General features: G+C 65.5%; 60 protein-coding genes, 3 tRNA genes and 1 pseudogene (2 of these 64 only partly in view). 33 read left to right on the forward strand and 31 right to left on the reverse strand.

What is annotated here, in order from left to right:
- From DK847_RS13925 to DK847_RS13935, 3 genes are all read right to left on the reverse strand, one after another.
- Positions 1–233 carry the start of a glutathione S-transferase family protein gene (locus DK847_RS13925; RefSeq protein ID WP_111199124.1) on the reverse strand. It extends 541 nt beyond the left edge of the window, so only the first 233 of its 774 coding nucleotides appear in the window; its start codon is at positions 231–233; its stop codon lies off the left edge, out of view.
- 303 nt (positions 234–536) lie between these two features.
- Positions 537–2,015: an Asp-tRNA(Asn)/Glu-tRNA(Gln) amidotransferase subunit GatB gene (gene gatB, locus DK847_RS13930; RefSeq protein WP_111199125.1), complete on the reverse strand. Its 1,479-nt coding sequence runs from the start codon at positions 2,013–2,015 to the stop codon at positions 537–539.
- A gap of 48 nt (positions 2,016–2,063) precedes the next feature.
- On the reverse strand, positions 2,064–2,282 hold the full coding sequence (locus DK847_RS13935; RefSeq protein ID WP_111199126.1) for a hypothetical protein: 219 nt from the start codon (positions 2,280–2,282) through the stop codon (positions 2,064–2,066).
- A gap of 77 nt (positions 2,283–2,359) precedes the next feature.
- Between DK847_RS13935 and metC the strand changes: the two genes are divergently transcribed.
- Together metC and DK847_RS13945 are read left to right on the forward strand one after the other, a co-directional pair.
- On the forward strand, positions 2,360–3,535 hold the full coding sequence (gene metC / locus DK847_RS13940; protein ID WP_111199275.1) for a cystathionine beta-lyase: 1,176 nt from the start codon (positions 2,360–2,362) through the stop codon (positions 3,533–3,535).
- 50 nt (positions 3,536–3,585) lie between these two features.
- Positions 3,586–4,113, forward strand: a complete 528-nt coding sequence (locus DK847_RS13945) for a CreA family protein (RefSeq protein WP_111199127.1) — start codon at positions 3,586–3,588, stop codon at positions 4,111–4,113.
- 143 nt (positions 4,114–4,256) lie between these two features.
- Here the strand turns inward: DK847_RS13945 and DK847_RS13950 are convergent, their stop codons facing one another.
- The 3 genes from DK847_RS13950 to DK847_RS13960 form a co-directional block, all read right to left on the reverse strand.
- Positions 4,257–4,649 carry a rhodanese-like domain-containing protein gene (locus tag DK847_RS13950; protein WP_111199128.1) on the reverse strand — a complete coding sequence of 131 codons (393 nt, stop codon included), beginning with the start codon at positions 4,647–4,649 and terminating at the stop codon, positions 4,257–4,259.
- Positions 4,650–4,772: 123 nt separating this feature from the next.
- Positions 4,773–5,243, reverse strand: a complete 471-nt coding sequence (locus tag DK847_RS13955; protein ID WP_111199129.1) for a hypothetical protein — start codon at positions 5,241–5,243, stop codon at positions 4,773–4,775.
- A gap of 157 nt (positions 5,244–5,400) precedes the next feature.
- Positions 5,401–5,673 carry a hypothetical protein gene (locus tag DK847_RS13960; RefSeq protein ID WP_146256134.1) on the reverse strand — a complete coding sequence of 91 codons (273 nt, stop codon included), beginning with the start codon at positions 5,671–5,673 and terminating at the stop codon, positions 5,401–5,403.
- A 200-nt stretch (positions 5,674–5,873) separates the two neighbouring features.
- Between DK847_RS13960 and DK847_RS13965 the strand changes: the two genes are divergently transcribed.
- A complete protein-coding gene (locus DK847_RS13965) occupies positions 5,874–6,101 on the forward strand; it encodes a hypothetical protein (protein ID WP_111199131.1) in 228 nt (75 codons plus the stop codon).
- Positions 6,102–6,120: 19 nt separating this feature from the next.
- Here the strand turns inward: DK847_RS13965 and DK847_RS13970 are convergent, their stop codons facing one another.
- From DK847_RS13970 to DK847_RS14000, 7 genes are all read right to left on the reverse strand, one after another.
- Positions 6,121–7,095 (reverse strand): alkaline phosphatase family protein, encoded by a 975-nt coding sequence (locus DK847_RS13970; protein WP_146256135.1) that lies wholly within the window; start codon positions 7,093–7,095, stop codon positions 6,121–6,123.
- A 29-nt stretch (positions 7,096–7,124) separates the two neighbouring features.
- Positions 7,125–7,202, reverse strand: a tRNA-Arg gene (locus tag DK847_RS13975).
- A gap of 795 nt (positions 7,203–7,997) precedes the next feature.
- Positions 7,998–8,306, reverse strand: coding sequence for an ETC complex I subunit (locus DK847_RS13980; protein WP_111199133.1), 309 nt, complete (start codon positions 8,304–8,306; stop codon positions 7,998–8,000).
- 37 nt (positions 8,307–8,343) lie between these two features.
- Positions 8,344–8,420, reverse strand: a tRNA-Pro gene (locus tag DK847_RS13985).
- A 68-nt stretch (positions 8,421–8,488) separates the two neighbouring features.
- The gene (locus DK847_RS13990; RefSeq protein ID WP_111199134.1) at positions 8,489–8,977 is read right to left on the reverse strand and encodes a DUF192 domain-containing protein; all 489 of its coding nucleotides are present in this window, start codon (positions 8,975–8,977) and stop codon (positions 8,489–8,491) included.
- 42 nt (positions 8,978–9,019) lie between these two features.
- The gene (locus DK847_RS13995; protein WP_111199135.1) at positions 9,020–9,601 is read right to left on the reverse strand and encodes a cold-shock protein; all 582 of its coding nucleotides are present in this window, start codon (positions 9,599–9,601) and stop codon (positions 9,020–9,022) included.
- 317 nt (positions 9,602–9,918) lie between these two features.
- Entirely contained in the window at positions 9,919–10,647 is a 729-nt protein-coding gene (locus DK847_RS14000; protein WP_111199136.1) for an SIR2 family NAD-dependent protein deacylase, read from the reverse strand.
- 44 nt (positions 10,648–10,691) lie between these two features.
- Between DK847_RS14000 and DK847_RS14005 the strand changes: the two genes are divergently transcribed.
- Positions 10,692–11,111 carry a VOC family protein gene (locus tag DK847_RS14005; protein WP_111199137.1) on the forward strand — a complete coding sequence of 140 codons (420 nt, stop codon included), beginning with the start codon at positions 10,692–10,694 and terminating at the stop codon, positions 11,109–11,111.
- Positions 11,112–11,115: 4 nt separating this feature from the next.
- Here DK847_RS14005 and DK847_RS14010 read toward each other — a convergent pair whose 3' ends face one another.
- Positions 11,116–11,493 (reverse strand): cupin domain-containing protein, encoded by a 378-nt coding sequence (locus DK847_RS14010; RefSeq protein WP_111199138.1) that lies wholly within the window; start codon positions 11,491–11,493, stop codon positions 11,116–11,118.
- Positions 11,490–12,236, reverse strand: a complete 747-nt coding sequence (locus DK847_RS14015) for an SDR family NAD(P)-dependent oxidoreductase (RefSeq protein WP_111199139.1) — start codon at positions 12,234–12,236, stop codon at positions 11,490–11,492. The genes DK847_RS14010 and DK847_RS14015 overlap by 4 nt, the downstream gene beginning before the upstream one ends.
- Before the next feature lie 95 nt (positions 12,237–12,331).
- Here DK847_RS14015 and DK847_RS14020 point away from each other — a divergent pair, with 95 nt between their 5' ends.
- Positions 12,332–12,715, forward strand: coding sequence for a hypothetical protein (locus tag DK847_RS14020; RefSeq protein ID WP_111199140.1), 384 nt, complete (start codon positions 12,332–12,334; stop codon positions 12,713–12,715).
- Positions 12,716–12,718: 3 nt separating this feature from the next.
- Here DK847_RS14020 and DK847_RS14025 read toward each other — a convergent pair whose 3' ends face one another.
- Positions 12,719–13,117 (reverse strand): hypothetical protein, encoded by a 399-nt coding sequence (locus DK847_RS14025; RefSeq protein ID WP_111199141.1) that lies wholly within the window; start codon positions 13,115–13,117, stop codon positions 12,719–12,721.
- Positions 13,118–13,188: 71 nt separating this feature from the next.
- Between DK847_RS14025 and DK847_RS14030 the strand changes: the two genes are divergently transcribed.
- Together DK847_RS14030 and DK847_RS14035 are read left to right on the forward strand one after the other, a co-directional pair.
- Positions 13,189–13,767 carry a DUF2878 domain-containing protein gene (locus tag DK847_RS14030; RefSeq protein ID WP_111199142.1) on the forward strand — a complete coding sequence of 193 codons (579 nt, stop codon included), beginning with the start codon at positions 13,189–13,191 and terminating at the stop codon, positions 13,765–13,767.
- Positions 13,768–13,794: 27 nt separating this feature from the next.
- Positions 13,795–14,361 carry a hypothetical protein gene (locus DK847_RS14035; protein ID WP_111199143.1) on the forward strand — a complete coding sequence of 189 codons (567 nt, stop codon included), beginning with the start codon at positions 13,795–13,797 and terminating at the stop codon, positions 14,359–14,361.
- A 3-nt stretch (positions 14,362–14,364) separates the two neighbouring features.
- Here the strand turns inward: DK847_RS14035 and DK847_RS14040 are convergent, their stop codons facing one another.
- The 3 genes from DK847_RS14040 to DK847_RS14050 form a co-directional block, all read right to left on the reverse strand.
- A complete protein-coding gene (locus DK847_RS14040; RefSeq protein ID WP_146256136.1) occupies positions 14,365–16,116 on the reverse strand; it encodes a PAS domain S-box protein in 1,752 nt (583 codons plus the stop codon).
- Between the two features lie 145 nt (positions 16,117–16,261).
- Entirely contained in the window at positions 16,262–16,711 is a 450-nt protein-coding gene (locus DK847_RS14045) for a hypothetical protein (protein WP_111199145.1), read from the reverse strand.
- Between the two features lie 12 nt (positions 16,712–16,723).
- Positions 16,724–16,978 (reverse strand): hypothetical protein, encoded by a 255-nt coding sequence (locus DK847_RS14050; protein ID WP_111199146.1) that lies wholly within the window; start codon positions 16,976–16,978, stop codon positions 16,724–16,726.
- A gap of 226 nt (positions 16,979–17,204) precedes the next feature.
- On the opposite strand from DK847_RS14050, the gene DK847_RS20645 reads away from it, so the two are divergent.
- Together DK847_RS20645 and DK847_RS14055 are read left to right on the forward strand one after the other, a co-directional pair.
- Positions 17,205–17,573, forward strand: a complete 369-nt coding sequence (locus DK847_RS20645; protein ID WP_161957282.1) for a hypothetical protein — start codon at positions 17,205–17,207, stop codon at positions 17,571–17,573.
- Between the two features lie 10 nt (positions 17,574–17,583).
- Positions 17,584–18,630, forward strand: coding sequence for an HD-GYP domain-containing protein (locus DK847_RS14055; protein WP_161957283.1), 1,047 nt, complete (start codon positions 17,584–17,586; stop codon positions 18,628–18,630).
- Here the strand turns inward: DK847_RS14055 and DK847_RS14060 are convergent.
- Entirely contained in the window at positions 18,627–20,168 is a 1,542-nt protein-coding gene (locus tag DK847_RS14060; protein WP_146256137.1) for a sensor histidine kinase, read from the reverse strand. The two genes, DK847_RS14055 and DK847_RS14060, sit on opposite strands and share 4 nt — an antisense overlap.
- A gap of 23 nt (positions 20,169–20,191) precedes the next feature.
- Positions 20,192–22,123, reverse strand: a complete 1,932-nt coding sequence (locus DK847_RS14065; protein ID WP_111199149.1) for an amidohydrolase — start codon at positions 22,121–22,123, stop codon at positions 20,192–20,194.
- 177 nt (positions 22,124–22,300) lie between these two features.
- Here DK847_RS14065 and DK847_RS14070 point away from each other — a divergent pair, with 177 nt between their 5' ends.
- Complete coding sequence (locus DK847_RS14070; protein ID WP_111199150.1) at positions 22,301–24,058, forward strand: hypothetical protein; 1,758 nt, start codon at positions 22,301–22,303, stop codon at positions 24,056–24,058.
- 10 nt (positions 24,059–24,068) lie between these two features.
- Here DK847_RS14070 and DK847_RS14075 read toward each other — a convergent pair whose 3' ends face one another.
- Positions 24,069–25,532 carry an arylsulfatase B gene (locus DK847_RS14075; protein ID WP_111199151.1) on the reverse strand — a complete coding sequence of 488 codons (1,464 nt, stop codon included), beginning with the start codon at positions 25,530–25,532 and terminating at the stop codon, positions 24,069–24,071.
- 68 nt (positions 25,533–25,600) lie between these two features.
- Here DK847_RS14075 and DK847_RS20650 point away from each other — a divergent pair, with 68 nt between their 5' ends.
- The 8 genes from DK847_RS20650 to DK847_RS14110 all read left to right on the forward strand — a co-directional run bounded on the left by DK847_RS20650 (position 25,601) and on the right by DK847_RS14110 (position 31,660).
- On the forward strand, positions 25,601–25,756 hold the full coding sequence (locus DK847_RS20650) for a hypothetical protein (protein WP_161957284.1): 156 nt from the start codon (positions 25,601–25,603) through the stop codon (positions 25,754–25,756).
- A 56-nt stretch (positions 25,757–25,812) separates the two neighbouring features.
- The gene (locus DK847_RS14080) at positions 25,813–26,061 is read left to right on the forward strand and encodes a GIY-YIG nuclease family protein (protein ID WP_245414618.1); all 249 of its coding nucleotides are present in this window, start codon (positions 25,813–25,815) and stop codon (positions 26,059–26,061) included.
- A 109-nt stretch (positions 26,062–26,170) separates the two neighbouring features.
- On the forward strand, positions 26,171–26,527 hold the full coding sequence (locus tag DK847_RS14085; protein ID WP_111199153.1) for a hypothetical protein: 357 nt from the start codon (positions 26,171–26,173) through the stop codon (positions 26,525–26,527).
- Positions 26,528–26,606: 79 nt separating this feature from the next.
- Positions 26,607–27,584: a formylglycine-generating enzyme family protein gene (locus tag DK847_RS14090; RefSeq protein WP_111199154.1), complete on the forward strand. Its 978-nt coding sequence runs from the start codon at positions 26,607–26,609 to the stop codon at positions 27,582–27,584.
- Positions 27,584–28,093 (forward strand): hypothetical protein, encoded by a 510-nt coding sequence (locus tag DK847_RS20935; RefSeq protein ID WP_245414619.1) that lies wholly within the window; start codon positions 27,584–27,586, stop codon positions 28,091–28,093. The genes DK847_RS14090 and DK847_RS20935 overlap by 1 nt, the downstream gene beginning before the upstream one ends.
- Positions 28,090–28,530 (forward strand): YidH family protein, encoded by a 441-nt coding sequence (locus tag DK847_RS14100; protein WP_111199155.1) that lies wholly within the window; start codon positions 28,090–28,092, stop codon positions 28,528–28,530. Before DK847_RS20935 ends, DK847_RS14100 begins: the two co-directional genes overlap by 4 nt.
- Positions 28,531–28,567: 37 nt before the next feature.
- Complete coding sequence (locus DK847_RS14105) at positions 28,568–30,076, forward strand: arylsulfatase (RefSeq protein WP_111199156.1); 1,509 nt, start codon at positions 28,568–28,570, stop codon at positions 30,074–30,076.
- 162 nt (positions 30,077–30,238) lie between these two features.
- The gene (locus tag DK847_RS14110; RefSeq protein ID WP_111199157.1) at positions 30,239–31,660 is read left to right on the forward strand and encodes a DUF1254 domain-containing protein; all 1,422 of its coding nucleotides are present in this window, start codon (positions 30,239–30,241) and stop codon (positions 31,658–31,660) included.
- A gap of 78 nt (positions 31,661–31,738) precedes the next feature.
- Here the strand turns inward: DK847_RS14110 and DK847_RS14115 are convergent, their stop codons facing one another.
- Complete coding sequence (locus DK847_RS14115; RefSeq protein WP_161957285.1) at positions 31,739–31,918, reverse strand: hypothetical protein; 180 nt, start codon at positions 31,916–31,918, stop codon at positions 31,739–31,741.
- A 342-nt stretch (positions 31,919–32,260) separates the two neighbouring features.
- Here DK847_RS14115 and DK847_RS14120 point away from each other — a divergent pair, with 342 nt between their 5' ends.
- Entirely contained in the window at positions 32,261–33,550 is a 1,290-nt protein-coding gene (locus tag DK847_RS14120) for an NAD(P)/FAD-dependent oxidoreductase (protein ID WP_111199159.1), read from the forward strand.
- A gap of 184 nt (positions 33,551–33,734) precedes the next feature.
- On the opposite strand, the gene DK847_RS14125 is transcribed toward DK847_RS14120, so the two are convergent.
- Positions 33,735–35,069 carry a serine hydrolase domain-containing protein gene (locus tag DK847_RS14125; protein ID WP_111199160.1) on the reverse strand — a complete coding sequence of 445 codons (1,335 nt, stop codon included), beginning with the start codon at positions 35,067–35,069 and terminating at the stop codon, positions 33,735–33,737.
- 389 nt (positions 35,070–35,458) lie between these two features.
- Here DK847_RS14125 and DK847_RS21130 point away from each other — a divergent pair.
- The 3 genes and pseudogenes from DK847_RS21130 to DK847_RS14140 all read left to right on the forward strand — a co-directional run.
- A pseudogene (locus DK847_RS21130) lies at positions 35,459–35,527 on the forward strand (helix-turn-helix domain-containing protein); the annotation flags it as partial.
- A 616-nt stretch (positions 35,528–36,143) separates the two neighbouring features.
- Positions 36,144–36,449 carry a helix-turn-helix transcriptional regulator gene (locus tag DK847_RS14135; RefSeq protein WP_111199278.1) on the forward strand — a complete coding sequence of 102 codons (306 nt, stop codon included), beginning with the start codon at positions 36,144–36,146 and terminating at the stop codon, positions 36,447–36,449.
- 139 nt (positions 36,450–36,588) lie between these two features.
- Complete coding sequence (locus tag DK847_RS14140) at positions 36,589–37,320, forward strand: reverse transcriptase family protein (protein ID WP_204508338.1); 732 nt, start codon at positions 36,589–36,591, stop codon at positions 37,318–37,320.
- Between the two features lie 83 nt (positions 37,321–37,403).
- Here the strand turns inward: DK847_RS14140 and DK847_RS14145 are convergent.
- From DK847_RS14145 to DK847_RS14155, 3 genes are all read right to left on the reverse strand, one after another.
- Positions 37,404–37,478 (reverse strand) — tRNA-Glu (locus tag DK847_RS14145).
- Between the two features lie 52 nt (positions 37,479–37,530).
- A complete protein-coding gene (gene recJ, locus DK847_RS14150; protein ID WP_342634758.1) occupies positions 37,531–39,327 on the reverse strand; it encodes a single-stranded-DNA-specific exonuclease RecJ in 1,797 nt (598 codons plus the stop codon).
- Positions 39,324–40,628, reverse strand: coding sequence for a homoserine dehydrogenase (locus DK847_RS14155; RefSeq protein ID WP_111199162.1), 1,305 nt, complete (start codon positions 40,626–40,628; stop codon positions 39,324–39,326). Before DK847_RS14155 ends, recJ begins: the two co-directional genes overlap by 4 nt.
- Positions 40,629–40,883: 255 nt before the next feature.
- On the opposite strand from DK847_RS14155, the gene DK847_RS14160 reads away from it, so the two are divergent.
- The 4 genes from DK847_RS14160 (at position 40,884) to DK847_RS14180 (ending at position 45,878) form a co-directional block, all read left to right on the forward strand.
- Positions 40,884–42,731 (forward strand): PHA/PHB synthase family protein, encoded by a 1,848-nt coding sequence (locus tag DK847_RS14160; protein ID WP_111199163.1) that lies wholly within the window; start codon positions 40,884–40,886, stop codon positions 42,729–42,731.
- Between the two features lie 54 nt (positions 42,732–42,785).
- Positions 42,786–43,376 carry a c-type cytochrome gene (locus tag DK847_RS14165; protein ID WP_111199164.1) on the forward strand — a complete coding sequence of 197 codons (591 nt, stop codon included), beginning with the start codon at positions 42,786–42,788 and terminating at the stop codon, positions 43,374–43,376.
- Positions 43,377–43,388: 12 nt separating this feature from the next.
- A complete protein-coding gene (locus DK847_RS20655; RefSeq protein WP_161957286.1) occupies positions 43,389–44,327 on the forward strand; it encodes a hypothetical protein in 939 nt (312 codons plus the stop codon).
- 90 nt (positions 44,328–44,417) lie between these two features.
- Positions 44,418–45,878 carry a class I adenylate-forming enzyme family protein gene (locus tag DK847_RS14180; RefSeq protein WP_111199166.1) on the forward strand — a complete coding sequence of 487 codons (1,461 nt, stop codon included), beginning with the start codon at positions 44,418–44,420 and terminating at the stop codon, positions 45,876–45,878.
- Here the strand turns inward: DK847_RS14180 and DK847_RS14185 are convergent.
- A complete protein-coding gene (locus DK847_RS14185) occupies positions 45,875–46,183 on the reverse strand; it encodes a hypothetical protein (protein WP_111199167.1) in 309 nt (102 codons plus the stop codon). The two genes, DK847_RS14180 and DK847_RS14185, sit on opposite strands and share 4 nt — an antisense overlap.
- A gap of 28 nt (positions 46,184–46,211) precedes the next feature.
- Complete coding sequence (locus DK847_RS14190) at positions 46,212–46,802, reverse strand: hypothetical protein (protein ID WP_111199168.1); 591 nt, start codon at positions 46,800–46,802, stop codon at positions 46,212–46,214.
- A gap of 312 nt (positions 46,803–47,114) precedes the next feature.
- On the opposite strand from DK847_RS14190, the gene DK847_RS14195 reads away from it, so the two are divergent.
- The gene (locus tag DK847_RS14195) at positions 47,115–47,438 is read left to right on the forward strand and encodes a MarR family winged helix-turn-helix transcriptional regulator (protein ID WP_111199169.1); all 324 of its coding nucleotides are present in this window, start codon (positions 47,115–47,117) and stop codon (positions 47,436–47,438) included.
- A gap of 139 nt (positions 47,439–47,577) precedes the next feature.
- On the opposite strand, the gene rpsI is transcribed toward DK847_RS14195, so the two are convergent.
- Together rpsI and rplM are read right to left on the reverse strand one after the other, a co-directional pair.
- Complete coding sequence (rpsI, locus tag DK847_RS14200) at positions 47,578–48,075, reverse strand: 30S ribosomal protein S9 (RefSeq protein WP_111199170.1); 498 nt, start codon at positions 48,073–48,075, stop codon at positions 47,578–47,580.
- Between the two features lies 1 nt (position 48,076).
- Positions 48,077–48,541: a 50S ribosomal protein L13 gene (gene rplM, locus DK847_RS14205; RefSeq protein WP_111199171.1), complete on the reverse strand. Its 465-nt coding sequence runs from the start codon at positions 48,539–48,541 to the stop codon at positions 48,077–48,079.
- Between the two features lie 237 nt (positions 48,542–48,778).
- Here rplM and DK847_RS20795 point away from each other — a divergent pair, with 237 nt between their 5' ends.
- From DK847_RS20795 to DK847_RS14235, 6 genes are all read left to right on the forward strand, one after another.
- Positions 48,779–49,600 carry a hypothetical protein gene (locus tag DK847_RS20795; protein WP_193548200.1) on the forward strand — a complete coding sequence of 274 codons (822 nt, stop codon included), beginning with the start codon at positions 48,779–48,781 and terminating at the stop codon, positions 49,598–49,600.
- The gene (locus DK847_RS14215; RefSeq protein ID WP_111199172.1) at positions 49,597–50,391 is read left to right on the forward strand and encodes an enoyl-CoA hydratase; all 795 of its coding nucleotides are present in this window, start codon (positions 49,597–49,599) and stop codon (positions 50,389–50,391) included. The genes DK847_RS20795 and DK847_RS14215 overlap by 4 nt, the downstream gene beginning before the upstream one ends.
- On the forward strand, positions 50,388–50,816 hold the full coding sequence (locus DK847_RS14220) for a VOC family protein (protein ID WP_111199173.1): 429 nt from the start codon (positions 50,388–50,390) through the stop codon (positions 50,814–50,816). The genes DK847_RS14215 and DK847_RS14220 overlap by 4 nt, the downstream gene beginning before the upstream one ends.
- Complete coding sequence (locus tag DK847_RS14225) at positions 50,813–51,349, forward strand: CoA-binding protein (protein ID WP_111199174.1); 537 nt, start codon at positions 50,813–50,815, stop codon at positions 51,347–51,349. Before DK847_RS14220 ends, DK847_RS14225 begins: the two co-directional genes overlap by 4 nt.
- Positions 51,350–51,439: 90 nt before the next feature.
- Positions 51,440–52,003, forward strand: a complete 564-nt coding sequence (locus DK847_RS14230) for a cytochrome b (protein ID WP_111199175.1) — start codon at positions 51,440–51,442, stop codon at positions 52,001–52,003.
- Positions 52,004–52,275: 272 nt separating this feature from the next.
- Positions 52,276–53,446: the 5' portion of an O-acetylhomoserine aminocarboxypropyltransferase gene (locus tag DK847_RS14235; RefSeq protein WP_111199176.1), read on the forward strand. Its footprint extends 107 nt past the window's final position; 1,171 of the gene's 1,278 nt are visible here — the first part of the coding sequence; its start codon is at positions 52,276–52,278; the stop codon falls past the right edge of the window.

Genomic DNA, 53,446 nt, shown 5'->3' on the forward strand with positions numbered 1-53,446 from the left:
GAGAAGGGATATTTCGACAACGAGAGCATGAGGCCCACAGTGTAGGTCGGGCCGGAGCCCAGCATGCCGTAAAGCGTGAAGCGCTCCTTGTTGACGGCTGCCGCGGCCGGTGCTGCAGCGGCCGGCTTCCTGGCCGGCAGTTTCTTGGCCGGCAACGGCTTGGCGGCCGGCTTCCTGGCCGCGGCCTTCTTCACGTCAGGCTTCTTCGCAGCCTTCTTGGCTGTCTTTGCCATGGTTTAACCCCTCCCGGCCCCTACACAATAAAACTCCGGGTACGGACTATAGCGGAGAATATTCCGAAGGGAAGTCCGAAACTAAACCCCTGACTGAAAAAGAGAAAATGGGTGTAAAAAACAGGTGTATACAGCAACCGGGAACGGTGAATAGAGTTGAGAAAGCGAGTCCGGAAACGGGCTTAATTCACTGATTTCGTTCAGTATTGCCACCTTCATACCCCGGCCGCCAATGGCCGGCGGGATCCCGGCCTTCGCCGGGATCACCTCCGCAAGGGATGGGGCTGCCGCGGCTGACCCCGGTCAGATGCCCAGCTTGGCCTTCAGCAGGTCGCTGACCGCCTGGGGGTTGGCCTTGCCGCCGGTGGTCTTCATGACCTGGCCGACGAACCAGCCCAGCATGGTGGGCTTGGCCTTGACCTGCTCCACCTTGTCCGGGTTGGCGGCGATGATCTCGTCCACCGCCTTCTCGATGGCGCCGGTGTCGGTGACCTGCTTCATGCCGCGGGTCTCGACGATCTGGACGGGGGAGCCCCCCTCGGTCCAGACGATCTCGAAGACGTCCTTGGCGATCTTGCCGGAAATGGTGCCGGCGCCGATCAGGTCCACGATCTCGCCCAGCTGGGCGGCGGAGACCGGGGTGGTCTCGACCGACTTCCCTTCCTTGTTCAGGCGGCCGAACAGCTCGTTGATCACCCAGTTGGCGGCCATCTTGCCGTCGCGGCCCTTGGCGACCTGCTCGAAGAAATCGGCCGAGCCGCGCTCGGCGGTCAGCACCTGGGCGTCATAGGCGGTGAGCCCATAGTCCTTCATGAACCGGGCGATCTTCTCGTCGGGGAGTTCGGGGAGCGAGTCCTTGATGCGGCCGATGAAGGCATCCTCGAGTTCCAGCGGCAGGAGGTCCGGATCGGGGAAGTAGCGGTAGTCATGCGCCTCTTCCTTGGAGCGCATGGAGCGGGTCTCGCCCTTCTTCGGGTCGAAGAGGCGGGTCTCCTGGTCGATGGTGCCGCCATCCTCGAGGATGCCGATCTGGCGGCGCGCCTCGTATTCGATGGCCTGGCCCATGAAGCGGATCGAGTTGACGTTCTTGATCTCGCAGCGGGTGCCGAATTCACCACCCGGGCGGCGCACCGAGACGTTGACGTCGGCGCGGAGCGAGCCCTGCTCCATGTTGCCGTCGCAGGTGCCGAGGTAGCGCATGATCTGGCGCAGCTTGGTCACATAGGCCTTGGCTTCATCCGCCGAGCGCATGTCGGGCTTGGACACGATCTCCATCAGGGCGCAGCCCGAACGGTTCAGGTCGACGAAGCTCATGCTGGGGTGCTGGTCGTGGAGCGACTTGCCGGCATCCTGCTCGAGGTGCAGACGCTCGATGCCGACTTCCACGGCGCGGCCGTCGACATCGACGTGGACCGAGCCTTCGCCCACCACCGGCTGCTTGTACTGCGAGATCTGGTAGCCCTGCGGCAGGTCGGGGTAGAAATAGTTCTTGCGGTCGAACACCGAGCGCTTGTTGATCTGGGCCTTGAGGCCGAGGCCGGTGCGCACCGCCTGCTCGACGCAGAATTCATTGATCACCGGCAGCATGCCGGGCATGGCGGCATCGACGAGCGAGACGTGGTCGTTCGGCGCGCCGCCGAATTCCGCCGAGGCGCCGGAGAACAGCTTGGACTTGGACAGCACCTGGGCATGGACCTCGAGGCCGAGGATGATCTCCCAGTCCCCGGTCGCTCCCTTGATCCAGTCCTTCTTCTCGGCCACGCGCTTTGCGGATTCCAGCATGCTTCTCACCTCAATCTGGCGCCTTGGTAGCCACTCGGGCGCGGCGGTTCAAGACCCGTGCTTGGCGAGTTCCCGGCCGATGGCGCGGGCAAGCCACAGGGCGCCTGCGGCCAGCAGCGCCACCACCGCCGTGAAGCCCTTGCTGAGGGCCCCCAGCTCCCAGCCGTGCTTCCAGGCCTCGAGCACCAGAACGAGGGCGAGGAAGCCCGCGATGGCCAGCGCGCCCCAGCGCAGCAGCTTCATCAGGACGATGGCGAGTGGCGACATGACTTCCCTTCACCGGCAAGGGGTTTTCCCGCTCCGCCGCGCGTGCTAGCCCGAAAGCCTAACATTGGCGTGAGATGATGTCGAAAGCGAAACCCGATCTGTCCGCCCTCTCCCCCGAAACCCGGCTCGTGGCGGCGGGCCGCGACTATGCCGAGCATGGCTTCGTGAACCCCGCGGTCTATCACGGCTCGACCGTGCTGTTCCCCGACACGGCGGCGCTGAGCAGCCGCCAGCAGACCTATGTCTATGGCCGGCGCGGCACGCCCACCTCGCGGGCGGTGGAGGAGGCCGTGGCCCTCGTCGAAGGCGGGCACAATGCCAAGATGCTGCCCTCCGGCATGGCCGCGATCACGACGGCGCTGCTCGCCTTCCTGAAGGCCGGGGACCACCTGCTCATGGTCGACACGGTGTACCAGCCTGCCCGGCATCTCTGCGACGGGCTGCTGAAGGGGCTCGGCATCGAGACGAGCTATTATGACCCGCTCATCGGCAAGGGCATCGCCGGCCTGATCCGCCCCAACACCCGCGTGGTCTATGCCGAGAGCCCGGGCTCGCAGACCATGGAGGTGCAGGACATTCCCGCCATCGCCGAAGCGGCGCACAAGGCAGGAGCGCTGCTCTTCGTCGACAACACCTGGGGGGCCGGACACTATTTCAAGGCCTTCGAACATGGCGCCGACATCTCGATCCAGGCGGCCACGAAATATCTCGTCGGGCATTCGGATGCGATGATGGGCACCGTCACCTGCTCCAAGGAGACCTGGGAGCCCTTCCGCCACGCCTATGAGGAAATGGGCCAGTTCGCCGGGCCCGATGACATGTACCTCACGCTGCGCGGCATCCGCACGCTCGACGTCCGCCTCGAGCGGCACATGAAGAATGCGCTGAACGTGGCCGAGTGGCTGCGCGGCCGGGCGGAGGTGGAGACGGTGCTCTACCCCGCGCTCTCCAACGCGCCCGGGCATGAATTGTGGAAGCGCGATTTCCGTGGCGCCTGCGGGTTGTTCTCGGTGGTGCTGAAGCCGTGTTCGGACAAGGCGACGGCGGCCTTCCTCGACCAGCTGCAGCTGTTCGGCATGGGCTACAGCTGGGGCGGCTTCGAGAGCCTCGCCGTGCCCTTCAAGCCGCAGCGCACGGCAACGCGCTGGCAGCCCGAGGGCTATTCGCTGCGCTTCCACATCGGGCTGGAAGATCCGGACGACCTCAAGGCCGACCTTGCGGAAGGCTTCAAGGCGCTGAATTCCGCCTCTTGAAGATCCGGATTTCGTTCCTACATAAGGATTTCGACGGTTCGGAGGGTTCCATGACGCGACTTTTTCAGTTTCTTGCGGCCTTTCTGGTGGTGCTGGGGCTCTCCGCCCCGGTCTTCGCCCAGCAGCTGGCGGATGACCCGCAGCTGATCTTCCAGAAGACCACCGTGTGGCGGATGCTCTCGCCCAATGCGACGCTCGACACCTTCGTGATCGACGATCCGCTGGTGGAGGGCGTGGCGTGCTACTTCACCATCCCGCGGGTGGGCGGCTGGAAGGGCTGGGCGGGCTTTGCCGATGAAAGCTCGGTCACCTCCATCGCCTGCCGCCAGGTGGGGCCGATCAAGATCACCGCCAAGTTCAGCCAGGGCGAGGAGATCTACCGCGAGCGCCGGTCGCTGTTCTGGAAGAAGATGCAGATCGTGCGCGGCTGCGATGCGAAGCGCAACGTGCTGGTCTACCTCTCCTACACCGACCGGCTGATCGAAGGTTCGCCGCAGAACTCCACCTCCACCGTGCCGGTGATGCCATGGGGCAGCGAAGGTGCCGCACCGAAGTGCGGGGATTTCGTGAACCCGTGAGTGTGCGTCTTCTCCCATTCCTTCAGGGGGAGAAGAGGGACATTGCCTGAGGGTTCAAGTGGTGGACTGGCCTCCCCTCACCTACCGCAACTTCGTTGGGGCCCCCTCCTCTCCCGCGGCGCGGGAGAGGACGAGGATGGAGCTCACATCCCCGGTTCGATCGGCTTGTCGATCTCACCGCCCGCGTCGACCCAGTCCTTGAAGGCGCCGAGGTTGAAGACCCTGTCGTAACCGAATTCCTTCAGCGTCTTGCCGGAAAGCGCCGAGCGGCCGCCCGAGGCGCAATAGACGATGACCGGCCTCGTGCGGTCGAACGTCTTGTCGTGATAGGGCGATTCCGGGTCCGCCCGGAACTCCAGCATGCCGCGCGAGACGTGGATGGCGCCCTGTACCTTGCCGGATTTCTCGACCTCCGGCGCATCGCGCACGTCGACGACAAGGGCGCCGCCGGCGATCATCTCGCGCGCCTGCTGCGGCGTGATGCGGGGAATGGCGGCATTGGCCGCCTCGATCATCTGTTTCACGGTCATGGCCATGGTGAACTCCCTCAGACGAACTGACAGAAACCTACGCCTCGCCTGGCAAAGGGACAAAGACCGTTCTTTGCATGGCTCCCCCGCCGCGGCAGGAATGGGAAACAGCGCTTCCCGGATCAACGGCTAGCCTTGCCGGACGCAGCGATACCTCCTGCGGCCTTCCTTGTTGGTATACCAGACCGCACGGTAGGAGCCGCAGGTGTCGCTGCGCTTGCGGGCGGCTGCGGGCTTGGCGCTGCTCTTTTTGCCAGCCGTGGAACGTGGCCTGGGAGCCGGCTCATCTTCGGCATCGACCCCGCCCGAAGTCGGCACGATGCGTGGCGCGCGGCTGATGCTGCCGATGACCGGACCGTCGGTGGCCGCCAGGCTGTCGGACTTTCGGGGCGACGCGCCGGGGCGTGGCTTCACCAGCATGGCAATGACTGCGGGGTCGGTTGCGGCCGAGGGCGGAACGAAATCCACCTCGGCGGTGGCGGGATCCTGCAGGACCAGCACCGCGCAGGGCACCTTGCCCACCTCGGTGACGCCATCGCCGGACTCCATCGGGCTCAGGCACTGGGCCCCCACGAGGATGACGACTTCGACCAGGTTCATGGGACATTCCTCACGCAATGACGAACTGCCGCCCCATGGCGCCGCCGCCGGCCCTCCGGCGCCGCGTGCAAGCTAGCCCGGATCGCTCCTGCTGCTCAAGCCGCGACCGGTTCTGTATGAAAGTGCACCGAGCGGGGATTGTTCCGGTTGCGGAGGATCAGCCTGTCCGGCGCGCGTTCCCGGCCTCTTCCGGCAGTTCCAGCAGCACGGCCGCCTCGGCCTGACGGTCGAACGCCACGGCCACGCCATGGGCGCCGCAGCGCTCGACCAGGCAGCTGGCCACGTCTTCCAGCGCGATGTTCTCGGCTTCCCATTTCTGGCGGATACGCTCCGCCTCCGGATAGAGCTGGATGCACTTGGACCGGTTGTGCGCGAGGGACAGGTCGATGTCCCTGATCATCGGCGTGGGCAATGGCCTGGTGGCTGGCATGGTTCTGTCTCCTGTGTGCGGAGAGCCTGTGCCCTTCCACCCCACATGGCAATCCGCCAAGGCCTCAAGCAGGGGCAGTGCAGGCTTTGCCGCAATCATGACAAGAGACTCAATCTTCGGCATCTGCGGTGCTTGCGCCATGTGGGCAACTGGCTCAATATGAGTAACTGAGACGCGAGTGTCGCCAGCGGGGAGTCCAGATGGCGCGGGAGGAGCGGGACGTTCGGCTGCAGATCATGCTGCAGCCGCAGGAACTCAAAGCCATCGAGGAATGGCGCTTCGAGCGGCGCATGCCGAGCCGCGCATCCGCCGTGCGGGAGTTGCTGCGACGGGGCCTTGCCGCCGAGGGCTTCGACCTGGCGCCGGATGGCAAGCAATCCGGGGAATTCGGCGTCACCGACGCCACGCCGGCCACGGGAAAGCGCTGATCCCCCTGTCGCGAGCCGGCTAGGGCAGCACGCCCGGCTCGAACAGGTCGTCGAGGCCGTTGGCATCCTTCACGGCCGCAAGCGCGGGAACACCGAAGATGCGCGCGATGGTCTTGAGGACCGAGCGGTGCGACAGGGGCACGCTGCTCGCATGCCCCGCCCTGATGCCCGCGCCTGCGGCGTAGAACGGCATGGTCAGGCCCTTGTGGCCCTCGTCCCACACCACGAAGACCACGGCGTCATTCGCCATCGCCCAGTCGATCAGCGGCGGCAGGAAGGTGGCGAGGAAGCCGTCGCCCTCGGCCACGGCATCGCTCTCGCAGCCCTCCTGGCCATGCATGTCGTTGCACAGGTCGGGCGTGACGAAGACATAGTTGGCGAGCCGGCCCGCCGCCATGTCGGCGCCGAACTGGTCGAGGCTGCGGGTGTGGGCGATGCAGTTGGCATTGTCGGCCGCGGGTGGCGAACCGGCGACGTCGGCGAAGAAGACGAAGGGATTGTGCTTGGCCGCATAATGCCCCGCGCTGTGCACCGGGCAGGCGCCGGTTGTCGCGGGATCGATGCCCTGCTGGTAGGTCATCCAGGTGAGCGGCGGGGTTGCGGCCTCGAGCATCGCTGTGAGGTGCTCGCGGCTGGCGGTCCAGTTCGGCGTGCCGAAGACATATCTGCAGCTTTCGCCGGGGTCGTTGTTGCACGTGAAGCTGGTGTCGGGGAAGCGGTTGGTGCCGGCCTCCATCAGGATGTAGTGCGGTTCGCTGTTGAGGTCCGGCAGCTCGTCGCGGAAGTCGAGGGCGCGCGCCGCGCGGGGCGCGAGCACGCCGTTGAGATAGGGGGCACTGGCGGTGTTGCCATAGACATAGCCATGGTTCTTGCCGGAGCCCTTCTCGGCATCCTTGTTCTCCATGGCGATGACGATGACATGCCTGGGCGCGGCGAGGGCGGAACCGTGGGGCACGGCCAGCGCGGCAAGAAGCAGAAGGACGGGAATGCGCATGCGGTTTGTCACCGTCCTCGGTTTATGGCTGGCGACCCCGGTTGGATTCGAACCAACGACCTAGTGCTTAGAAGGCACTTGCTCTAGTCCAGCTGAGCTACGGGGTCTCGTATTGCTGAAAATGTAGTCAAAAACCGAGCAGCACAAGTCCTTCCAGTCCACCTGAAAGTCAACTAGAAATCTTTGCTTGCCGCTCCTCAAACACTTGTTATGGCCGCCAATCAGTGTTTTTCTCGTTGCAAGCTAGGAATTTCAGATGAATTGGCTCCAGTTCATATCATCCATAGTGGCGAGTTTAGCGTGGCCAGCCTCTATCGGCATAGTCGCATTGTGCTTTCGAAAGCCACTGTTGAAGTTGCTGCCGAGAATTACCCAACTGGAATTAGGTCCTGGTAAAGCTACGTTCTCCGCCGAACTAATTCAGGCGGAGCAAACGGCGCAGAGTCTTCCGCGGACTTCTGGAGTGGGTCAGGCTACGGCGACGAGCCCGGATGATCCGTACTTGGAACTTGCGGCGCGCTTTCCCGAGGCCGCAGTCATGGACTCATTCAAGACAGTTGAAACTGCAGTAGAGTCTGCGAGAAAAGATGCCCCTCACATCAAACGATCCACGCAAAGGGAGTTCATCAGAAATCTCTTCGAGGGAGTTCCAGGCGGCCAAGAGATTATCTCTTTGTACGCTGACCTATCTATGACCCGAAACGCCGCAGTGCACGCTTCGGGGAAACACATCAGTTCCGCTGAAGCAATAGCCTATCGAGATTTGTGTGAAAGGTTCGTCGCAAGCTTCAAGGACGCACTTGCCTATCGTGAAGAGTTCTTACGAAAACGGCGCGCAGATTTGAATGATGCCCGATCAGCAGGAGACTAGCCCGCAACCGAAGCACTAACATCATGCGGACTCAATGCGTCCAGTTGACCGACCGGCCGAACTTGAAATTGTCGGAGTAGGATTTCTTGATGAACTTCGCCACCGGGGCGACGGGCAGAACCTGGTAGGCCAGGCCCTCGCGCTCGCAATAGGCGATGGCCTCTTCCTTGGTGTCGAAGGTGAGCTTCACCTGGGTGCGGGTGTCGGCCGAGGAGGTCCAGCCCATCAGCGGGTCGACCGTGCGCGGCGCGGAGGCCACGAATTCCAGCACCCAGTTGTCATACTTCGCCTTGCCGGACTGCATGGCGTTGCGGGCAGGCTTGTAGATGCGGACGGACATCGGCTCTCTTCTCTTTCTCGAACTGGCGGGAGGCCGGTGGTCGGGGTGGCGAGATTCGAACTCACGACCCCCTGCGCCCAAGGCAGGTGCGCTACCAGACTGCGCTACACCCCGATTTCGGGCCTCCGATAGGCCAGCCTCTTACCCACAAAGGCCCTCGCGGGCAAGGCTCAGGGGCGGGATCAGGGTGAGGGAGCCCCCTCCTCCGCCGCATTGTTGAACAGACGGTGAAAAACCGTGTCGCCGGCGCGGATCTGCTTCTTGCGGGCGGTGCCGGCAGGAAGCTCCAGCACCGCCTTCACCGGCTCGCTGATGCCGATGGTGTCGAGCGACTTCGGCACCGTGTTCTCCGCGATATAGGCGATGGAGCCATCGGGGCGGATGAACAGCATGTCGAGCGGGATGTAGGTGTTCTTCATCCACATCGACACCGGGCGCGGCTCGCCGAAGTCGAACAGCATGCCATGGCCCTCCGGCAGGCGCTGGCGGAACATCAGCCCGCGCTCGCGGGTCATCTCCGTGTCGGCGATTTCCACCGTGAACATGGTGGCATCGTCATCGGTGGCGATGGTGAGGGGCTCGATCTTGGTGAGCATCTCCTCGGCCCGGAGGCCGGGGGCCAGCAGCGCCAGGACGGCGCAGAGGATCAGTGTCAGGACATGGCGTTTCATGGCCCTTCGTCCTTCCCGCGCAATTGTTGCAGAACTTTGGCCTTACTGGGTGTGGGCCGGGCCGCCCTCGAGGGACAGGCGCACTTCCGCCGCCATCTTGCCCTTGGGGCCGTCGCCGAAGCGAATGTAGATCCAGCTGTCCGGCTGCAGGTCGGCGATGGCCGTCTTGCGCAGGGTTTCCATGTGAATGAAGATGTCGGGCTGGCCATCGCCCTCGGAGGCGAAGCCGAAGCCGCGGGCACGGTTGAACCACTTCACCTTGGCGCGGATCCAGGCACTCGACGGCGTCACCGTGGTGTGGGTGCGCGGGCGGCGCTCCACCGGGTTGATGGCGGTCGACGGATCCACCGCCAGCACGCGCAGGCACTGGTAGCCCTTCTGCCGCGCCACCGCCTCGCACACGACGCGCGTCCCCTCGAGCGGCGCCTCGAAGCCATCACGCTTCAGGCAGCTGAGGTGGAGCAGCACGTCCTGCATGCCGTTGTCCGGGATGATGAAGCCATAGCCGCGGCCCACATCGAACCACTTCACCAGACCGCTCACCTGCACGATGCGGATGTTGCTGTCGAGCGCGTCGGCCTGTGTGGTTGCCGTCCCGCCCTTCACTTCGCCGCTCACCGCCATGTCACCAACTCTGTCCCCGGTGCGGCCCTACTACAGCCCTGCCGCCATTCCGCCCCAATCTGCGCAAATCCGTGGCGTTTGTACAGCCCACCCAAGGGGGCCCGTGTGGAAAACCGGAGGTGGCGTTTCAGGAAACTCCCGACTGTGTCCTGCCGGCATCAGGTGAGGCCGCAAAAAGCCCCGCAATCATTGCGCTTTCAGCCCGGCGTGCAGGGAACGCCCCGCGTGGCCTGCGCCCGCCGCGGCAGGCGCGCGGCGGCATGATGACCAGCCAGGCGGCCATGGCCATCGCGGCATGGCGGCGCGCATCATCCGAATCAGCCGGGTGCGAGGCGCGCCATCACCGCGCCGAGCACGGGGCCCGCCTCGGCATGGATGACGAGACGCGCCAAACCGTCGAGTCCGGTTTCCTCGCGGTTGAGGATCACCAGCGGCGTGCGGTTATGACTGGCCAGAACAGGAAGGCCCGCGGCAGGAAAGACCTGCAGCGAGGAGCCGATCGACAGGAACAGGTCGGCATCGAGCGTGGCCGCGCGGGCATCGGCCATCTGCTGTTCCGGCATCGCCTGGCCGAAGGAGATGGTGGCCGACTTCACGATGCCGCCGCAGGCGCTGCACACGGGCGCGCGGCCGGTTTCGTCGATCACCCCGCGCACCCAGTCGATCTCGTGGCGCTGGCCGCAGGCGAGGCACCTGGCATAGGTGCCGTTGCCATGGATCTCGATGATGCGCTCCGCCGGGATGCCGGCGGCGGCGTGCAGCCCGTCGATGTTCTGGGTGATGACGGTGGAGACATGGCCCATGTCCATGAGCCTCGCCACCGCCTTGTGGCTGGGCCCCGGCTCTGCCTTCGCGATGGTGTCGCGGATCATCAGGAAGCGCCGCCATGCCTCGAGCCGCGTATCCTCCGAGGCGAGGAAGGCGCTGTATTCGATGGGCTTGTACCTCGTCCAGAAGCCGCACGGCGAACGGAAATCGGGAATGCCGCACTCGGTCGAGATGCCCGCCCCGGTGAACACCACGGCGCGCCTGGCGCGCTGGACCATGCCCGCCAGTTCATCTATCAGTCCGTCATTCACGAGGTGACCCCATGAAATATCTCCACACCATGATCCGCGTCTCCAACCTGGAGCAGTCGGTCGACTTCTTCATCAACAAGCTCGGCTTCGTCGAGCAGCGCCGCTACGAGAACGAGAAGGGCCGCTTCACGCTGGTTTTCGTCGCGGCACCCGAAAGCCCCGATGCGCCGGTCGAGCTCACCTACAACTGGGATCCGGAAGTCTATACCGGCGGACGCAATTTCGGCCACCTCGCGCTGGGCGTCGACAACATCTACGACTATTGCGCCAATCTCCAGAAGCACGGCATCACCATCAACCGCCCGCCGCGCGATGGCCGCATGGCCTTCATCAAGACGCCCGACGGCATCTCGATCGAGCTTCTGCAGAAGGGTGACGCGCTGCCGGTGGCGGAGCCGTGGAGCTCGATGCCGAACACGGGCACCTGGTGAGGAATCACCACACCCCGTCCACCTCATAGGCCTCGTCCATCCCGGGCCACGGCGGCATGGTGACGCCGACGCAGTGCAGCGGCTCCTCGCCGTCGTTGCGGAACTGGAAATGCGCGCCCACCGGAATGGCGACCGAGATGCCGGCGCGCAGCTCCACCATGACCTCCGCCGCGCCGAGCCTGCGCCACATGCGGCCGGTGCCGTGGGTGACGAGCCACACCTCTTCCACGCTGCGGTGCGCCACCGCCTTGGACACCGCCCCTGGCGGCAGGCTGAACTGCGCCATCGACCCGCGCGAGGTGGCGGCGAGGATGCGCACCTCCGAGCCATCGGGAGCGGTGACGTCCGGGTGGTGCGAGCGTTCGCGGGTCGAGAGGCTCATGCCATCAGCTGCCCGCCATTGACCTCGATCACCTGCCCCGTGACATAGCCCGAGGCCGCATCGCTGGCGAGATAGAGGAAGGTGCCGGCACAATCCTGCGCCACGCCCAGCCGCTGCATGGGAATGGTCTTGCGCGTCGCCTCGCGCTTGGCCTCGTCCGAGAAGCGGTCGTGGAACGCCGTGTGGATGGTGCCGGGCGACACGCAGTTGACGCGCACGCTGCTGGCGACGAGTTCCTTGGCCAGGGTCTTGGAGAAGGCGGAGACAAAGGCCTTGGCGCCGCCATAGACCGCACCCCCCGGGCTCGAGCCGGTGCGCGCCGCGATCGAGGTGACGTTGATGATGTTGCCAGCACCTTGCGCCTTCATCAGCTTCGCGGCGAGACGGCAGCAGTGGATGAGCTGGCGGCAGTTGAGATCGAACACCCTGTCGATGAAGTCGTCATCGAGTTCCGTCACCTGCACGCGGCCCACCAGGCTTCCGGCATTGTTGACGAGGACGTCGATGCGGCCGAAGCGGGCGAGCGCCGCGTCGAACAGCTTCTCCGGTGCGCCCTTCTCCGTCAGGTCCAGCTTCAGCGTGGCGATGCCGGCAGCCTCGATCGCGGCGCGTTCCGTGCCGCCGCCCAGATACTGCGCGAAGACATTTGCGCCCGCCGCCGCGAAGGCCAGGGATGCCGCCCCGCCAATGCCGGTGACGCCACCCGTCACCACCACAACCTTGCCCTTCAGATCGTCGAACATGGAATCCCCTTTGTCTCGGCCCGCATCATTGTTGCGGGCGGCGGCGATGGCAACAGCATCTTGCGGGGGCCCGCCTTGCGCGCCAAATTCGCACCATGGCGCGCGGGCTCATGGTCTGGCTTCTCATCATGGTGGCGGAGACGGTCCACGGCGTGCTGCGCGGGCTGCTGCTGGTGCCGCTGACCGGCGCCGCCGCGGCGGAGCGCATCGGCTGGCCGGTGGCAGCGCTGCTGGTGCTGGCGATCACCACGCTCGCCATTGGCTGGACGGGTCTTGCCACGCCAAGGCAGCTGCTGCGGCTGGGCGTGGTCTGGGCGGTGCTGACGGTCCTGTTCGAGCTCGGCATCGGCGCCCTGCGCGGCCTCGATGCGCAGGGGCTGGCCGCGGCCCTCAACCCGCTGACCGGCAGCGTTCCATGGAGTGCGGCGCTGATGGTGCTGGCGCCCCTCATCGCCGCGCGGCTGCGCGGCGTGCGGTGAGGCTCAGCGCAGGCGGGCGACCCCGCTCCTGCCGTCGTCGCGCACCCACTTGATCTTGTTGGCCGCGAGCTTGGTGACGGTGAAGCAGAAGGTCTTGCCGTCATACCACTGCCGCCACTTCTGGCACAGCTTCTCGCCCGACACCCACCAGCGCCCGCTGTCCTTCGGCGTCATGTAGCGCCCGAGGCCCGCTGCCTCGCCGGACCCATCGACGACGCCGCCGGGGCGATAGGTGAGCGGGATCTCGCCACCCAGCGGCACCGCCAGGTAGATGCGCTTGCCGCTGATGAAGGACTTGAGCGCCGCGCCCTGCAGCTTTTCCGCGGCGGCAGGGGCGGCCAGAGCCGCAAGAGCCAGGGCCACGCCCCAGAACCGCAGAGCCGCGGCGCGCGTAGTGAACATGCCTCGCATTGCCAGAACCTCTTCCGTGTCACCGATGCCTTGGCTACGCAGAAAGACCCGCGCCAGACCGCATGCCCGCCTTCACCGCCCTGTTCCAGTTCCTCGCCTTCGACATTGCCTGGGCCTCCGCCGTGGCCGGAGGCGCGGGCGGCTGGCCATGGATCGGTGCCATTCCGGCGCTTGGTGTGCTCGCCCTTCACCTTTTCGTGAGCCGGGCGGTGATCGCAGCGGAGCTTGGCGCCGTGCTGGCCATCGCCCTGTTCGGCATCCTGCTGGAAGCCGGCTTCATGGGTGCCGGGCTGGTGAATTTTGCGGGGCACCCGGTGCTGGGCGTGCTGCCGCCCGTCTGGGTGTGGGCGCTGTGGCTGGGCTTTGCCAGCCTGCCCAATGGCAGCCTCGTCTGGCTTCAGGGGCGCCCGGTTCTGCAGGCGGGGCTGGGTCTGGTCTTCGGCCCGCTGGCCTACTGGACGGGCGCCAAGATGGGTGCTGCCGCCATGCCCACGGCGGGGGCATTCCTGGTCATCGCGCTGGCCTGGGCGCTGGCCTTTCCCGTCATCATGGCCATGGCAGCACGGCTGTCGCCGCGTCAGCCCACCCGCACGCCAGTTGATCTCGATCATGGAGCGGGCGGCAGGCCGCAGGGCAAGTGAGTTGACGAACGAAGCGAAAGCCTGCCCATGACCAGCCTGAACTTCATCCTCGGCCTGATCGCGCTGCTCTTCGCGCCGGGACCGACCAATGCGCTGCTCGCCCTTTCAGGCGCCGAGGCCGGCGCATGGCGCACGCTGCGGCTCCTGCCATTCGTCGCCCTTGCCTATGCGATCACCGTTCTCCCGTTGTCCCTGCTGGGGGACGAACTACAACAGCAGCAGCATTGGGTGCGCGCCGCTGTCGGCTTCGCCGCCGCGCTGTGGGTGGCGTGGATGGCGGTGGCCCTGTGGCATGGTTCCGGCCAGGCAGCGGGGGCGACGCCCGGCAGTTCGCGGGCGGCCCGGCTGTTCATCACCACGCTGCTCAACCCCAAGGCCTTTGTCATCGGCCTGGTGCTGGTTCCGGCCCAGCCGTCCCAGCCCATGGCGATCGTGATGTTTTTCGTAGTCCTTACTATGGCCGGCGCGGCATGGAGCGTGCTGGGGAGCGCGCTGCATGGATCCGCGCAGGGGCTGCCCGTGCTGCGGCGCATCTGTGCCGCCTGGCTCGGCCTGCTGGCCGTACTTCTCGGCTCGGCTGCCTTCGCCGCTTGAGGTTCAGAGCGAGACATCACCGCCCGCCTCGACGACCTTGGCGAGCGGCGCCGAAAGCCGCCAGACGAGGCCTTGCGGGGCGTGGTCCAAGGCCGCCTCGGCCTCGAGCGACTGCTCGGCGAGGCGGGTCAGGATCAGCGTGCCGAGGCCCGAGCGCTCCGGCGGCGCGACCGGCGGTCCACCCTCCTCGCGCCAGGTGACGAGCAGGCGCCGTCCATCCTCCGTCACCTCCCACGACACCGCCACGCGGCCGTCCTCGCGTGACAGCGCGCCATACTTGCCGGCATTGGCGGCAAGTTCGTGCAGCGCCATGCCGAGGCTCTGCGCGGCGGAGGCATTGATGCGCAGTGGCGGACCGGCCACCATGATCCGTCGGCCCACCAGGTCCTTGAAGTGTGCCAGCTGCGAGCTCACCAGTTCGCCGAGTTCCACACCCCGCCAGGCATTGTTGACGAGCAGGTCGTGGCTCGCCGCCAGGCCCTGCAGCCGGTCGCTGAAGCGCTCGGCGAAGCGTGCGGGATCGCCATAACTCGCCGTCTGCCGCGCCACCGACTGGACCACGGCAAGCAGGTTCTTCGAGCGGTGGTTCACCTCGCGCATCAGGAGCTTGATCTGCTCTTCCTGGCGCTTGCGCTCCGTCATGTCGGTGACCAGCGCCACGATCGACACGGGGGTGCCCTGTCGGTCGCGCAGCAGCAGCACGAACTTGTGCACCCACACGGTGCGGCCGGTCTTGTGGATGGAGCGGTTGAAGATCTCGAAATACGGCACCTCCTGGCGCACCAGCCGCTCCATCTCGCGGAGGTTCGCGTCGCGGTCGTCGGGGTGGACGATGGAGACGAAGGGCACGTTGCGCAACTCATCCAGCGAATAGCCGAGGATGCGCTCATAGGCCGGGTTGCACTGCACGAAGTTGCCGTCGATGTCGGAAATGGAAATGCCGGTCGGCGCATTCTCGAAGATGCCGCGGAAGCGCTCCTCGCTGGCCAGCAGCTGCTCCTCGAAGCGCTTGCGGGCGGTGATGTCGGTGGCCACGCCCAGCACCTGGCGCAACCGCCCGCCGGCATCACGCGAGAAGGCGCGGTCGCTGCTCAGCAGCCACACCCAGCTGCCGTCCTTGCGGCGCATGCGGTATTCGATGTCGGGCGAGGTCACTTCCGGGCTGGCCCGCATCGCGGCGAAGCGGGCCATGGCGCGCGGCACGTCGTCCGGATGCAGCAGCGTTGCCATCAACCCGGGGCCCATGGCTGAGATCTCCTGCGGCTCGTAGCCGAGGATGGACTTCGACTGCGGGCTGATGAACAGGTTATGGCCGGTCTCGATGTCATAAATATAGGTGAGGGAAGGTGCTGCGGCGATGACGCTGCCTGAGAAGTGCTGCTGGCTCTGCAGGCTTTCGGTGAGCTGGCGCGAGGTGACCAGAGTGCGCTGCTGGAAGTCGATGGCCTTGACGATGAGATAGCCGAAGAGCGCGAAGCTGAACCACGACGCGACGTCCCACACCAGCGGCACGGGATCATGGCCCGGCCTGAAGAAGAAGGGCGACACCGCAAGCCCGGTGAGCAGCGCGGCAATGCCCATGCGGTGACCGCCGATCAGGGCGCAGAACAGGATGGCGGGGTAGAAGCTGAGGAAGGGACCGGCCAGCGGAAACAGCAGCCGCATCACCACGGCCGTGCCGATCACCGCAATGCACAGGGCCCAGGACAGCCAGTCCCGGCGCGGCAGTCGCGACAGCCAGTGATCCAGTTTCAAGCCCAGTGACCGGCCAGGGCCGGCTCCTCGTTGCGCCGGTCGAGACTAGCATGGGGTGGCGCGGACGAGGTCGCTCATCCCGCAGAATTTTTTCCTCAACCCTGCGCTGACGGCAGGTTGCGCGATGTGACCTTGCGTTGCCGGCCTAGGCCTTTTCCTTGCGGCGCCTGGCCATGGCACCGATGATGGTGGAGACGGCCGGCAGCACGAGGCCCGCCATCGACCCGGCACCCAGCCCGCCCATCAGCGGGGCAGACCTGATCTCGGTCTCGATCGAGTCCGCCGCCATGTTTCGGATCTCCTCGGCCAGCGCCATTTCGGGCCCCGGCTTCACGGCAGCGGCAACGGCCAGCGCCGCCGCGGCGAGCGCCAGGTTGATGAGGCCCAGCCCGGCCGGTGTCCACACCGGCCCCCACAGCGGCGAGAGCCAGGCAAACAGCCCCATGTTGACGAAGACCAGGCCAAGCCCGGCGAACAGCAGCGCGAAGCCGACGAAGGCCGACCGCTTGAGGGCGAAGGCGAGCTTCGCCTGCAGCATCAGCAGCTCGCCGCGCAGGATGAGGCGGATGTGACGGGACAGGTTGTTGAGGTTCATGATGCGATATCCCTAATGCGCGGTAAGCCGGCCGATGAGGATGCCCAGCGCCAGCGCCCCGGCAACCGTTGCGACCGGGTGCTCGGCGATGGTGTCCTCGGCGTTTTCCAGCATGTCCTGGACCAGGCGGTTGAGTTCGGCGATCTGCTCGTGCAGGCCGCCGGCCGCGGCCGCGTCACCCGCCGGCGCGGCTGCGGCCTCGCGCATCCGGGCGAGTTCCGCCCTGATCTCGTCCAGCTCCGTCTTCAGCGTCTTGCCGAGCGCCATGCCGATCCTCCCTCGCCAGCCCGATTGGTTAGCATCCTGCAAACGCGCGGGTGGCAACTGCCGTCCGGCGATTGTAACCATTTTAACGGGTCTGTGGAAAGCTCCGGGCATTGCAGGTGGCGGCCCCCCGGGGCCGAGGCATTACGCCGCCCCGCCCGCCGGACATGCCGGCATCCCCCCACTCGCCATCGCGCGGGCTCGCCCGCCATCGACCTGCAGGACCGCCATGACAGCGCATGCTCTCACGGATTCCGGCCCGCCGTCCGCCATCCCGGACGTGTGGGATGACCAGCGCCTTGCCAGCCTCATCGCCGACGTGGGCGAGACCGGGCTGCGCGACATTCTCCGCCTGTTCATGGCGGACATGCCCTTCCTGCACCGGCAGTTCGATGCCGCGGTGGCCGGCGGCAATGCCGAAGCGGCCCTCGCCGTGCTGGCCGCGGTGCTCGATTCCGCCGAGGCGCTGGGGCTTTGCGCATTGGCCGCCCAGGCCCGCGCGATGCAGGCCGATCCGCTGGCCCGGTCCAACCCCGACCTCCTGTCGCGCGAGGCGGCGCGCATCCGCTTCGTTCCGTCCCTCAAGCATGCTTCATAAGGATTATCCGATGAGCGCGAAACTCTCCGTCCTGATCGTCGACGACAACCGCACGAACCTCGCCCTCATGGACATGCTGGTGCGCAAGCTGCCGGATTGCGTGACACAGCTGCAGACCGACCCGCAGCTGCTGCTCGCCGACCTCGGCCGGCTGGACTATGACGTGGCTGTGCTGGCCGCCCGCATGGCGCCGCTCGACGGCATCACGCTCGCCGGGCGGCTGAAGGCCGATCAGCGCTTCCGGGACAAGCCGATCCTGCTGGCTGCCGATGACCCCGATGGCGGGATGCGGGCGCGCGCCTTGGCCGCCGGCATCGAGGAGGTGCTGGAAAAGCCCATCAACCCCGTCGAGTTCCGCGCCCGCATCCAGAGCTTCGCGCGGCCGCGTCCGCAGGCCTCGCCGTGGGACGAGCCCTACACGGCGCCGGCAGACGTCATGGCGCACGAGGACGAATATGTGTCGACCCTCGTCAAGGTGGCGGGCTGCCGCGACCGCGAGTCGCCGCAGCACAGCCAGCGCGTGGCGCGCTACTGCGCCATTCTCGCGCATAATCTCGGCCTGCCGGAGGAGTTCTGCCGTGACATCCTCCATGCCGCGCCGCTGCACGACATCGGCAAGGCCGGCCTGAGCGATGCGCTGCTGCGCAAGCCCGGCCTCCTGTCGCCCGAGGAACGCCGCGAGATGGAGGAGCACACCCGCATCGGCCATGCCATGCTGAAGGGCAGCCGCTCGCGGGTGTTCCGCATGGCGGCCGAGATTGCCCTCACCCACCACGAGCGCTGGAATGGCTCGGGCTATCCGCAGCGGCTGCGGGCCGAGCAGATCCCGCTGTCGGGGCGCATCGCCGCCGTGGCGGACGTGTTCGACGCGCTCACCAGCCTGCGCGCCTACAAGACCGCCTGGTCGATCGCCAATGCCTTCACCTATCTCCACGACAATGCGGGTGAGCAGTTCGACCCCGCCTGTGTCGCCGCCTTCGAGAACGGCCGCGAGGAGATTGCCGCGGTGATGCTCGCCATGCCCGACCCCGACGACGGCACCGCGGACGCGGCCTAGGCCGGCCAGTCCAGGCTGAAGACGGTTCCCCCGCCGGGCGCGGGCGCGAGCCGCCACGCACCATCGATCTGGCGCGACAGCGCATCCATGATGCGCGTGCCGAGGCCACCGGGGCGGCCCTGCTCCGCCATGCCCTGGCCACTGTCGCGCACCGTCAGAAGATTGCGCCCGTCATGACACTCGAGGCTCACCCGGATGGCGCCATCGCCGGCATCGAGGCCGTGCTTGATGGCATTGGTGATCGCCTCGGTGGCTAGGATGGCCACCGGCACCGCGCGGTCGAGCCCGATGGCCACCGGCTGAAGATCGGTGGTGATCGCCGCATTGCCGCCGATCATCGATGCGGACAGCTGCTGCACGAGCTGCGCGATGAACAGGTCGAGCTGCACGTCCGACGGCGAGGCAGCGCGGTAGATCTGCTCGTGCACCAGGGCAATGGCGCGCACCCGCGCGCCGGTTTCATCGAGCAGGGGCCGCAGTTCCGGCGGCAGGCGTTCGGTCTGCAGCCGCAGCAGGCTGGAGATGACCTGGAGATTGTTCTTCACCCGGTGGTGGACCTCCTGGAACAGCACCTTGTTGTCGGCCAGCGCCTGTTCCACCTGCCGGCTCTTCTCCTGCAGCTGGCGGGACAGGCTGAGCAGCAGCTGCGTCAGCAGCAGAAGCAGGGGGATGCCGATGGCAAGCCCCCACAGCAGCGGCGCCAGGACCTCTGCCACCGGCACCGCCGCCACCGCATAAAGCCTGAGCTCCGGGATATTGCGCACCGCGCTCACCGACCACGCGCCGAACAGCGAGCCGAAGCCCGTCCAGCTCACATCCGGCGGCGGGCCAGGCAGCGCGAAGGGCCTGTCGATCATCTCCGGCCGGAACGGCAGGGCGGCGACGAGGAAGCCCTCATGCTGGACGAGGGCGGTGCGGGTGAGGCGCTGGTCCGGCGCCAGGCCGGTGATCGAGCCCGACGGGATGCCGAGGTTGATGATGCCCAGAAGCCCGCGATCCCTGTCGCGATAGGCGGCGGTGTAGGTGAAGACGTAGCGCTTGCTCAGGCGGCTGAGGATGGCGGGCCCGACATAGGCATCGAGCCCCTCATTCACATGCGCCTTGAACCAGCGGCGGTCGTTCACCGGCGGCGCGGCGCCGGGGGGCGCCACCGTCGAGGCCACCCAGCGCCCGTCGGGCAATGCCAGGCCGATGATGCTTCCCTCCGGCAGCCAGGCGAGCAGCGTCGCCAGCTTTTCGGCATTGCGGGGATCATCACCCGCGCCCTGAACGCCGCCGCGCTGATCGAGGAACTCCTCGTATTCATCGACGACGAAGGCCGCGAGCGTCAGCGAGCGGCGGGCGAACTGCTCGAGGCTGACCGCGGTGGCCGCGGTATGGACCTTGGCGTGATGCAGCAGCAGCCAGGCAATGGCAGCCGCCGCCACGCCTCCCAAGACCCACAGCATCAGCAGGATCACCCGCGCGCCGCGGCGGATCAGCGGGCTCACGTCGCCCGCCGCCACAGCACCGGCACCGCCGGCCAGGCGGCGGAGCACGGCACGGTCTTTCCCGGTGGACGTCACCCCTGCCCGAGCATGGCGCGTGTCATGTCGGCGATGACGCCGCTGACGCAGCCGCCATTGTGCGGCGCCCCGGCCATGAGCTTGCGCATCAGCGGCGTGCGGCGGCCTTCGGGCATGTTGCGGACGTCGCGCTCGGCCGCGAGCCTGACGAGAAAGTCCGAGAATGGATTGCCCATGCCGCGGCCGGCATCGGCCTTCTTCAGCTTCTCCGGCGGGGCGGTATAGACGGTGCGGCCCTCCTTGATCGTTTCCGCCACCTTGATCTGGTCGAGCATCATCGGGTCGATCGCCGTCGGGTCATCGGTGAGGATCACCAGGTCGGCGAGCTTGCCCACCGCGATCGAGCCCTTGTCCGCCTCCTCGAAGTGCTGGTAGGCGGGCCAGATGGTCATCGCCTTGAGGGCGGTCTCGACCGGCACCCGCTGCATCGGCCCCAGTATGTCGCCCGAGCGGGTGCGCCGGGTCACCGTGGCGGAGAGCACGCGCATGGTGTCCGGGAAGGCCACCGGCGCATCGGTGTGGGTGGAGAACATGGCGCCGCGTGTCACATACCAGCCGGTGGGCGAGATGTTGTCGCCATTGGCCGGCCCCACCGTGTGGTCGCGGTGCCAGTCGCCCCAATAGAAGGTGTGCATCGGGAACAAGGAGGGGAAGACGCCGAGTTCGACGAAACTGTCGGCCTGGTCCTCGCGCTGGAACTGGCCGTGGATCAGTACCGGGCGGGTCGGCAGGCGGCCATGCGCCTTCTGCGCCTCGCGGATCGCGGTGATCAGCAGGTCGCTCGCCGCCTCGCCGTTGGAATGGGTGATGATCTGGAGGTTGTTGGCATAGGCCCAGGCGACGGCATCCAGCACGTCCTTCGGCGTTGCCGCCGCATAGCCCGCATAGCCCGGCGGATAATCCCCCACCGGGTCGTAATAGGGCCGGTCGCGCCAGGCGGTGAAGCCCTGCGGCGAACCGTCGATCGTCAGCTTGGCGCCGCCGTTGCGATAGCGGCCCACATAATCGCGGCTGTGGTTCTTCAGGATATAGTCACGGTCGACCAGCACGTCGACATAGGAAACGACGTCGATCTTGAGGCCGCCTTCCGCCGCCACCGCCTTCAGCACCTCGGCGAGCCCAGGCACGGCGCGGCCTTCCTGTGCCGTGGTATAGCCATAGGAGGCCCACAGGTCGACGCCCGCCCGCGCCAGAGCCTGCATGCCGGTGGGGCCGATGTTGCCGAGCACCTTCGGAATCGTGGTGAGCCACGCCACCTCCTCCAGCACGCCATTGGGCTGTTCGCTGCCCGGCTCGCGGCGGATGACGCCGCCCTCGGGGTTGGGCGTCGCCGCGCTGTAGCCCACGAGGTCCAGCGCCTTGCTGTTGAACACCGCGATGTGGCCCGACTGGTGGACGATCACCACCGGGTATTCGCTCGACACCGCGTCAAGTTCCTGGCGGTTGGGCGGGCGCTGCTCCTTCAACTGCGACTCGTCATAGCCGAAACCCATGATGAGCTTGACCTGCTTCACCGTGTCGGCATTGGCCGCAGCCCAGTCCTTCAGCGTCTGCTGGATCTGCGCGATGTCGCCGTTGGGGCCGTCGGGCGGCGGCAGGAGATTTGCCGTCACCGCCTGCAGCCCGCCCATCGTCACATGCCCGTGCGGGTCGACGAAGCCCGGCAGCATGGTGCGCCCCGCGAGGTCCACCGTCTGCGTCGTCTCGCCCTTCAGCTTCATCACCTCCGCCGCATCGCCTGCAGCGATGATGCGGCCGGCCTTCACCGCCACCGCCTCCACCAGCGGGTTGGCGTCGTCCATGGTGTGGATCGGGCCACCGGCATAGATGACATCCGCCACCTCCGCCGCGAAGGCAGCCGGCGCCATGAGGGCGAGCACCGCGACGGCAGAACCCGCGGAGAAATGACGGCGGCTGAGCTTGAGCATCGTCCACGACCTTTCGCTTGGCTGGGCCTGCTTTGTTGCATGAGCGGACGCGGCGTTTCAATTGCCGATTGGCGTGCAGCGGACCTGCCACCCGCCGTCGGCGCCTGCGTTGACCCTGCCCCCCAGTCTGCTAACCTGCCTCACGGGGAACAGAAGCGACGGCGGGGGGCTTGAGCCATGACGCTTACGCGTGAACGTGCCGGAAGATCACCGAACTTCGCCCATGCCGCCCTGCTCGCCATGGTACTGTGGCTGGCGCTGTGCTTCGCCCCGGCGGCCCCGCCCGCCCTTGCCGACAGTCTCTGCACGGTGCCCGCCAATGCCTGCGGCTGCGTATCCTGCGGATGTGGCACAAGCACCGCGCCGCGCTGCCCCGATGGCCAGCAGCCCTATGACGACTACTGCCTGCCCGCCTGCCCCGATGGCTGGCTGCGCTATCCCGGCACGCCCGGCCTGTGCACGCCACCCTGCGAACATGGCTGCCCGGAGGGCTATGACCAGGTGCCCCTGCCGCAATGCCCCGAAGGCTACCACCGCGACCTGCAGGACCCCGGTTCCTGCGTTGCCGATTATGATCCGGGCCAGGATGATTGCCCGTCCGGCATGGTGCTTTCCCCCAACACCCTGCAGTGCGTCACCGACTGCCCGCCGGGCACCTACCGGGATCAGAAGGGCCTGTGCAGCAGCTACTACCAGCAGCCCTGCCCCGCAGGCTACGGGCGCGACCCGGAGAGCGGCCAATGCGTGCCGCCGGGCAACTGGCCACCGGGCTATCAGTGGATCTGCCTCCCGGCCTGCCCGCCGGGCACGCTGCGGGACTTTGACCATCCCACGCGCTGCGTCCCGCCGCCGCCGCAATGCCCTGATGGCTACGACAACTGGCAGGGCCGCTGCCTGCCGCCCTGCGACCAGGGCAGCCAGCGCGATCCCTATGGCTATTGCGTGCCCCAGGCCTGCCCGCCCGGCACCTATGCCAACCTGCGCGGCGCCTGTGTGCCGCCGGAATGCCCCACCGGCTATGACACGGTGAACGGCCAGTGCGTGCCCCCCTGCGACGAGGGTATGACGCGGGATGACAGCGGCCGCTGCGAACCACCGGATGAAGGCTGCCCGCAGGGCAGCGAAACCTTCCGCGGCCAGTGTGTGCCGCCCTGCCCGCAAGGCTATGAGCGCGACCGGCAGACCGGCACCTGCCTGCCGCCACCCGACAATGGCTGCCGCCAGGGCCAGGAAAAATACCGCGGCCAGTGCGTGCCGCTGTGCGAGACGGGCCAGCAGCGCGATGGCAAGGGCCGCTGCGTGAACCCCGGTTGCCCCTCGGGCACCGAGAACATCCGCGGCACCTGCCTGCCGCTATGCCGCAAGGACCTGGTGCGCCGTGCCGATGGCAGCTGTGGCTGCCCGGCAGGCCAGTCGCTGGTGGGCGGCCGCTGCGTCGCGCCATGCGACCAGGGCCTGGTGCGCGACAAGAACGGCCGCTGCGTGCAGCCATCCTGCCCGGCGGGCGAGGAGCGGGTGCGCGGGCGCTGCGTGGCGGAATGCCTCGCCGGCACCGTGCGTGACGGCCGCGGCCGTTGCGTCTGCCCGAAGGGCACGCAGATGACGACGGCGGGGCGCTGCGAGCGCGTGACCATTGAACAGCCCTGCGGCAAGGGCTACCACCGCAACGAGGCTGGCAGCTGCGTGCCGGACCGGCGCGTGCAGACCCAGTGCCCCGATGGCTGGCGCTTCAGCAAGAAACGCCAGACCTGCGTGCCGGACCGGCAGGAACAGCCGGAGCTGCGCCAGCCCAATCTCCAGCTCGACCCGGACGCCCTGCAGCTGCTGCAGCCACAGCAGCGCCAGAAGGGCACGCGCAACAACGGCGGCAATGGCAAGCCTGCCTGCCCCAAGGGTTTCGTGCCGGACGGCAACGGCAGCTGCGTGCCGGGCTGAGGCGGCCCGCTCAGTCGCCCATTTGATTGAACATGGTGGCGGGATCCGCCGCCACGGGCGGCGCGCCGAAGGTCAGCTTGATCGCTTCCATGATCAGCAGCGGCGGCGACATTTCCTGTGACAGGGCGAGGATGCGCTCCTTGAGGCGGGCGACCGTCCCGGGATCCTGTTCTGCCAGGTTGGTGGTTTCGCCCGGGTCCTTGGCGATGTCGAAGAGCTCGACCTTGCCGGGGAGCCCGGCGTTCCAGACGAGCTTCATGTTGCCCTGGCGGACGGCGCCTCCCGTCGGGTCGACGTTGTAGACGACTTCCTCGCGCGGCGTGCGGGTGCCTTCGCTGATCGCCGGCCACAGGTTGATGCCGTCGAGCGGCTTGTTCTTTTCCATCTTCGCGCCGGCGATGGCAGCCAGCGTCGGATACATGTCGACGACATGGGAAAGACCCTCGACCACGCCGGGCTTGATGTGGCCCGGCCAGTTCATGAAGCCGACGACGCGCGTGCCGCCCTCGTAGAGCGTGCCCTTGCCATCGCGGAAGCCGCCATTGTCGGCGGGCAGCTGGTCACCCACCTTCGATTCGCCGGCGAACATCGCCGAGCGCACGCCGCCATTGTCACTCTGGAACACGATCACCGTGTCCTCGCGCAGGCCCTTTTCGTCCAGCGCCTTCAGCACCTGTCCGACGGCATCGTCCATCGCCGTCACCATCGCGGCATAGAGCCGGCGCTGCTCGTCGGCGATGTGGGCATAGCGCTTCACATGGTCTTCCGGTGCCTGGAATGGCGAATGCGGTGCGGTGAAGGCAAGGTAGAGGAACAGCGGCTTGTCGCCCGTCCGGTCACGGATGAGCCGCGACGCCTCGTTGCCGAACAGCGTGTTGTCGTAACCCTCCTCGTCCAGCGGCTGGTTGTCGCGATACCAGTCCTTCACGCCGTGCGAAGCATGTTCGAAATGGTCGATCTCGCCCACCAGCGCGCCGTAGAAATGGTCGAAGCCACGCTGGCGCGGCCAATACCTGGTATCGCCATGGCCAAGGTGCCACTTGCCCACCAGTGCCGTCTCGTATCCCGCATCCTTGAGCAGCTGGGGCAGGAGGTATTCATCGGTCGAGAGGCCATAGCTGCCGGCCGAGGGGATCACCCCCGTCTGCAGCCCGTAACGCAGCGGATAGCGGCCGGTGAGGAACGCCGCGCGCGACGGCGTGCACATGGGCTGGGCATAGAACGCGTCGAACTGCGCGCCGGCTCTCGCGAGGCCGTCGAGCACCGGCGTGGCGATGTCGGATCCGTGGAAGCCCACGTCCTTCCACCCGAGGTCGTCCGCCATGATGTAGATGATGTTGGGCGGCCGCGCATTTTCCGCCAGGGCGGGCGAAACGACGCGCGACAGGACCGCCGCCGACAAGAGCGAGGCTCCCGCCGCGAGAAAGCCGCGGCGCTGCACCATTCCCTTCGCAACCCCATCATCATGCGTCATGCCGATTCTCCTCATCCCTGGCCGGGCACGGACCGTAGTTTCACGGACTGTGCACGGCAATACAGTTCATGGCTGAAAGTGTCATTACAACGGCAAGCTTCATCATGGCCGGAGTTGCAGAGATGCTCATTGCCCTGTTGATCGGAGCAGGCCGCGGCGTGTGGCGCGGCATCGGCCACTTTCCGTGGGAGGCGGGCGGTGAGCGCGTGTTGCGTCTGATCTAGAATCCCGCTTCAAGTGCCGTGTGCAGCCTGACGAAACGATACCGGCGGCTGAGCCCGTGGGCTTTGTCTATGTGCTTGGCACGCGCACGGCGCGCGGTGTCCGGACCTATGTGGGCTGGACGTTGGACCCGGAGCGCCGGCTCGGCCAGCACAATGCCGGCAGCGGGGCGAAGTCGACGCGCGGCGCGCAGTGGACCCTGCTCTATCTCGAGCAACTGGACAGCCGGCGCGCCGCCATGAGCCGTGAATGGCACCTGAAGCGCGACCGGCGCTTCCGCACCGCTCTGGCGCGCCAGCTTCCCTAGCCGCCGTGCTGCAAAGCGCCCTCCGAGATTGTTGTTTTTCGAATATTCTTCGGTGGCAGTTGTGCTAGGTTGCCTCCCTCAGGTTGAACTCTTGTCAGGAGATGCCCTCATGTACATTCCCTTCATCCGCCTCGCGGCCATTGCGGGCGCCTTCATGGCCACCATCGCCGTCACCGCGCCCGACTTCGTGACCAAGGCCGATGCCTCCTCCAGCGTTTCCGCGCAGCGCAGCCGCCAGTGCTCGCAGCAGGCACGCCGCTACGCCGACCGCAACACGCGGCGCACCACGGCCACCGGTGCCGCGGGCGGTGCCGCCATCGGCGCCGTGGCCAGCGGCAGCCGCCGCAACACGGGCCGCAATGCCGGGCGTGGCGCACTGATCGGCGGCGGTGCCGGCCTGCTGGCGTCCACCAGCCGCTGGAACGTCTATTACAATTACGCCTACCGCAACTGCGTGCGTCGCTGACGCGGCGGGCGCCTGGCCGCCACAATTGGGACGTGTTACGGTTTGAACCTGCCCTGAAAGCGACAGCGACAGTGGTGTGATGACCTTGCATGAATCGGAAGCCGCGGCAGCACCCCCCGGGGGTGCTTCCACCTCCGGCATGGTGTTCCTGGCCGGTGGAGAGTTCCTCATGGGCTCCGACCGGCATTACCCGGAGGAGAAGCCCGCCCACCGGGTGCGGGTCAACGGCTTCTGGATCGACACCATGCCGGTCACCAACCGGGATTTCGCGCGTTTCGTGGATGAAACCGGTTACGTGACCTTCGCCGAGATCGCACCGGATCCGAAGGACTATCCCGGCATCCTGCCGGAGATGCTGAAGCCGGGATCGATGGTGTTCTCGCCGCCCGGCCACCCCGTCGACCTCAACAACTATGCCAACTGGTGGGCCTTCGTCATCGGTGCCGACTGGCGCCACCCTTATGGCCCCGACTCATCCCTCGCCGGGCTCGAGGACCACCCTGCCGTCCATATCTCCTATCCGGATGCCGAGGCCTATGCCGCATGGGCCGGCAAGGCGCTGCCGACGGAAGCCGAATGGGAATATGCCGCGCGCGGCGGGCTCGATGGCAAGGAATTCGCCTGGGGCGACCAGCTCGTGCCGAAGGGCCGCCACATGGCCAATACCTGGCAGGGCCAGTTCCCGTGGCAGAACACCGAGGAGGATGGCTATACGCGGACCTCGCCCGTGGGCAGCTATCCCGCCAACGGCTTCGGCCTCCACGACATGATCGGCAATGTGTGGGAATGGACGACCGACTGGTATTCCGCGCAGCACCCCGCGCAGAGGAGCTGCTGCGTGCCCTCGAACCCGCGCGGCGTGGCGGAGAACCAGAGCTATGATCCGCAGCAGCCGCAGTTCCGCATCCCGCGCAAGGTGGTGAAGGGCGGCTCGCATCTCTGCGCGCCAAGCTACTGCCGGCGCTACCGCCCGGCGGCGCGCCACGCGCAGCCCATCGATACCGCCATGAGCCATGTCGGCTTCCGCTGCATCCGGCGCGCGGGAGCGCCAGCCTGATGGCCCGCAGCGCGACCAGGATGCAGCTCGTTCTCGCGCAGATCGCGCTGGCGCTGGTCGTGATCTTCGCGCTGGTCGGCGCCTTCTTGCATGGCCTTTCGGCGGACGTGTGGGACCGCGTCTTCCGCTCGATCGCCGAACGCCCCGGCGGCCCCATGACCTTCCGCTTCATCCTGCAGCCCGTCATGGCGGCGGTGCTGGCCGCCATCGACGGCGTGCGTGACGCCCGCAGCGGCACCCCGCCCTATTTCTGGAGCCTCGTGACGGGATCGGGCGCCCGCACCGACCGGCTCTATGACGGCATCATCGCCACCGCGCGCGTCATCCTGCTGGGCCTCGTCATGGACGTGGCCTACCAGCTGATCGAGTTCAAGACCTTCTATCCCGGCGAGGCGGCGATCGTCGCGGTGCTGCTCGCCTTCGTGCCCTACCTGCTGCTGCGCGGCCCCTTCGAGCGGCTGGCCCGGCTGTGGGGCGTCACCCACTCCTCGAAGGACGGCAAGGCATGAGCGAGGACCAGACACCGGGCCAAGGGCGCTTCACCGTGAAGGTGGCGGCGGAATCGCATTTCGCCTGGCTGCGGACCAGGCTCGCGGTGGAGCGCACCATCCTGGCCTGGGTGCGAACGGCCGTGTCGCTCATCGCCTTCGGCTTCACCATCGTGCAGTTCTTCGAGCGCGTGCACGACATGCCGGGCTCCGGCCCTGCCACCTTTCCGCATGCGCCGCGCTACCTCGGCCTCGCGCTCATCTTCTGCGGCATCGCCTCGCTGGTGGTTGCCATGTGGGAGTATCGCTGGACCATCAAGTACCTGTGGAGCGGCGACTATGCCCAGATCGCGGGCATGACCGCGGAGGCCCGCAGGTCTCCGGTCATCATGGTGGCGCTCGTGCTGCTGCTGGTGGGTGTCTTCGCCTTCTTCAGCGTGCTGTTCCGACTGATCTGAACGTGCCTGACTGACATTGCAAACGGGAGACGAAGCGATGGCGACAAAACCGAAGAAGACGAAGAAGCCCAACATCCTCGTGCTGTGGGGTGACGATATCGGCTGGTGGAACATCAGCTACAACAGCCGCGGCCAGATGGGCTACCGCACGCCCAACATCGACCGCATCGGCAACGAGGGCGTGGCCTTCACCGACTATTACGGCCAGCAGAGCTGCACCGCCGGCCGCGCCGCCTTCCTGTGCGGCCAGAACCCGATGCGCACCGGCCTCACCAAGGTGGGCATGCCCGGCGCCGACGTGGGCCTGCAGAAGGAAGACCCGACGATTGCCGAACTGCTGAAGCCGCATGGCTACCGCACCGGCCAGTTCGGCAAGAACCACCTAGGCGACAAGGACGAGTTCCTGCCGACGCTGCATGGCTTCGACGAGTTTTTCGGCAACCTCTATCACCTCAATGCCGAGGAAGAGCCGGAAGACCCGGACTACCCGAAGGACCCCGCCTTCCGGAAGCGCTTCGGCCCGCGCGGCGTCATCCACAGCTGGGCCGACGGCAAGGGTGGCCAGAAGATCACCGACACCGGCCCCCTCACCAGGAAGCGCATGGAGACCATCGACGACGAAGTGACCGACCATGCGCTGCGCTTCATCAAGGATGCGCACAAGGCCGATGAGCCCTTCTTCGTCTGGTACAACACCACCGGCATGCACTTCCGCACCCATTGCGCGGACAAGCACAGGGGCAAGAGCAATGGCCAGGGCGAATACAACGACGTGATGGTGGCGCATGACGAGAACATCGGCCGCATGCTCGACGTGCTGGACGATCTCGGCATCGCCGAGGACACCATCGTCATGTACTCGACCGACAATGGCGTGCACTACAACACCTGGCCCGATGCCGGCATCACGCCTTTCCGCTCGGAGAAGAACACCAACTGGGAAGGCGGCTGGCGCGTTCCGGCCTTCCTGCGCTGGCCGAAGCACATCCCCGCGGGTTCGGTGGTGAACGGCATCGTCTCGCACCAGGACATGCTGCCCACCTTCCTCTCGGCGGCGGGCGAGCCCGACATCAAGGAGAAGCTGCTGAAGGGCCACAAGGTCGGGAAAATGACCTACAAGGTCCATCTCGACGGCTATGACATGCTGCCCTACCTGACGGGCAAGGTGAAGGAGAGCCCGCGCAACAGCTTCTTCTACATCTCGGACGACGGCGACATCCTGGCCATCCGCATGCAGGACTGGAAGGTGGTGCTGATGGAGCAGCGGGCGAAGACGCTGCAGTGCTGGTTCGAACCCTTCGTCAAGCTGCGCGCGCCGAAGATCTTCAACCTGAGGCGCGATCCCTTCGAGCGGGCGGACGAGAACTCCAACACCTACTGGGACTGGGTGATCAGCCACGCCTACATCATCTATGCGATGCAGGGCGCGGTTGCCGGGCAGATCGAGAACTTCAAGAAGTTCCCGCCGCGCCAGAAGCCCGCCTCCTTCAACCTCGACGCCGTGTTGCGCACGCTCGAGGAATCGACTTCCAGCGCCAACCACTGAGGTCTGCGCCACGCCTCATCGGCCACGCCCGGCTTCGGCCCGGCGTGGCATCTCGTCTGATGGGACGCATTTTGTCGTCAAATGACAATCGGACGGACAGTCTTCTCCGTAGTTTTACCATAAACGCAACCGATCACTGCGTTTCCACAACCGGAGGACAGAATGTCGATCACCCGCCGCACCCTGCTTTCATCCGCTGGCCTTCTTTCCCTGTCGGCGCTGGCCGGCACGGCCATGGCCTTCGACAACCCGGTCACCGGGATCGAGGCCATCGCGGACGACATCACGCTCGCATCCGATGCCTACGTCTATGGCTACCCGCTGGTGACGATGGAGATGACCCGCCGCGTCGTCACCAATGTCGCGGAGCCCAAGGGCACGCGCGGCCCGATGGGCAGCATCATCAAGCTGCGGCAATATCCGGACGCCTCGTTCCGGGACGTGACCGCACCCAATGCCGACACGCTCTATACCACCGCCTTCTTCGACGTGGGCGACGAGCCCTGGGTGCTCGACCAGCCGGACATGGGGGACCGCTACTTCCTTCTCCCCCTGCTTTCCGGCTGGACCGACGTGTTCGAGGTGCCGGGTTCGCGCACCACGGGGGGTGCGAAGCAGACGTTCCTCATCACCGGCCCCGGCTGGAATGGCACGGTACCGGATGGCATGAAGCAGCTGAAGTCGCCCACCGCCATGGTGTGGCTGCTGGGCCGCATCTACTGCACCGGCACGCCGGAGGATTATGCCGCCGTGCATGCCCTGCAGGATGCCTTCAAGCTGCAGCCGCTCAGCACCTGGGGCAAGGACTATGCGCCGCAAGGCAAGGTCGACGCGTCGATCGACATGAAGACACCGGTGCGCGACCAGGTGAACGCCCTGCCGCTGAAGGATTACTTCACGCTGCTCGCCGACCTCATGAAGCGCAACCCGCCGGCCGAGGCTGACGCGCCGGCCCTCGCACGCTTCGCCAGGATCGGTCTCATGGCCGGCAAGGACTTCGACGCCGCGATCCTGGGTGACCACGGCGCAAAGGAGGTGCCGAAGCTGTCCTTCGACCGCATGAAGCTGCACTTCATCGACTCCGACGACATGAAGCGCGTCAACGGCTGGAACTATACGGTGAAGGCCGGCACCTACGGCACCGACTACATGCAGCGGGCACTGGTCACCGCCATCGGGCTGGGTGCCAACCGCCCGCAGGACGCGGTCTACCCCACCTCGCTGAAGCCCGGCGTCATCGAGGACTACGACGGCGCGCACAAATATGTGCTTCGCTTCCCCAAGGGCCAGCTGCCGCCGGTCAAGGGCTTCTGGTCGCTCACCATGTATGACGAGCAGATGTTCTTCGTGGCGAACCCGATCAACCGCTACTCGATGAGCATCCGCACCAATCCGGCCTTCGAGGCCGACGGTTCGCTCGTCATCTACATCCAGAATGAAAGTCCTGGCGCGGACAAGGAAGCCAACTGGCTGCCCGCGCCAAAGGGCAAGTTCCACCTTATGCTGCGCCTCTACTGGCCTGACGAGGCAAAACCGTCGATCATCGATGGCACATGGATGATCCCGGCCGTGGAGAAGGCCTGAGCTGCGCAGCCGCCACCCAAGCTCACGAGACACCGCAGCGCCGGGCCGAGGCCCGGCGCTGCGGCGACAGGCGGGTGATCAATGGGTGGTGCCGTCCGGCTCGCGCGCCTGCGCGGTGAGCGTGGAGAGAACCTCGCGGAGCACGTCATAGGCATCGCCCTCGGTCTTTGCCTGCGCCATCAGCGCCGCGAGTTCGGCAAGATCCAGACCGGCGATCCTGTCCGCTGGCGCGTCCTCGTCGTCAGGCATGATGGTCACGATATTCACCTCGGCTTTCCCTTGGGTCACTTATCGCATGGGCCTGCGCGTGGCCGCAAGCTTCCGCGCGACATCCAGTCAATTTTTTTGGGCAGATTAGTTTCTACTTGACTGCTCCATCCCGGCACAGGCAGCCCGCACCTCCGGCAGCGGACTGCAATCGAGCGCGCTACTTATGGTTGCTTTCATGCCAAAACAAGCGCAATGCATTTTGAGGACCCTGCAAATTCAGCTTTCCCATCGGCATCGAAGCCCGCACCAGCCCGAGCTCACGATCACCTGATTGAATTGAAGAGCTGGCGATAACCTGACAACATGCGGTTGAACAAAGAAGGACACCTCATGCACCTTGGCCGGCAACCTCTTCCGCGAAGCCTTTATGCCGAAACTGCGCAGCCCTTGGTGCCGCTGCCAGACCTGCGGGAGGATGTGACGGCGGCGGTTGTGATTGTCGGTGGCGGTTTCACCGGCCTGTCGACGGCCCTCCATCTGGCCGAACTCGGGATCGATGCCGTGGTGCTGGAGGCCAACGAGCCCGGCTGGGGCGCCTCGGGCCGCAACGGCGGGCAGGTGAACGCCGGCTTCTATCTCGACCCCAGTCAGGTCCTGTCGGATTTCGGACCGGACATGGGCCAGCGCATGCTGGACATCACCAGTTCGGCGCCGAACCTCGTGTTCGACATCGTGCGCCGCCACGCCATCTCGTGCGAGGCGGCTCAGACCGGCACTTTGCGGCTCGCCTTCAACAGGACGATGCTGGAAGGCAGCCGTTCGACTTACGCACAGCTCCAGCGCACTGGATCGCCTGCAACCTGGGTGGACCGCGACGAGGTGATCCGTCTCACCGGCACCGAGCGCTATCTGGGGGGCATTCGCTTCCCGCAGTGCGGCAAGCTCAACCCGCTGGGCTATGCCCGCGGTCTGGCAGCAGCAGCCATCGGCAAGGGCGCCCGCATCTTCGCGGGCACGCCGGCCACGGGGGTCATGCGGCAAGGCACGCGCTGGAAGGTGACCACGCCCGGCGGCAGCGTGACCGCCGAGCGCCTGGTGATCGCCACCAATGCCTATACGGACGGGCTGTGGCCAGGGCTGAGAGAGAGCATCGTTCCGGTCTTCTCCTCGATCGTCGCGACGGCCCCGCTCAGCGATGAATTGGCGCGCCAGGTTCTGCCCTCCGGCAGCGTGGTCTACGAGATCGCGAACAACACGGTGTACTACCGTCTCGATGCATTCAATCGCCTGCTGATGGGCGGGGAGGGTCTGCAGCGCGACGTGACCACTTTCAAGGATGCCCGCGCCCTCATCGACTACACGCGAAAGATCTTCCCGCGGCTTGCGAACGTCGAGTGGACGCATGTGTGGAACGGCAAGCTCGCGGTGACGCCGGACTTCTACATCCACATGCATGAACCTGCGGAGAACGTGCACATCTGCCTCGGATACAGCGGCCGCGGCGTCGCCATGGGAACAGCGATGGGCGGCGTGCTGGCCAGGCGCATCAACGGCACCCGGCGCGCGGACCTGCCGATGCCGGTGACCGACATGAAGTCGGTCACGTTCCACCGCTTCCACCGCATCGGCGTGAAGGCCAGGCTGCTCTACGGCCGCTACAGGGACATGCTGGACGCGTGAACTTGCGCGGAGGCGGAGAGTTGAAGGCTCTCTCCCGAAGTGCTGGGATCAACTGCAGCGAAAGCAATGACCCAAAAAGGGGGGGCGCCCCGCGGCATGAAACCCATGACGGGGCGATAGCGATAAGCCTTTTGATCAGATACGATCCGGACTGTCCTAATCGCGGTGATCCGAACGCAGCGGCCTATTTGCCCGCGAGGTTCTTGGCTGCCTGGCGGATATAGCCGGGCAAAAGGTCATTGCCCGCCGTCATCGGCACCGTCGAGAAGAAGACCCCCACGACGTCGCGCATCGGGTCCACGTAAATCCCCTGGAAGAGATTGCCGTGCTTGAACAGGGCGCCATCTGCCCAGGCGGCATCGAACTGCCTGCTGTTGAAGACGGGCATGTCCTTGCCAAACACGTCGCCAACCCAACCCCGTGTCCAGTCCCCTGCCATGTAGGCGTCGTGGTTGCCCGAGGTCTGCAATTCCTTCAGCACCCCGGGCGAGACGATCTCGGTCTTCGAGACCACGTTCCAGCTTGGGGTATAGATCAAGGCGTAACGCGCCAGGTCTTCTATCGCCGAGAAACCCATGCCATAGGCGCCGGCCACGCCGTCCGGACCCAGCCCGACCATGAAAGGCTGGCGCGCACCGATCTTCGACCATACCTTCTCACCGAACAGATCGATGAACGACCTGCCCGTCGCGCCTTCGATCACATAGACGAGAACCTTCGTGGTCAGCGTGCTGTAACGAGATGGCATGCCGGGGGCTTCCCCGGGGATCGGCTGCGCCGCGCGAAGCACCGCGACCGGGGTCTCCACCACGCCATCGCCGTTCGGCACGCCGAGTTCCGCTGCCCCGAACCGCTGGAACATCGACATGGGATTGGTCAATGCCGGAAGGTCCTCCTGGATATCGAGACCAACCGCCATGTTGAGCGCATCGATGACGCTCACCTTGTCCCACGCCGTTCCGGCCAATTGCCTGGCATAGGCGGTGACCGGCTTGTTCACGTCGATGAGCCCCTCCTCCTCGAGGATGCTCGCCAGCAGTCCCACCGTCGATTTCGTCACCGACGCCCAGAAATGCGACTGCTCGGGGTTGAGGCCGGGATAGGCCTCGTAGACGACCTTGCCATGGTGCAGGATCATCACGTAGTCATCGAGCGGGATCGCAGTCGACCCGTCATCATGCACGAAGGTCGTCGCCTTGACGCTGTCGACAGGGGTGCGCTGCAACGGGCGTACGTCGCCCACTGCGGGACTGGCGGCCATGGGCACGAATTCCGAGAGGTGGGTGTTGTAATACAGAGCGTGGTCGCCACCCATCTGCCAGTGAAAGTTCCCCCAGTACTTGCGGGCTTCGGCGATGAAGTCATTGTCGAAGGGCTTCTTGGCAGCCGAGACGGGAAGGACCGGCTTCGCCCCGGGGACCTTCAGAGCCTCTTCCAGCGGGTCCTGCGCCTGCGCCATCGAGCCAGCCGTAAGCATGCAGGCCGTCAGCAGCGTGGTGATCGCGATGCGGGGGGGCATCTGGCCTTCCTCCTCGGGAGAGCGGTCGAGATGCCGAGGCCTCCAACCCGCTTTTCTGCAAGCCTAGGATGCAGATCGCGTCTACGTCAAATTGAATCAGGATTGACGGGGGGCGCTCCCGAAGCCATCACAAGAAGGTGCTGGGACGAAGTTCGAAACTCACTTGGAAAGGTTGGCGCTCCCTAAGGGATGAAACTGATAACTGGCCAGTGATACTAAGCCTTTGATTTGTTGGAGGCTACCGAGTGCCACTCTACCCAAATTAAAGAGGCCGGGTCATTTGCCCGGCCTCTTCGTCGCGCCTTGTTCGGATGTCCGTCAGTTGCCGGTGGGAAGCGGGATGTCCACGCTGGCGCTGCTAGAGGCGGGGAAGTCTTCCACGAAAAGAACGAGGTGAAAGCGTGCGAGAGCTTGCGAGGACTTTCAACGTGCACGTTTCGACGATCTCCCGCCTATAGAGCGGCACGTCCGGTTCTTACCCCCCCACCCCCGCCTTAGGTACCGCAGAGAGCATGAGCTCCGCACCCCCCGCCCGCCGATCACTTCAACCACTTCAGAAAAGAATAAAATTCGCTGTTAGCGAACAAAGTTGTTGACGCGCGGCCCATGTGAGCATAATGATACGTTCGTCAGATGTTTACAGGGGATAAGCCCATCACTCACTGGGGCCCTTAGCCGGGCCCTGAGGAAGGTTGATTGCCTTCTACTCACCGGCCGGATGCGAACTGCGCGTGCGGCGCGGGCGGGCCCCGATGGCGGGGCCCGCCCGTACAGACAGGGTGAACCGTTCCTGGCCCCTACCCTCTGCGTCTCGATGGCAACTTCGGCAATCGTGCTGGGGTTGATGCAGAAGGAACAGATCGATGGAAACATCGAAACACTCTGATCAGGAACGGCGGCGGACGAAACCAGTTAAGGGGTCGAGGTGGATGCAAATCCTCCGGAGCCCCAAGACAATCACTTTCTTGGTGGTTGTCGGGAAGCTCATCACCAAAGCGGTGTGGGCCTACCTGGTGATCACCAAGAACTTGCGGGAGTAGCCGCCGCCCTGCTTTGTATTTTTTGGAGGTTACGATGATAAACGAGGCCCTTCGCTTGATCCGTGTCTACCATGACATGAAGCAGAACGAGGCCGCAGAAAAGCTCGGTATTTCAAAGTCTTATCTTTCAGAAATTGAGAAAGGTCCTAAGGAGCCGACTCTCGACCTGCTTCGAAAATACGAAATCGTCTTTGGAATACCAACCTCTTCGATCCTGTTCTTTTCTGAAAATCTTGGGAAATCGGCGACGCACGAACGTGCCCGGACGTTTGTGGCATCGAAAATCATTAGTTTAATGAAGTTCCTTGAGGAACGATCGGAACGGGCCGATGCGAATTAATCAGAAGGCCTATGCACTCCACCAGTCTCCGCTGTTCAAAGTCCGCAGTAAGAAGCGGCTGTGCGCTGTACTGCGGATTAGCCCAGGCGACCTCCGCCAACTCACCAAGTCACACGGTGTGCTATATTCAGAGTTTGAGGTGGAGAAGAAGGATGGATCACCGAGGGGCGTTGAAAACCCCCGGCGTGATCTGAAATTAGTCCAAGCCCGCATTGCGCGGTTGCTTTCGCGCATTACTCCGCCGGACTATTTATTCTGCCCGGTCAAAGGGCGCAGTTATGTCTCCAACGCCGCACATCACGCTGGTCAGCGCATCGTCCGTTGCCTTGACATACGCAAGTATTTCCCGTCCACCCCCTCAAGGAGGGTGTACTGGTTCTTCCATTCGGTGATGCAGTGTGAACGTGATGTGGCAGCGGCTTTAGCCAGCCTCGCCACATATAAGGGGCACTTGCCTACGGGGAGCCCACTAAGTCCGATAATGGCGTTCTTCGCTCATTACGACGTTTGGGAAGCAGTGGCTGCCTTATGCAAGGCGAACGGGTATCGGCTGACGGTCTACATTGACGATGTAACGATATCGGGGGCATCGCTGTCGCCATCGGTCATTTGGGATGTGAAACGCATCATCCATGGGGCTGGGCTGAGGTATCACAAGGAGAAGCACTTCGTGGATCGTCCGGCCGAGGTCACCGGCGTAGTTATCGAGGGCGTGAACCTGCGCCCGCCGAACCGGCACCTTAAGTCTATCACCGAGACCCGCAAGGCTCTAGGGCGCAAGCTGTCCTCAAAGAGGATCACGGAACTCGAAAGCCGACTGACGGGGCTGCAAGGTACCCTGGCTCAAATTGCTGCGCACGACGCGAAATAACTTGGGTACCAGATTGGGTACCGGAATCAGAAGTGTTCGGAATTTACGAGTTTTCACAATAGGTTGGAGAATGCTCCCGGAAGTGGCGCGCCCTACGGGAGTCGAACCCGTCTTTACAACGTGAAAGGCTGTCGTCCTAACCGATAGACGAAGGGCGCCCTCTCTTGCGAGTGGCCGCTCTATAAGGGGGAACGGCTGGCTTGGCAAGCCTCACGAAACGCGGGCCGCATCCTCGATGTGGAGGCAGGGGACGCGGGCGCCGGACCAGTCGTCGATCGTCAGCCGGCCTGCCACGTGGAGCGGTAACTGCTTCTCGCTCAACAGCAATTCGCCGAGCTCCGTGCCCATGGCGCGGAACGCCACGGCCTTCAGCCGCTTGCCGTCTGAGGAGGCCAGCGTGCAGCGGATATGGTCGCCCCCGGCCCGGTCGGCGTAGAGCACCCGGTGCGCCGGGAAGGCGAAAACCGGCGAGGGATGGGCGGTGCCATAGGGGCCTGCCTGTTCGAGCAGTTCGATCAGTTCCAGCGTGGCCGCCCCCGCCGTCAGTGCGGCATCGATGGCCAGCGCCCGGTCCTGGGCGGCCGCCACCTGGGGCCCCAGCCGCTCCTCGAGGAAGCCGCGCAGGTCGCCGAGCCGCGCCGCCTCGAGCGTGAGGCCTGCCGCCATGGCATGGCCACCGCCCTTGACGATGAGCCCCGATTCGAAGGCCTCGCGCACCGCGGAGCCGATGTCGACCCCCGGCACCGAGCGCCCGGAGCCGGAGGCGAGCTTGCCGTCCCGGTCCTCCGCCAGCACGAAACTCGGCAGGCTGAAGCGTTCCTTGAGCCGCGCCGCCGCAAGCCCGACGACGCCCGGGTGCCAGCCCCGGCCGGAGACGACCAGCACGCTGCCGCGCCGCTCCCTGCCCAGCATGTTGTCGGCCTGGACCATGGCCTGGTCGACGACGGCGAGTTCGATCTCCTGGCGTTCGCGGTTCAGCCGCTCGAGCTCCTGCGCGATCTGCGCGGCCTCGCCCTTGTCCTGCGTGGTGAGCAAGGTCAGTGCCATTCCGGCATTGCCGATGCGGCCGGCAGCATTGATGCGCGGGCCCAGCAGGTAGCCAAGCGCGTAGGTATCGGGCCTGCGCTTCAGCCGCGCCACGTCGGCCAGGCAGGCGATCCCGAGGTTCTCGCGCCGTGCCATGATCTTGAGGCCTTGCGTGACATAGGCGCGGTTGAGGCCCTTCAACGGTACGACGTCGCAGACGGTGGCGAGGCTCACGAGTTCCAGCCAGCGCAGCATGTTGGGCTCGGGGCGCGCCTCGCCATACCAGCCCTTCAGCCGCAGCAGCTTGTTGACGGTGGCGATGAAGATCATCGTGACGCCTGCCGCGCAGAGATAGCCAAGGCCGGAGGTATCGTCCTGGCGGTTTGGGTTGATCACGGCATAGGCCTCCGGCAGCACCTCGCCCGCCTGGTGATGGTCGACGATGATCGTCGTCATCCCCAGTTCCGCCGCGCGCAGCAGCGGATCATGCGCCATCACCCCGCAGTCGAGCGTGACCAGCACCTGGGCTCCTTGTGCCTTCAGGCTCTCGACGGCCTTGAGGCTGGGGCCATAACCCTCGGTGAGGCGATCCGGAATATGCACGGAACAGGACGAGCCCACCGCCCTCAGGAACAGCACGAGCATCGCGGCGGAGGACACGCCGTCGACATCGTAATCCGCGATGACGCCGATCTTCTCACCCGTCGTGATCGCCTCTGCCAGCCGCGCGGCACCCTTCTCCATGTCGCGCAGCGCCGAGGGCTGCGGCATCAGGGTGCGGATCGTCGGGTTGAGGAAGGCCTCCGCCTCGTCGATGCCGACGCCGCGCGCGGCCAGCACGCGGCCGATGATCTCGGGGAGTTCATGGCGCTGCGAGATCGCTTCGGCGATGCGCTGGTCGTCGAGCCGCGCCTTCCAGCGCCGGGCCGACGCGGAGCGCTCGACGTTGAGGAAGGGACGCGATGTCGCGTCGGCGATCAAAGCCTCTCGATCCGGATCATGCGCGGGTGGCCCGCAACGTGGCCGTCCTTCTCGATGCGCTCGAGTGCCGCGCGCATGGCGCTTTCGACCGTGTCATGGGTGATGAGGATGAAGGGCGCCGTGGCGCGCGCCTCGTCCTTCTCCAGCTTGCCGCGCTGGAAGATCGACTCGATCGAGATCTTCTCCTCGGCCAGGATCTTGGCGACGGCGGCGACGGCGCCCGGCTTGTCCTGCAGGGTGAGCGCCACGTAGAAGCCGCCCTCGTGGGCCTTCTGCGGCGCGGCCTTGTAGGGGCGGAGTTCCTTCGCCGGAATGCCGAAGGCCGGGCGGAAATTGCCGCGCGCGATGTCGACGATGTCGGAGAGCACGGCAGACGCCGTGGGGTGCGCACCCGCGCCACGGCCTTCCAGCATCAGGTCGCCCACGAAATCGCCCTTCACCACGACGGCGTTGAACACGCCGTCGGTGTCGGCCGCGGGCGAACCCTTGGGGATCAGCGTCGGGTGCACGCGCTGCTCGATCCCCTGTTCGGAGGCCACGGCGACGCCGAGCAGCTTGATCTTGTAGCCCATCTCGCCCGCCTGGCGGATGTCGTCGAGCGTGATCTGCTCGATGCCTTCGATGTCGATGGCCTTGAGGTTCACTTGCACCCCGAAGGCCAGCGAGGTGAGCACGGCGAGCTTGTGCGCCGTGTCGAAGCCGCCGACGTCGAAGGTCGGGTCGGCCTCGGCATAGCCCAGCTGCTGGGCCTCCTTCAGCACGTCGGCGAAGCTGCGGCCCTCGTTCGCCATCTTGGTGAGGATGTAGTTGCAGGTGCCGTTCATGATGCCGAAGAGCTTGCCCACGCGGTTGCCGGCGAGCCCCTCGCGGATCGTCTTGATGATCGGAATGCCGCCCGCCACCGAGGCCTCGAAGTTGAGGGCCACGCCCTTCTCCTCCGCCAGCCGCGCCAGCGCCGAGCCGTGGTGCGCAAGAAGCGCCTTGTTGGCGGTGATCACGTGCTTGCCGGCCTTCAGCGCGGTCTCGACCGCCGCCTTGGCCGGGTCGCCCTCGCCGCCCATCAGCTCGATGAAGACGTCGACAGCGGGGTCCGCCGCCAGCTTCACCGGGTCGTCATGCCAGGCGAGCTTCGACAGGTCGTGCCCGCGGTCCTTGCCCTTGCTCCGGGCAGAGACGGCAACCACCTCGACCGGCCGCCCGGCCCGCGCCGCCACTAGGCCCTCGTGCCGCGCCAGGATGTCCAGCACCCCGCCACCAACAGTCCCCAGCCCCGCAATGCCCAGCCGCAACGCCTGTGTCATGATACCCAATCCAACCGGTGAATCTCGCTCAACTGGCGCGTCTTATGGCGGGAGACGGGCGGGATGGCAAGGAACGGGGCAGCGCGATCTTTCCAGCCAACCATTGCCTTCCAGGGGCCGTCACTCCTGTGCAAGCAGGGGCCCGGCTTCCTCCGGGGTGACGCGGAGAGGGGAGTGGCCCCCTCCTCATTACCAATTTGCCTTTTGGTCCAAGCCCTTTACACTTCCGCCATATTCGCCCTCCATGAGCAGGCCATGACGGACAAGACGCCGCAACCAAAGCCCGAGAAGCCGCAGGCCCCCGCCGCGCAGCCGGCCGCCCAGTACCAGCTGGCGGACCCGGTGCAATTTGCCAACAACATGGCACGAGTCTTCGAGCAGGCGGCCGGCATCGCGCGGCTGGTGGCGGAGCGCCCCAACCCGGTGCTGACCGAGGCCGAGACGCAACTCACCCCGATGGAGCAGGTGTCCAAGACGCTGGGCGCCATCACCCAGTCCTACATGAACGACCCGCAGAAGCTGATGGATGCCCAGATGCAGCTGTGGAACTCCTACACCCAGCTCTGGCAGAACGCCTGGGCCAAGGCGCTGGGCCAGCAGACGACGCCGGTCGCCGAGCCCGCCCGCAACGACAAGCGCTTCAAGGACAAGGACTGGCAGGAAAACACCGTCTTCGACTTCCTGAAGCAGTTCTACCTGATCTCCGCCAACTGGGCGCAGGACATGGTGCAGAATGCCGAGGGTGTGGACGACCACACCCGCCGCAAGGCCCGGTTCTATGTCGAGCAGATCGCCAACGCCGTCTCGCCGTCCAATTTCGGCTTCACCAACCCCGAAGTGCTGCGCACCACGCTGGCCACCAACGGCGCCAACCTCATCGAGGGCCTGAAGCACCTACAGGAAGACATGCAGACGCCCGACGGGCGGCTGCGCATCAAGCAGACCGACATGTCGGCCTTCGAGATCGGCCGCAACATCGCCACCACGCCGGGCAAGGTCGTCTTCCGCAACGAGACCTTCGAGCTCATCCAGTATTCGCCCACGCAGGGGGAAACCTACGAATACCCGCTGGTGATCTTCCCGCCGTGGATCAACAAGTTCTATATCCTCGACCTCAACGCCAAGAAGTCCTTCGTCAAGTGGGCCGTGGACCAGGGCCTCACCGTGTTCATCGTGTCGTGGGTCAATGCCGACGAGAAGCAGGCGCGCAAAAGCTTTTCCGACTACATGCGCGAGGGCTTCCTCGAGGCGGTGCAGGCCGCGCTTGATGCCACGGGTGCGCCGAAGTGCAACGTGATCGGCTATTGCATCGGCGGCACGCTCACCGCGGCATCCCTCGGCTGGATGGCGGCGCAGAACGATACGAGAGTCAATGCCGCAACCTTCTTCACCACCCAGGTCGATTTCGAGAAGGCGGGCGATCTCCTCGTCTATGTCGACGAGGAACAGGTGAAGTGGATCGAGGACCGCATGAAGGACAAGGGCTATCTGCCCGGCACCCGAATGGCGGACGCCTTCAACTTGCTGCGTTCGAATGACCTGATCTGGTCCTATGTCGTCAACAACTACATGCTGGGCAAGGACCCGATGCCCTTCGACCTTCTCTACTGGAATGCGGATTCCACCCGCATGCCGGCGGGCGTGCATTCCTTCTACCTGCGTGAATGCTACATGGCCAACAAGCTGAGCCAGGGCAAGATGGTGCTCGACAACGTGCGCATCGACCTCAAGAAGGTGAAGATCCCGGTCTACAATCTCGCAGCGCGCGAGGATCATATCGCGCCGCTCGCCTCGGTGTTCCGCCTCGGGCGCTATTTTGGCGGGCAGACCAAGCTCGTCGTCTCGGGCTCGGGTCACATTGCCGGAGTGGTCAACCCGCCGGAGGCCAACAAGTACCAGTACTGGACCAACGACAAGGGTGCGCCGAGCATCGAGGAATGGCTCAAGGGTGCCACCGAGCACGCGGGCTCCTGGTGGCCGGACTGGGCCCAGTGGATGGCCGACAAGTCAGGCCCCAAGGTGAAGGCGCCGGTGCCGGGCTCCGGCAGGCTGAAGGTCATCGAGGATGCGCCGGGCTCCTATGTCCGCGCCCGGGCGGAGTGACGGCTTGACCGCGCCGCGGCCCCGGCTCAGGAGAGGCTGAGACAAGGACTGCCCATGCGAATCGCCCTGCCCCTCCTGGCGCTCGTCGCCCTCACATTTCCAGCCCTTGCGGCGGATGACGCCAAGGTGATTGCCGAGGGAAAGCGCCTCTCCGAGATCAACTGCACGCGCTGCCACAACATCGAGGCCAGCGGCGAAAGCCCGCTGACCGACAGTCCGCCCTTCCGCGAGATCGCGCGCAACTATGACCGCGAAGAGCTGGTCGACGGCTTCATGGACGGGCTTGCCGTGCGCCATCCGCTGATGCCCGACTGGGAGGTGACGCAGCCACAGGCAGAGGCGCTGGCCGCCTTCGTGATGAGCCTCGGCACCGGTGAGAAGGCCGATGAAAGCCAGGCCGCCCGCGGCTTCGACCTGCTGCGGTCGAACTGTGCGCGCTGCCACGCCATCGACGCCGAAAGCACCTCGCCAAATGCGAAGGCCCCGCCCTTCCGCGAGGTGGTGAAGAGGATCGATCCCGATGCGCTGCAGGAGGCGCTCGCCGAAGGCATCGTCACCGGCCACAACGACATGCCGGAATTCGAGTTCGAACCCGATGACGTGACCGCCATCATCGCCTATCTCGACACGCTCAAGTCAGACTGAACGGACACCTCCATGAAGCATGCTGCAGTGCCGGCGGCCCTCGCCCTGCTGGCCGCCCTCCTGTCCTCCACCGCCGGTGCCGCGCCGGGCGAACCCGCCTTCATCTACCAGCCGCCCTTCATCGCCAACCCGCCTTTCGTCACCGAGACGCCGGCCCAGCTGAACCAGGCCATCGCCGGCATCGTCGACTTTCCCAAGGTGCTGGACCCCCGCATCTGGACGGCCGATTATCACATGCGCCCCGAAATCTCCTCGCGCGTCATGGCCATCGTCAACCGCCAGTTCAACGACCTGAAGCTGCGCAACACGGCAATCGCCATCGATGACATCGAACTCTTCGGCTCCAACGCCTCCTACGAGTATGACGAGAAGGCCGATCTCGGCATCCACGTCTTCCTCAACACGGCGTCGAACCCCGCCGTCTATCCGGGCGACGTGATCGACCTCGAGCATTTCATGCGCGTGCTGAACGACGTGATCGAGCTGGACCAGAAAGGCGAAGTGACGTTCTACGGCATTCCGCTGGAGGTGGTGTTCCACGCCGTGCGGCCCGAGGGCTACCGCGATTCCGACGGCATTCCGCAATATTCGGTGTGGTCGTCGGATGCCTCGCGCACCGGGCGCTGGATCAACCCGCAGACGCCGCCGCCGGTGCCGCCGAAGGATGCCTTCGACACCAAGGTGATCGCCGCCAAGGCGGCAGACTTCATCGACCAGTACAACAGCCTCGCTGCCAATTATTTCGAGGACAAGACCGCCTTCGACTGCAGCCGCTTCGATGCCTTCAAGAAAGACCTCAAGGCCTATCGCAGCGCGGGGATCGAGGCCGATGGCCAGCGCTCCAACGGCAACCTCACCTATCGCCTGCTGCGCCGCCTCAGCATCAACGTGCCGGACACCACGGCCGACCTCGAACAGGAATGCCTCAACATCCGGGATTCGCTGTTCTGAGCGCGTCTTCTTGCCTCAAATGGCAACCAAAGGATTGCTTTCACCACCAATCTGCAGCTAATTTGCCCGCTTTGCGGAGAGTGCAGGCCAATGCTGGTGCGCAAATTGGAAAGTTGGGCGCGGCAACAACCACACGCGCTCGCCGCCGCCCAGGATGACACGCACCTTACCTACTCCCAGTTCGTTGCCCTGATTGCGGGATTCCAGGCGTCGCTGCCGGAGGAAGCAAGGTCCGGCGCATCCACGGCCGTCATCCTCACCCGCGACCTGCTGGACGGCTGGACCATGTCCCTCGCCGTGCGGTCGCTCGGCTGGGACGCGGTGGTGGTGCAGAACCCCGAATTGCTTCCAGCGCTCGAGCTCACGAATGTCGGAATTGTGCTGGTCGAAGCGGCGCTGCACGGCACGGTGATGAAGGCGGGCCGCCGTATCACCGGCACGGCCAAGGTGCTTGCAATGCCCAGCCGGGCGGCACACCTCGGCGAGACGTCGTCACCCCGCATGTCTGCCGCCTTCGGGTCACAGATCCTCTACACCACGGGCACCACGGGTCGTCACAAGAAGGTCCTGATGCCGGGCGAGCAGGAAGACCGGCGCAATGCGGCGCGGGCGCTGAGCTTCGGCGTCACACAGGGCACGGTCGCCCTCACCAATCTTCCGCCCTATTGCGGCGCGGGGTTCAAGACGCCCTCATCGGTTTGGCATGCCGGTGGCGCGGTGGTGTTTGACGATGGCCTGGATCTTCAGCGAAATCTCGAACTGCATGGTGTCAACTGCGTGCTTGCAGGTCCCCAGCAGCTCCGCAGCCTGGTTGCCGCAAGGCCGCTGCCCGATTCGCTTCGCCACAGTTTTGAAATCGTATTCACGTCGGGGCCCCTCCCGCTTGACCTGGCATCCCGGGCGGCCGACCTCCTGTCGCGCAGAATCCGCGTCTATTACGGTGCAACCGAGATCATCTGCCAGCCTCTCGGAGCCTGGTTTGCCTCCGTCGACGACCTCATCTGGCTGCAACCCGAAACCGGGCGGAACATCGTCGTCCTCCGCGAGGGGGGCGAAGCGTGCAGAGACGGTGAAGAAGGAACGCTTGCCATCGGCTTGCAGGATATCGACGCGCAAGGCTATCTCGACGACCTGCAGGCAACGTCGCGGTTTTTCCGCGATGGCTACTTCGTTCCCGGTGACCGCGCGATGCGGCGGGCCGATGGGCGCATCCGCATTCTTGGGCGTGAATCGGACGTCATCAACCTGCGCGGCCAGAAACTCTCGGTCCTGCCCATCGAGCAGGCGCTTCAGGCGTATCTCGCGGCGGAGGAAGTATGCATCTTCGCCGAGATGAACGAGCGAGGCGAGGAAGAGGTGCTGGTGGCCGTGCGCATCGCGCGGAACATCAGGGCGGAGGAGATGCGCGAGATGACCGCGCGCTTCCTGCCCTTTGACCTCGTCAGGTTTGCGCGGCTCAGCCATTTCCCGAAGTCGGAAGGCGCATTCGGCAAGACCCTCAGGTCCGAACTGCGCAGGCTCCTCATCGCGGCCCGGCCCGGCCCGGGCTAGTCGTCGTCCGGCCGGAGCTGTGCGCTGCCGCCTGCCCGCCAGCGTTCCAGCCGGTCATTGCCCGAGCCCCGCCCGCCGAAATCGTCACGCAGCAGCACGGCGGCCAGCACCGTGACCTGCGCAAAGGAGATGCCGAAGGAAAAGCCGAAGACGAAGACCCACAGCAGCGGGCTCTCGGCCCGGCCGAGCAGGCTCCTCACCCCGCCGAGATCGGCATAGAGCAGAAGCCCGACGAACAGCCAGCCCGCCGCCATGCCGATGACCGACCACTTGAGCAGGAAGCGGATCAGCGGCGGCATGTTCATCGGGCACACTCCTTCCGGACCGGCCCGTTCACTCGCAGGCGCGGCTCACCAGGGGCATGATATAGTGGGCCCCCAGCAGAACCGCCAGCAAGCCGGTGATGTCACCCGTCATGTAGGCGGCGAGGATGGCCATGACGCTGCCGGCGCCGAGATCCGGTTCGAGCAGCGAGGTGAGCAGAAAGGCATTGGCCGCCGAGGCGAGGATGCCGGCCAGCATCAGCGTGTGGAAGGGCGGCGGCTCATCCGTCACCCGGAGGTAGAAGGCGTTGATGCGCAGGACGAAAAGCCCCTCGAACACCGCCCAGGTCACGGTTCCGGCGATCAGCGATGCCAGCAGCAGCGTCACCGGGTCGTGGATGCCCCATAGCAGGTAGTTGCCGGCCAGTTCGCCGAGGACCAGGCCCGGCACCGCCTTGCCGCCCACCAGCGCGGTGGCCAGAACCCGGATGCCGTGCGGCAGGAACAGCAGGCTGGCGAATCGTGTGATCTCGGGCAGCAGACCTTCCTGCAAGGGCGTGATGACGGCCCAGACCAACCCGTAGGCGAGGAAATAGAGGCAGGCCAGCGCCGCCGTGGTGAGCACGACATCGCGCACCTGCCAAGCTGCGGGAAGCTTCAAGATGGGTCCTGTTCACGTCTCAAAACTTTACCTTTGTGGCGGCTCCAAAGCCCTCGATCAAGGTAAATTGTCGTTACGTAACAATGTTCTACCTTCAGATGTACAACTCTCCCGGCAGCCCGCCGGAGATGTGGCACGAAATGAGAAGCAAGCGCTGCCCGACTATGGTAAAGTTTCGAATCTGAATTCTGCCACATGCGTGGTCTAGGTAGATCCACGCTGGCCGTAATGAGGGGGTACAGTTAATCCTTTTCATGACAGAGACGTATCGGAACTGAGACACGTGACACGAAGCGACAAGAGTAAAGATCCATGAAATACACGAGACTTCGACAGGCGATCGCCGAAGCCGAGAGGAAGCATGGGCTTCATGAACTCGACCACGTGATGCGCGAGTTGCTGCATGACATCGCCCAGGCCTGCATGAACAACGAGCGGCTGCGGGTGACGCATCTGGCCAAGGAATCGACCCATGGCACCTTTCCCACCCTCAACGCCCGGCTGAAGAAGCTGGTCGAGGGCGGCTGGATCGAGCGCAAGGATGACGAGCAGGACAAGCGCTCGGTGATCCTCGAGGTGACGCCGAAGACGATCGATGCCTTCACCATGATCTCCACCGCACTCGAGACGCAGTAAGGCCCGGTCCATCCCTTCACAGGGCGCTGCAACCACACGGTTGCGGCGCCCTTTTTCGTGGGCCCGAACAAGGCGACAAAAGGAAAGGGGCCGCCTTTCGGCAGCCCCTCTGAAAAAGCAGACTTGAATCTGCTGTGGCTTAGCGCTTCGAGAACTGGAAGCTGCGGCGGGCCTTGGGGTGGCCGTACTTCTTGCGCTCGACCATGCGGGGGTCGCGCGTCAGGAAGCCGGCCTTCTTCAGGGCCGAGCGCAGTTCGGGCTCGAAATAGGTGAGCGCACGGGCAAGCCCGTGGCGGACGGCACCGGCCTGGCCGGAGAGGCCACCGCCGGACACGGTGCAGTCGATGTCGATCTCGGTGGCGCGGTTGACCGTCACCAGCGGCTGCTGCACCAGCATGCGGAGAACCGAGCGGGCGAAGTAGGTCTCGATCGGCTTGCCGTTGATGGTGATCTTGCCCTTGCCGCGCTTGACCCACACGCGGGACGTGGCGTCCTTGCGGCGGCCGGTCGCATAGGCGCGGCCCTGGGCGTCGAGCTTGGGCTTGACGGGAGCTGCGGCAGCAGCCGAAGCGCTGCCGGTGGCAGAGGCCACGCCCATGGCCTGGCCGAGATCTGCGAGGGATTTGCGTTCAGCCATTTCAGCCTCTCACCGCATTCTTGGGGTTCATGGACTTGATGTCGAGCTTCTTGGGGTTCTGCGCATCATGCGGGTGCGTTGCGCCACCATAGATCTTGAGGTGCGTCATCTGCTGGCGCTTGAGCGGGCCGCCGGGAAGCATGCGCTTCACCGCGAGCTCGAGCACGCGCTCGGGGAACTTGCCCTCGAGGATCTTGCCGGCATTGCGCTCCTTGATGCCACCCGGGAAGCCGGTGTGGTGGAAGTAGCTCTTCTGCTCTTTCTTCTTGCCGGTGAAGTGGATCTTCTCGGCATTGATGACGACGACATGGTCGCCGCAATCCATGTGGGGCGTGAAGGTCGCCTTGTGCTTGCCGCGCAGGCGGTTCGCAATGATGGCGGCCACGCGGCCGACGACGAGGCCTTCCGCGTCAATCAGCACCCAGTCCTTCACGATGTCCTTGGCTTTCGCCGAATAGGTTGTCATCCGCTTGTCTCTGGTGTTACGGGGTCAAAGATAAGGGGTGCGAAAACGAATGGCCCGCGCACCCCGCTCAATGCCGGGCTGAATACGTGGCGCACCTGGCCCTGTCAAGAAAAACCCCGGCAAACGCGGCATAAAAGTGTTGTGGTATTATATTACCTCAAAGCCGCATCCCGCCCCGAAATCGCCCTTCCCCCGCCACAGGCCATGGCCTAGAGTCCGGCCAGCAGGGAAGCACAGATGACAGCTCGCATTTTCGTTTCAGTTTTCGCCATGGCCTGTTTCGCGGCGCCGGTCGCCATGGCCGCCACCGGCCCGGATCTGCCGTTGCGTCTCGCGCAGGCGGCCACACCGCTGCCGATTCCGGCGGACCCCTCCACCCAGGGCAGCACCACGGCACCCGCCACCCCGCCAGCGGCGGCCACACCCCCGGCAACGACTCCCCCGGCAGCAACCGCTCCCGCGGCCACGACCCCACCGGCCACCACGCCACCGGCCGCCACCCCGCCTGCCACCAGCGAGCCCCCCGCCGCCACCCCCGACCAGGCGGCGCCGGACGACGGCGAGGCACCGGATGCCGGTGACACGCCGGGTGACGACCTGAGCCTCGGCGAGATCCCCACCATCGAGACCATGGAGCTGACCCCGGAAATCGCCCGCCGCGCGCTGGACAGCTACATCACGGCCAAGGAAAAATACGCCGACACCGACCTCGACCAGTATGAGAACCTGCAGGACTTCGTCGACCAGACGGAGGACGGCAAGAAGTTCGAGGCGGACATCAAGGCCGCGGGCTTCGCCAATGTCAGCGACTGGAACCTGGCGGTCACCACGCTCGGCCTCACCTATGGCACCGTCACCGACGACACCACGGCCGAACTCCAGCAGCAGATCAAGGAAGTCGAGGACGATACCGAACTCGCCCAGGACATGAAGGACAAGATGATCAAGGCGCTGAAGGCGCTGATCCCGTCCGAGAACAACAAGAAGGTCATCGACGACATGGTGGCCGACCCTGTCTACGGCCCCAAGCTCAAGCAGCTCGACATCGAGGAAGAATGAGCAGCCTGCTGCGTTCCGCCCTGGCGGGCGGCGTGCTGCGCCTGACGCTTGCCGACGCCGCGACCCGCAACAGCCTGTCCGAGGCGATGATGGGTGCGCTGCGCGCCGCACTCGCTGAGGCGGCCGGCGACAGGTCCGTCCGCGTGATCGTCCTGGCAGCGGAAGGACCGGCCTTTTCCTCCGGCCACAATCTCAAGGAAATCACCGCGCACCGCGCCGACCCCGACAAGGGTGCCGCCTATTTTGCCACGCTGTTCGACTCCTGCGCGGCACTGATGCTGGGCATCGTCAACCACCCGAAGCCGGTCATCGCCGAAGTCGCCGGCCTTGCCAGTGCGGCGGGCTGCCAGCTCGTCGCCAGTTGCGACCTTGCCATTGCGGCGGAGGGTGCCCGCTTCTGCACGCCGGGCGTCAATATCGGGCTGTTCTGCTCGACGCCCATGGTGGCGCTGTCGCGCAACGTCGCCTCCAAGCATGCGATGGAAATGCTGCTGACCGGCGACGTCTACGGCGCCGAGGATGCGCAGCGCTTCGGCCTCGTCAACCGTGTGGTGCCCGCCGCTGATCTCACCGCCACGGTGAATGAGCTGGCCGCCAAGATTGCCTCGAAATCCATGGTCACCCTGCGCACCGGCAAGCAGGCTTTCTACCGCCAGCGCGACCTGCCGCTGGCTGAGGCCTATGCCTATACGGCGCGCGTGATGACGGAAAATCTTCTCATGCGTGATGCGGAGGAAGGAATCGCCGCCTTCATCGGCAAGCGTGACCCGCAGTGGAGCGACGAGCCGTGACGCCGCGCATCAACCTCGTCACGCTGGGGGTGGCAGACGTGGCCGCGGCCCGCGCCTTCTACCAGCGCCTCGGTCTCACCGCGTCCTCCGCCGGCAATGACCACGTGGCCTTCTTCGATGCCAATGGCATCGTGCTCGGTGTCTACGGCCATGATGCGCTGGCGCAGGATGCCAATGTCGCATCTCAGCCGCCGCCCGTCTTCAGGGGCGTCAGCCTGGCCTGGAATGCCGCGGACGAGGCGGAGGTCTATGCCATCATCGCCCATGCGGTGGCCTGCGGCGCAAGCCTCGTCAAGGCGCCGCACAAGGTGTTCTGGGGCGGCTATTCCGGCTATTTCGCCGACCCGGACGGGCACCTGTGGGAGGTGGCCTTCAATCCCTTTTTCCCGCTCAGCGCCCAAGGCCGCATCGAGCTGCCATCATGAACCACGACAGCTATTCGCCCGACTACATCCGCGACATCCTGCAATCGGTGAAGACCATCGCCCTAGTGGGCGCCTCCGCCAACGAGGTCCGCCCGTCCTACTTCGTCATGAAATATCTGCTCGACAAGGGTTATGAGGTGATCCCGGTCAACCCCGGCCTCGCCGGTCAGCAGATCCTGGGGCAGACCGTCTACGCATCGCTCAGGGACATTCCGAAGCCCGTGGACATGGTCGACGTGTTCCGCAATTCGGAGGCCGCCGGCCCCATCACCGACGAGGCGCTGGCGCTCGAACCGAAGCCTGCCGCCATTTGGATGCAGCTCTCGGTGCGCAACGACGAGGCCGCGGCGCGGGCCGAGGCGCAGGGCGTCAAGGTCGTCATGAACCGCTGCCCCAAGATGGAATATGGCAAGCTCTCGGGCGAATGGCTCTGGGTGGGCGGCAATTCCGGCATCATCTCGTCGAAAAAGCAGGCCATGCACGAGAGCGGCAGGATGCAGAGCCTCGGCCTCGGCCCCCGGAAAGGCTACTGACCCTCCGGAAGTGCTATTGATCTTTGTCAAGTTCCAGTCATACAGCCGGGCCTAGACTCAATCGATAGCAACTCAGACTGGAGCTTCCCAATGGGCCTCGTCCCCAAGACGCGATATGACGGCGTCGCCATGCTCATCCACTGGATCACGGCGGTGCTGATGATCTACATGGTCTTCTTCGGCGAGGACCTGATGAAGGAGGGCGAGGCGATCTCCAAGCTCCCCGATCCGACGGGCGCCACCTTCCAGCCCTCGATCCACGTGTCGATCGGCACCGCCATCCTGCTGCTCACCCTGCTGCGCATCGTCTGGCGCCTCACCCACACGGCCCCGCCCTACCCCGCCACGATGAAGCGCTACGAGGTCATCGGCTCGAAGTCGCTGCATGGCCTGTTCTACATCCTGTTGATCTTCATCCCGCTCACCGGCTGGATCACCTTCGGCAACTTCTCGAAGTACCATGAGATCATGCAGCAGGTTCAGCTGTTCGGCCTGTTCACCATGCCGCAGCCGCCCTTCATCGCCAATTACAAGGAACTGCACGATCTCGGCTCCAACGCCGCCATGCTGCTCATCGGCCTCCACGTGCTGGCCGCCCTGAAGCACCAGTTCATCGACAAGGACGGCATCTTCGGCCGCATGCTGCCGTGGTAACTGCCACACCCCTTGTCCGATAGCCAACATCGCCGGGCGTGACCCGTCGATCCTTCTTGACACCAGCCAAAGGGTGCCCGGGACGAGCCCGGGCATGATGAATGGGGGGTGGTGTCGCCGGGTTCACGCGCAAGGTAATGCTCATCATCGCCGGGCTTGACCCGGCGATGCTCCTGGTGGCCACCGCGGGCCTGATCAAAATCCCTCAATTGTCCTCCGCCACGTCCCGCGATAGTCTCCCGCCCCAACGACAAAACGGGAGACGAAGACAAATGGCTGAGAGAACACCGGGTTTCGACACGCTGGCACTGCATGCCGGCCAGGCGCCAGACCCCGCAACGGGCGCGCGCATCACGCCGATCTACCAGACCACGGCCTACGTCTTCAACGACGTGCAGCACGCCTCCGACCTCTTCGCGCTCAGGGCCTTCGGCAACATCTACACCCGCATCATGAACCCGACGCAGGGTGCGCTCGAAGGCAAGGTGACGGCACTCGAAGGCGGCACGGCCTCGCTCGCCGTGGCCTCGGGCCATGCGGCCCAGCTCCTCGCCTTCCACACCATCATGCAGCCGGGTGACGAGTTCGTCGCGGCACGCCAGCTCTATGGCGGCTCGATCAACCAGTTCAGCCACTCGTTCAAGTCCTTCGGCTGGCACGTGGTGTGGGCCGATGGCGATGATCTCTCCTCCTTCGAGAAGGCGATCTCGCCCAAGACCAAGGCGATCTTCATCGAATCGCTCGCCAACCCCGGCGGCCGCGTGATGGACATCGCAGGTGTCGCAAAGATCGCGCAGAAGGCGGGGATCCCGCTCATCGTCGACAACACCATGGCAACACCTTACCTGTGCCGCCCCATCGAGCATGGCGCCAACATCGTGCTCCACTCGCTCACCAAGTTCATGGGCGGGCACGGCAACTCGATGGGCGGCGTCCTCGTCGACGGCGGCAATTTCGACTGGTCGAAGTCTGGCCGCTATCCGCTGCTGTCGGAGCCCAACGGTTCCTATCACGGCCTCAAGCTGCACGAGACCTTCGGCAACATCGCCTTCGCCATCGCCGCGCGCGTGCTGGGCCTGCGCGATCTCGGTCCCTCGATTGCGCCGCTCAACGCCTTCCTCATCCTCACCGGCATGGAAACGCTGGGCCTGCGCATGCAGCGCCACTGCGACAATGCGCTGAAGGTGGCCGAGTGGCTGTCGAAGCACCCCAATGTCTCGTGGGTGAACTATGCCGGGCTTCCTGGCGACAAGTACCACGCGCTGCAGAAGAAATACTGCCCGCGCGGTGCCGGTGCCGTGTTCACCTTCGGCCTCAAGGGCGGCTATGACGCGGGCGTGCGCGCCGTCTCCTCCGTCAAGATGCTGTCGCACCTTGCCAACATCGGCGACACGCGCTCGCTCATCATCCACCCGGCCTCGACCACGCACAGCCAGCTCAACG

This window comes from Aestuariivirga litoralis (assembly GCF_003234965.1).
GTDB lineage: Bacteria > Pseudomonadota > Alphaproteobacteria > Rhizobiales > Aestuariivirgaceae > Aestuariivirga > Aestuariivirga litoralis.

Excerpts from the sequence above, each read along its gene's own strand:
- gatB (WP_111199125.1), bottom strand. The coding sequence starts at position 2,015 with ATGCTGGAATCCGCAAAGCGCGTGGCCGAGAAGAAGGACTGGATCAAG.
- DK847_RS13935 (WP_111199126.1), bottom strand. The coding sequence starts at position 2,282 with ATGTCGCCACTCGCCATCGTCCTGATGAAGCTGCTGCGCTGGGGCGCG.
- metC (WP_111199275.1), top strand. The coding sequence starts at position 2,360 with ATGTCGAAAGCGAAACCCGATCTGTCCGCCCTCTCCCCCGAAACCCGG.
- DK847_RS13945 (WP_111199127.1), top strand. The coding sequence starts at position 3,586 with ATGACGCGACTTTTTCAGTTTCTTGCGGCCTTTCTGGTGGTGCTGGGG.
- DK847_RS13950 (WP_111199128.1), bottom strand. The coding sequence starts at position 4,649 with ATGGCCATGACCGTGAAACAGATGATCGAGGCGGCCAATGCCGCCATT.
- DK847_RS13955 (WP_111199129.1), bottom strand. The coding sequence starts at position 5,243 with ATGAACCTGGTCGAAGTCGTCATCCTCGTGGGGGCCCAGTGCCTGAGC.
- DK847_RS13960 (WP_146256134.1), bottom strand. The coding sequence starts at position 5,673 with ATGCCAGCCACCAGGCCATTGCCCACGCCGATGATCAGGGACATCGAC.
- DK847_RS13965 (WP_111199131.1), top strand. The coding sequence starts at position 5,874 with ATGGCGCGGGAGGAGCGGGACGTTCGGCTGCAGATCATGCTGCAGCCG.
- DK847_RS13970 (WP_146256135.1), bottom strand. The coding sequence starts at position 7,095 with ATGCGCATTCCCGTCCTTCTGCTTCTTGCCGCGCTGGCCGTGCCCCAC.
- DK847_RS13980 (WP_111199133.1), bottom strand. The coding sequence starts at position 8,306 with ATGTCCGTCCGCATCTACAAGCCTGCCCGCAACGCCATGCAGTCCGGC.
- DK847_RS13990 (WP_111199134.1), bottom strand. The coding sequence starts at position 8,977 with ATGAAACGCCATGTCCTGACACTGATCCTCTGCGCCGTCCTGGCGCTG.
- DK847_RS13995 (WP_111199135.1), bottom strand. The coding sequence starts at position 9,601 with ATGGCGGTGAGCGGCGAAGTGAAGGGCGGGACGGCAACCACACAGGCC.
- DK847_RS14000 (WP_111199136.1), bottom strand. The coding sequence starts at position 10,647 with ATGGTCCAGCGCGCCAGGCGCGCCGTGGTGTTCACCGGGGCGGGCATC.
- DK847_RS14005 (WP_111199137.1), top strand. The coding sequence starts at position 10,692 with ATGAAATATCTCCACACCATGATCCGCGTCTCCAACCTGGAGCAGTCG.
- DK847_RS14010 (WP_111199138.1), bottom strand. The coding sequence starts at position 11,493 with ATGAGCCTCTCGACCCGCGAACGCTCGCACCACCCGGACGTCACCGCT.
- DK847_RS14015 (WP_111199139.1), bottom strand. The coding sequence starts at position 12,236 with ATGTTCGACGATCTGAAGGGCAAGGTTGTGGTGGTGACGGGTGGCGTC.
- DK847_RS14020 (WP_111199140.1), top strand. The coding sequence starts at position 12,332 with ATGGCGCGCGGGCTCATGGTCTGGCTTCTCATCATGGTGGCGGAGACG.
- DK847_RS14025 (WP_111199141.1), bottom strand. The coding sequence starts at position 13,117 with ATGTTCACTACGCGCGCCGCGGCTCTGCGGTTCTGGGGCGTGGCCCTG.
- DK847_RS14030 (WP_111199142.1), top strand. The coding sequence starts at position 13,189 with ATGCCCGCCTTCACCGCCCTGTTCCAGTTCCTCGCCTTCGACATTGCC.
- DK847_RS14035 (WP_111199143.1), top strand. The coding sequence starts at position 13,795 with ATGACCAGCCTGAACTTCATCCTCGGCCTGATCGCGCTGCTCTTCGCG.
- DK847_RS14045 (WP_111199145.1), bottom strand. The coding sequence starts at position 16,711 with ATGAACCTCAACAACCTGTCCCGTCACATCCGCCTCATCCTGCGCGGC.
- DK847_RS14050 (WP_111199146.1), bottom strand. The coding sequence starts at position 16,978 with ATGGCGCTCGGCAAGACGCTGAAGACGGAGCTGGACGAGATCAGGGCG.
- DK847_RS20645 (WP_161957282.1), top strand. The coding sequence starts at position 17,205 with ATGACAGCGCATGCTCTCACGGATTCCGGCCCGCCGTCCGCCATCCCG.
- DK847_RS14055 (WP_161957283.1), top strand. The coding sequence starts at position 17,584 with ATGAGCGCGAAACTCTCCGTCCTGATCGTCGACGACAACCGCACGAAC.
- DK847_RS14065 (WP_111199149.1), bottom strand. The coding sequence starts at position 22,123 with ATGCTCAAGCTCAGCCGCCGTCATTTCTCCGCGGGTTCTGCCGTCGCG.
- DK847_RS14070 (WP_111199150.1), top strand. The coding sequence starts at position 22,301 with ATGACGCTTACGCGTGAACGTGCCGGAAGATCACCGAACTTCGCCCAT.
- DK847_RS14075 (WP_111199151.1), bottom strand. The coding sequence starts at position 25,532 with ATGACGCATGATGATGGGGTTGCGAAGGGAATGGTGCAGCGCCGCGGC.
- DK847_RS20650 (WP_161957284.1), top strand. The coding sequence starts at position 25,601 with ATGGCTGAAAGTGTCATTACAACGGCAAGCTTCATCATGGCCGGAGTT.
- DK847_RS14085 (WP_111199153.1), top strand. The coding sequence starts at position 26,171 with ATGTACATTCCCTTCATCCGCCTCGCGGCCATTGCGGGCGCCTTCATG.
- DK847_RS14090 (WP_111199154.1), top strand. The coding sequence starts at position 26,607 with ATGACCTTGCATGAATCGGAAGCCGCGGCAGCACCCCCCGGGGGTGCT.
- DK847_RS20935 (WP_245414619.1), top strand. The coding sequence starts at position 27,584 with ATGGCCCGCAGCGCGACCAGGATGCAGCTCGTTCTCGCGCAGATCGCG.
- DK847_RS14100 (WP_111199155.1), top strand. The coding sequence starts at position 28,090 with ATGAGCGAGGACCAGACACCGGGCCAAGGGCGCTTCACCGTGAAGGTG.
- DK847_RS14105 (WP_111199156.1), top strand. The coding sequence starts at position 28,568 with ATGGCGACAAAACCGAAGAAGACGAAGAAGCCCAACATCCTCGTGCTG.
- DK847_RS14110 (WP_111199157.1), top strand. The coding sequence starts at position 30,239 with ATGTCGATCACCCGCCGCACCCTGCTTTCATCCGCTGGCCTTCTTTCC.
- DK847_RS14120 (WP_111199159.1), top strand. The coding sequence starts at position 32,261 with ATGCACCTTGGCCGGCAACCTCTTCCGCGAAGCCTTTATGCCGAAACT.
- DK847_RS14125 (WP_111199160.1), bottom strand. The coding sequence starts at position 35,069 with ATGCCCCCCCGCATCGCGATCACCACGCTGCTGACGGCCTGCATGCTT.
- DK847_RS14135 (WP_111199278.1), top strand. The coding sequence starts at position 36,144 with ATGATAAACGAGGCCCTTCGCTTGATCCGTGTCTACCATGACATGAAG.
- DK847_RS14155 (WP_111199162.1), bottom strand. The coding sequence starts at position 40,628 with ATGACACAGGCGTTGCGGCTGGGCATTGCGGGGCTGGGGACTGTTGGT.
- DK847_RS14160 (WP_111199163.1), top strand. The coding sequence starts at position 40,884 with ATGACGGACAAGACGCCGCAACCAAAGCCCGAGAAGCCGCAGGCCCCC.
- DK847_RS14165 (WP_111199164.1), top strand. The coding sequence starts at position 42,786 with ATGCGAATCGCCCTGCCCCTCCTGGCGCTCGTCGCCCTCACATTTCCA.
- DK847_RS20655 (WP_161957286.1), top strand. The coding sequence starts at position 43,389 with ATGAAGCATGCTGCAGTGCCGGCGGCCCTCGCCCTGCTGGCCGCCCTC.
- DK847_RS14180 (WP_111199166.1), top strand. The coding sequence starts at position 44,418 with ATGCTGGTGCGCAAATTGGAAAGTTGGGCGCGGCAACAACCACACGCG.
- DK847_RS14185 (WP_111199167.1), bottom strand. The coding sequence starts at position 46,183 with ATGAACATGCCGCCGCTGATCCGCTTCCTGCTCAAGTGGTCGGTCATC.
- DK847_RS14195 (WP_111199169.1), top strand. The coding sequence starts at position 47,115 with ATGAAATACACGAGACTTCGACAGGCGATCGCCGAAGCCGAGAGGAAG.
- rpsI (WP_111199170.1), bottom strand. The coding sequence starts at position 48,075 with ATGGCTGAACGCAAATCCCTCGCAGATCTCGGCCAGGCCATGGGCGTG.
- rplM (WP_111199171.1), bottom strand. The coding sequence starts at position 48,541 with ATGACAACCTATTCGGCGAAAGCCAAGGACATCGTGAAGGACTGGGTG.
- DK847_RS20795 (WP_193548200.1), top strand. The coding sequence starts at position 48,779 with ATGACAGCTCGCATTTTCGTTTCAGTTTTCGCCATGGCCTGTTTCGCG.
- DK847_RS14215 (WP_111199172.1), top strand. The coding sequence starts at position 49,597 with ATGAGCAGCCTGCTGCGTTCCGCCCTGGCGGGCGGCGTGCTGCGCCTG.
- DK847_RS14225 (WP_111199174.1), top strand. The coding sequence starts at position 50,813 with ATGAACCACGACAGCTATTCGCCCGACTACATCCGCGACATCCTGCAA.
- DK847_RS14230 (WP_111199175.1), top strand. The coding sequence starts at position 51,440 with ATGGGCCTCGTCCCCAAGACGCGATATGACGGCGTCGCCATGCTCATC.